Source organism: Pseudoalteromonas 'SMAR' (assembly GCF_048515945.1).
GTDB lineage: Bacteria > Pseudomonadota > Gammaproteobacteria > Enterobacterales > Alteromonadaceae > Pseudoalteromonas.
Window position 1 is genome coordinate 1 of the sequence record NZ_JBLWMW010000028.1, and the last position, 57,671, is coordinate 57,671.

The window sequence follows — 57,671 nt, forward strand, 5'->3', positions numbered from 1 at the left end:
GTTAGCGTCGAATTTACTCCCTCAAATTGAGCAAGTATTAATGCGGATTGGTATAAAGTGCCCGTTTAACTAGGAAGTTAAGCGCGATGAAATTAAGGAAATGTATTTTTACCCTCACTGTGGGTATGTCTGCGACGGCTTTGCACGCGACGCCCATTGATACCGAATACCAATACGATGAACTTGGGAGGCTCACAAAAACACTGGATACAAAAAATGGTGATCGTTCTTATCAATACGATGCTGCAGGCAACCGTAAAAAAGTCACGGCCGCCGACGATAACAGCAACTTACCACCTAATGCTCAGGACGATAGCATTACCCTAAACGGCCTTTACTCACCCAAAACACTGGATGTGTTAGCCAATGATAGTGACCCAGATGGTGATGCATTGCAAATTAGTGCTACCGATGCCTCGGGCACCCTTTCCGTCACCATCAATGATGATCATACCCTGACAATTACCGCCGTTGGTTTTAAACACCCAGAGCAACACTTTACTTTCACCATTAGCGATAATAATGGCGGGGTATCACAAGCGACTGTAACGGTATACAACCAATAACTGTAAAGGATTACATATGAAACTATTCACTTACCTACTGTGCCTCTGGGGTATACAACTGATGGCACCTAATGCTTATGCACAAGTTCAAATGGCCATCCCAGGACCACCAGAGTACAGCTTAACCGACAGTAATCAGGTTAATCTGAGCACTGGGAATATTACAATTAATGAGCCAAGTTTGAGCATCGGCAGTGGCGAGTTTGCCCTTGAGCACCGCTTACTTTCTTATTCCAATAACCTCAAACTGTTTGCCGATAACTTTTCAGGGGCACTCTACTTTAAGCATTCAGATATGCCTCTGCCCGATGTCCGCGTAACTTTTGGCTCTTTGTCAGAGTCGGGCTTTCAAGCCCCTGCGACCACACAATCTTATATTGGTCGTAATGGTGGCATGATCGAAAAGCACAGTGACTTTATTTGGAAGTACACTAATAGCCAAGGAGTGGAAGTGACTTATGACTCACGTATCCATTACCAATATGAGCCGCCAATTGTGGCATTAGAAACGTATCGCAAACAGGCTGTTGCAACTCAGATAAAGTACCCCAGTGGCTTAATCGTAAAGGTGAACTTCAAAGACGCAAGCTATGACGGCAATACCGTTCATCGTATTCAGTCTGTTACCTCAAGCGCAGGATACCAATTGCAATATCGGTATCAACTCAACAGCAGCAGTATACCCAGTTATAACAGCGATAAATATGCCTACTATCAATGGACTAGGCCCATACAAATTCGGGGATTTGTTAGTGAGTATGAGGCCTGTCCGCCACTTGCAGTCGACTGTGACTTCAGCCTTGACTGGCCAAAAGTTAACTTCTCTTGGGTAGATCCTTTTAATGACGGCGATACAACGATTACTTTCGCCAACCAGACCTATAAAGCGTTTACCCATGAACGGTTTTGTTCTTCCGGCGATGGCCGCACAGCTTGCTCTAGTGATCGTAACCATTTGCGCATAACCACCATTTCAAGTAGCGCTAGCCAAGGTCAGCCCGAGCGCGAATATCAGTATACCAACACTTACCACTGCACTTTTCAAGGCACAGAGCGGCAATGTCGGACGTTTAAGTTAGGGGTAGTGTATCTCTCTAAATATCGTGGCGCGTCATGGCACTACAATTACCATCCACAACAACACCAATATGGTGGAAGCTACAATCAGTCAGAAGGCCCTAATGGCGCAATATTAAAGGTCGTTTATGATAGCCAATCGCAAATGGTCGGCTTTCAAGATGAAGTAAGAGGGATTTCAGGCATCTATGATGACAATGGCCGAATCGCGTCAGTGCAGTATAACTATGGTAGCCCAGGTACTGTTTCACAAGGGCTCTATCGCTATGGCGATAAGACGGAGACGTTTACCTATGACGACCATGGCAACATTATTAAGTCGACTCGCACTAACAAAGAAGGTGAAACGCAGTTTTACACTGCCGGCTATGACAACTATTGCAACATCATGAGCACGCGCGGTAAGCCGAGCTGGATTAAAGACCGCAATGGTAATGTGACCTACTATGGTTATGATTGCAGGAACGGCAAAATAGCAGTAGTACTTAAGCCCGAAATCGATGGCGTTCGCGCCGAGCATCGCTATTATTACGGCCAAATAAACGCGCATGTCGTCAATGAAAACCCGCCACTTCCCTCCCCAGAGCAAGGTATTTGGGTAAAGCAACGAGAAAGTTTTTGTAAAACCGGTAATAGCGGCCAATTTGGCTGTGCTGAAACGGGTGACGAAGTGATCACCATGTATGAATATTCTACTCAGCCAAAGCCTGATGGTTTACTAGTACACGGTATTGTTGTCTCGGATACCGGCAAAGGAGAAACTCGTAGGACCTGCTTTGATTATGATATCTACGGCAACAAAGTGGCCGAAATCAAACCCAAAGCAAACTTAACCCGTTGTCAGTAACATCAAAATGGAATTTGAATTATGAACAAATTAATGTTTTTCACCGCACTGTTTGTGGCAACGACATTAAATAGCGTAGCAAATGCGGGCCCTGCGGCTTTTAAGACCGAGTATCACTACAATAGTGCCAGACAAGTCACTGGGATCATTCACCCTGATCCTGACGATAGCGGCCCTCTTCACTTTCAAGCCGTAAGAAAAAGCTACAACTCCGCGGGCTTACTAGAAAAAGAGCAATGGGGTGAATTGGCTTCATGGCCAAGCTACCAAACAAAGCCCGAAGATTGGCATAACTTCAGCGTTCATCGCAGTAAAACGTATCGCTATGATAAGCAACAAATGCGCATTGCCAGTACAGAAAGAGACCGCCACGGCGCTATCAAAAAAATTACTCAATTTAGCTATGATGAGTTTGGTCGGTTAAAGTGCAAAATGGTTAATATGTCGACGACTATGGCGCCAGATCCCTGTGTAGCGCGATACCATAAGGTAAATACACAACACAGTGTTTGGGACAGAGTGACTAAGTATGAATACAACAGCCAAAACCTGCCACTGCGTGTAATTAAAGCCTATGGCACCCCACTACAGCAAAACTATCAAAGCTATTCTTACTCAGGTTTACTAAAAGATACGGTTAAAGATGCTAATGGCAATTTAACCGATTTCCAATATGATGGTTATGGTCGCTTGACTCATATTTATTATCCCAGTAAAACGGATCGCGGCACAGCAAGTAACAGCGACTACCAGCAGTATTGGTATGATGCCAACGACAACAAAAAGAAGCTTAGGCAACGCGATGGCACGATTATTAACTACACCTTTGACGCCTTGAACCGCATCACAAAAAAAGACTTACCAGGCACAGTTGAGGACGTTTATTACGGCTACAACAATCAAGATTTAGAACGTTATGCGCGCTTTGGGTCAGCCTCAGGGCAAGGGATCAGCAACAGCTATAACGGCTTTGGCGAACGCCTTAGCACCACCATTAACCTCACCGGTAATACCCGAACATTTAGCTACAGCTACGACAAAAATGGCAATCAAGTCACCATCACCTACCCCGATGGCGAGTCTTTTGCCAGAACTTATGACGGCTTAGATAGATTAAATGGTGTAAAAGAAGGGCCGAATAAGGCCGTTTACCGGCTCACATATGGCAGTAATGGTCAGCGTTCAAGGGCCACTCGGTTAGGCTACAACACAACCGAAACCCTGTATCAATTCGATGACATTGGTCGCTTAAAATCACTAGCTCATGATTTAAAAGGCCAGACGTATGATTTGGTAACCGACTTTAGCCGCAACCAAGCAAACCAAATCACTACGGTCAGCTTATCAAACGACATTTACCATTACAGCGGCAACGACAACTTAACTGGCAACTATATTGCCAACGGCCTAAATCAATATACTCAAGTAAACGGTAAAACAATCACTTATGACAACAAAGGTAACCTCAAAAGTGATGGCTCGAAGCGCTATTATTACGACCACGAAAACCGCCTAACAAAAGTGACAGGTGATGTGACTGCGCTTTTGAAATACGACCCCAAAGGCCGGCTGTACCAATATACCGTCAACGGCATCACACGCGAATTTGTGTACGACGGCGATAATCTGGCGATGGAATACAATAGCAATGGCGCAATCGCCAATCGCTATGTGCACAGTGATGGCACAGATGAACCATTGCTGCGATACGACTCTGGCGCCATCAGTAACCGAAAATACTACTATCAGAACCACCAAGGCAGCATTATCGCCACCAGCTATTTAACCGGTTATAAAGAGCGCACCCTCTCCTATGATACTTATGGGATCCCAGATAAAGACAACATTGGCCGCTTTGGTTACACTGGCCAAGTTTATTTAGACAATCTCGATTTATATTACTATAAAGCACGAATTTATCATCCCAAGCTCGGTCGTTTCCTTCAAACCGATCCTGTGGCTTATGAAGACCAGATGAACCTGTATGCTTATGTTGGGAATGATCCTGTTAACAATGTAGACCCAAGCGGAAAGTTTTTGTTGCAAGCTGTAGGCTTTTTCGTTGGTGGTTATAGTACATATAAAGCAGCAAAAAAAGCAGGCTTGTCAGGTAAGTCGTTAGTTGCCGCTACCGCAGTTGGTGCTGGCTTAGGTGCTTTAACTGGAGGTGGCAGTGGGGCGCTGGTAGTAAATGGAATTAAAGGAGCTGCAACTAAAGCGTTACAAGCTAATGCTATTAAAACTGCTGGTACAGTAGCAGGAGGTACTGTTTCTGGCGCTGTTTCAGGATCAACAGGTGAAATAGTTGGTAATATGGCTAACGATCAGCTACCAACCAAAGAGGGAATGATTGATGCAACTGTAAACGGTGGTTTCAATGGTGCTGTTGGGGGAAGTGTTGCAACAATAGCGGGACCACAAGTGGGAGCTGTTGCAACAGCAGTTTCAGGAATGATCGGAAATGCCTCTGCTACTGAACATAATAGTAATACAACTATCAATCAAAATTGCACCGATTATGATACTCAATCCAAAAATAAGGGGTGCTAGTACCTTATGAATAAAGCTCAAATTATTAATTTGTTTATAGCGTTGTTTTATTTAATTCTAGGTGGGCTAGTTCTTTTCGGAGTAGTTACACCATATAAGGAAGTGCCACAACGTAATGACCTAGTATTTCTTAATGGTCAATTTAATATTGATGATACCAGTACCAATTTTCAACTTGAGAAGGGAGTAGCGTTAAAAATTTGTGAGTCATTTTGGATAAATGAAGAACTAAAAGAACAGTTATCACTCTCAAGTAATAGAGTAGGTAATATTAGCGTTTTAGTGGAGAATTCTAGTATTGAAAATCCAGAAGCCGCTTGCGTTAAGTTATACGAGGTTAAGGTAAATAACAAGCTATTACTTAGCAAAGCAGATGTAGCTTCTTCGCAAGTATATACATCGATGTTCTTTAAAGCTATAGCTCTTATTTTTCTTTTAGCGGGCTTTTATTATTTAATAAAACATGTAAAAAGTAGATGAAAATAATTTGAATCCAAAGCCTCGCTTGTCGGGGCTAGAAAAACGCTACTTTTATAAAAATAGTAGAAAACTTTTATAGAAGAAAAGGCTGATAAACAGCTATAGTTTAAAATCATGAATAAATTACTATTTTAATTCATCAACATAAGTAGGTTAGATTGTTTTTTGAAGAAAAGCAAAACGTTTTTTATCTTAATATTTTTAGGTGCATTGGCTTGGGGCCTTTATCTAGGAATAATCGTTTCAGATGGACTTGCCATAAAAAGTTGGCCGGTTACTGAGGGTGAGGTTATTGCTAGCAATGCTAAACGTATAGACCATAACCAAGAGCGGTACATTATTGAAATTGAATACTCTTATTCAGTGGGCCAAGATTTCTATGTTGGAGATAAAATATCGAACTCTAATGTTATGCTTGATAGTTCCGAGCGAGATTTACTACTAAAGCAATATAAACCTAATAGTAAAGTAACTGTTTACTATAACCCTCAAGAGGCTGATATGGCTTACTTAAAAGCCGGGGTCGACAATGGAATTTATATTTTATTGTTGGCCTGTATCGCAATGATAGCTTTCTCAGCAGTAAATTTGATTAAATTATTTAAAAGCTCGATTCTGGAGAATTCTAATTAGTCGACACCAATTTTAACAATGCTAATAACAACCTTTTATGCTGCAAGTGTCATTTCTCTGCTTATCGATAAGCAGGGAAGTGACACTATTAAATATTAGAAACATCAATTTTAATGGAAAAAACACCTAATCCGCCTCACTAAATAGGGTAAATAGGAAAATTTCAATCAATATGCTTTTATTTACAGCAATTATCATACTTTATATATCAACTTGCATTTCACTATTTAAGCTTTACTTCTTTCTGCAAAAGAAAAACCAACAAAGTAGTTCAGCCATTAGTGTCATAGCCAGCTATTTATTATTTGCTTGCTTTATCATTATAGCAGTTCCGTTTGCTATATTTTTCCCAGCTTGGATAAACGTTAAATTAGGAGCTATTAGTGGGCCGGAAAGTTCAACCATGCTGATACTATTTGGCTGTGTGGTGTTGGCTATGTCGATATGGCAAGGCAGAAAATCTCGCCCTACTCACTTTTAAAGTAAACGTTTGACTCTCAACCTACAAAGGCGATCACACCCTTGAAAAAAATGCCGACAGGGTCGTCGGCATTTTGGACTAATCAAATTTACTTTGATTATTTCACAATGTTCATTTCATCAAGCAAGTTTTGGGCATTATCCACTTTGTCCATCACCCACAGCATATAGCGCGAGTCCACATGGATTGAGCGGTTAAGATTTTTATCATAATCCCAGTCGCCGATGATGCTTTCATACACGCCATCAAACAATAAACCGACCAGCTCCGCTTTACCATTAAGGGTTGGAGAGCCGGAGTTACCGCCGGTGGTATCGACATTCGATAGGAAGTTAACTGGTACTGTGTTCATGCCGCCGGTGTATTCGCCATACTCTTTATTGCGAATAAGTTGTTGCTGCTTTTTCGGGGCATTAAATGGCTCAGCGTCGGTATTTTTTGCCAGCAAGCCCTCTAAAGAAGTAAATGGCGTTGCCTGCATGCCATCTTGCGGCGAGTAACCCTGCACGGTACCGTAGGTCACACGCAAAGTGCTATTGGCATCAGCATACACGGGTTTGTCTTGCGACTTATTAAAGGCGATGATGGCTTCCATTAACGCTGGACGTGCCGATTGTTGCTTACCAGCCAGTTCCTTTTCTTGGTCTTCAATGCGCTTCATAACAGGATATACTGCCTTAGCGTATTGAATAAAGGGATCGGCACTTTGGTTTAATTGTTCAAGCTCAACATCCATCATCCAAAGGCGTGCTTTTTCATCCGCAAGCTTGGAGTTGGCGTACATTTCATCCAGTAATGCTTGCTGCTGTGCTTTATTAAAACCATTTTCAAGCTGCAGTTGCTTGTCCACTTCAGCTAACCGTTCCGATTCAGGTAAAGCAGCATATTGCTCAATAAAGTGCAACATAATGGCTTTATCTACGGCTTCATCATAACGGCGTGACATACGCTTTAAGCGTGCTTCAATTTTCGGTAGGTCTCGAGTTTGATAACCACTTTCGCGTTCAGCATCTGGTTTTTGTTTTTCCACGGCTAAACGGTAAAGCATTCGTGCAGAAGACACCATCTGCGAACGGTGAATATAGCCCACCATCATATCGCGCTTGTCGTGCTGCTGCGACTCAGCAACCAGCTCACGCAGCTGTGCTAACACCTCACCGTACTTTTGTTGCCGTGTTTTATCGGCATTAATCCAAGCCAACAAGTCTTGTTCAAACTGCTTTTTACGCTCAAACATATCGCCTTTTTGGAAGCTTTCAATCATCGAGCCAAAGTTTTTAATGTAGTTATTATAACCGGCAATGGTGCTTTCATAAGCAATACGAGCTTGCGAGCCCTGTGGTGCATTTTCTTCAATCAAGGCAACATACTTGCTGTTATGCTTGCGCACCATGGGGTAAACCGTATTGAACACATAATCGACTTCAGAAGCGATGCGGTAACGGTTAGTACGACCTGGGTAGCCTGTCACCATGACAAAGTCCCCTTCTTGCACGCCCTTCGCGCTAACACTTAAAAATGACTCGGGTGAATAAGGGACATTGTCTTCAGCGTATTCAGCAGGCTGACCATCTTTACCGACATAAGCACGGTAAAAAGCAAAATCACCGGTGTGACGTGGCCACATCCAGTTATCGATATCGCCACCATATTTACCTACGCCCATCGCTGGTGTGTACGCTAAGCGCACGTCTTTTATTTCCAATGATTTAATTAGGTAATATTCTAACCCGCCATGAAATGTATAAACGTTACAGCGATAGCGCTCATCTTGCTCACATTCAGAAACTAAGGCCTTGCGCTTGCTATCAATGGCGTCAAAACGCGCTTTGCCCGCTAGTGAGGCCGTCCCCTCATTAACTTGCTCAGTGACGTTATTGACCTCATTGGTGACATAAATACGTGAGCCAGGTGCCGCCGGTAAATCTTCACTCGCAGTTTTAGCTAGAAAACCATTTTCTAAGATGTTGTTTTCAGTGGTTGAGTTGTACTGAATAGACCCATATGCACAGTGATGGTTAGTCACCACCAGGCCTTTGGGCGAAACAAAAGAAGCGGTACAGCCACCGAGGCTAATTACCGCATTCATTGGGAACTCGGTCAGTTTAGAAATAGACTCAGGATCGATTTCCAAGCCTTTTGCTTTGAGTACCGACTCAAGCTGAGGTAATTGGTGTGGCTGCCACATCCCCTCATCAGCACTAACAAACGATGAACAGGCCAACACCATGGCCATGGAGATAGCTTTAATACGCATATTCCCTTCCTATTATTAATTGTTCGTCTTTACCAGCTGTAATGCGGATGATGGCAGGTTGTTGAGCAACAGCAGTGGCTAAAACGAATGTTATTATTTTATTTAAGCGTGATAATATCACCTAACATTGACGCGGTTAGCAACTAAAATCGCTGAAATTTATAAATCAATGTAAATAACACCACCGCTAAAGACCTAATTTAAGCTCATTTTGCAGTGCAAAATCGCGCTAAAAGAACGGCAATTTTTACATCATTTATTCTGCATAAATGTTAGGATCGCGGCAATTTTCAGTAATGAGTCGAATTTATGCTTTCGTGTAATAACATCACCATGCAGTTTGGTGCCAAACCCTTGTTTGAAAATATCTCTGTTAAGTTTGGAGATGGCAACCGTTATGGTCTGATTGGTGCTAATGGCTGTGGTAAATCCACCTTTATGAAGATCTTGAGCAAAGAGCTCGAGCCCAGCGCCGGTAACGTCAACTACGACCCCAATGAGCGCATTGCTAAGCTTAACCAGGATCAGTTTGCTTATGAGCAGTACTCAGTGGTTGATACCGTGATCATGGGCCACAGTGAGCTGTGGGAAGTGAAACAAGAGCGTGACCGCATTTACTCATTGCCTGAAATGAGCGAAGAAGAAGGCATGAAAGTAGCCGACTTAGAAACTCAGTTTGCCGAAATGGATGGTTATTCAGCAGAAGCAAAAGCCGGTGAATTACTGCTCGGTGTGGGTATTCCAACCGAGCAACACTTTGGCCCTATGTCTGAAATCGCCCCAGGTTGGAAGCTACGTGTGCTGCTCGCTCAGGTCCTGTTTGCCGAGCCTGATATCATGCTTCTGGACGAACCGACCAACAACTTGGACATTTACACCATCAAATGGTTAGAAGATGTGCTTAATCAGCGCGACTGCACCATGATCATTATTTCCCACGACCGTCACTTCTTAAACTCAGTTTGTACCCACATGGCGGATATCGATTACGGTGAGCTGAATGTTTACCCTGGTAACTATGATGAATACATGTTTGCTGCCACGCAAGCGCGTGAACGCTTATTAGCAGACAACGCCAAGAAAAAAGCACAAATCGCCGAGTTACAACAATTTGTGTCGCGCTTCTCAGCCAACGCTTCGAAAGCCAAACAAGCCACCTCACGGGCTAAGCAAATTGACAAAATTCAGCTAAATGAAGTCAAAGCGTCAAGCCGCCAAAACCCATTTATTCGCTTTGAGCAAGAAAAGCCGTTGTTTCGAAATGCCCTCGAAATTGACGCCTTATCACAAGGCTATGACGAGACCTTATTCAATAACTTAAATGCCTTGGTCGAAGTTGGTGAAAAAGTCGCTATCATCGGTGAAAATGGCGTGGGTAAAACCACCCTACTGAACACCCTAGCTGGACGCAAAGACCCACAAGCCGGTCACTATAAGTGGTCAGAAAATGCCAACATTGGTTACTACGCTCAGGACCATGCTGATGAATTTGAGCAAGACATGGACTTGTTTAAATGGATGGAACAGTGGCAACAACCGGGCGACGATGAACAAGTGGTACGCGGCTTCCTTGGTCGCATGCTGTTCTCACAAAACGACATTAAAAAGTCAGTTAAGGTCATCTCAGGTGGTGAACAAGGCCGCATGCTGTTTGGTAAAATCATGATGCACAAACCCAATATTCTGCTGATGGATGAGCCAACCAACCACATGGACATGGAATCCATCGAGTCGTTAAACTTAGCGCTTGAGCAGTTTGAAGGCACCTTGTTCTTCGTTTCTCATGACCGCCAGTTTGTTTCATCCCTTGCAACTCGTATTTGGGAAATCAAAGACGGCAAAATCATCGACTTCCAAGGTACTTACGACGAGTATTTAGCGAAAAAAGAAGCTGAACAGTTGTAAGCCTTAGCGTTTGGTGGCAGCGAGTCCGTGCGCTGCTACCAAACCATTGTTGCGATTAGCAAAATACATCGAGCTCAGTCTTTTTCCCAAAAAACCCTGATTAAAAAGTAGACTGCTTGAAATTTGGTTGTTAGGCTAGGCCCTGAGTTTTGACACTAACAAGAGGATTCAGCAATGGAACGATTACAGAACATGTATTCGATCATGCTGCTTTCGAAGCTTAAAGCAAACTTTCCCCAACCCTGTGAGCTCAGTGAGCAATCCTTAGCCATTCCTCACACCCAACAAGATCACTTCGAAGACGTCATTAACACCCACCTCAGCCAAGGCTTAATTGAACAAGTTCAACCTAGTCATTATACCCTTACGAACAAAGCACTTGGGATGTTTGGCGACTCAGAATAATAATCTTAGTTAGCTAACAAGTACAGCAATTAGACCTTTGGCAGCAAGCGCTCGCCCCCCTGCTGTCGAATCAGAATTGACATAAAAAAAGCGCACCGAAGTGCGCTTTCAAGTTATTAACCCGAATAACAGGTTAACTAGGGACTGTTAGCACCAGACTTTTCTGCGTCTAAAGCCTAATAAACCAGCTAATAACGCCAGCGTACCAAACATAGAACCACCCGATGAACCAGCATCATTATTACTGTTATCATTGTCATCCGGATCAGGTTGTTGATCGATTAAGGTATTGGCCACTGGATCTAAATCTTGCGCGGTATTGGCCGCATCATCAATAATTACCACGCTGTTGATGGTGACAAAATTCGCAGCGCCAGGTTCGCTGCTGCTGTCTTTACACTGCTCATCAGTATAATCGACCAGCGGCACATTGCCACATCGTGGCACCTCTGAAATTGCCTCTAACACCGCCATGCCATCACCCATTATTTGGCCAAACACAGTAAAGCCGCCATTGCTGACATCTAAATTCGCGCTGTTGTCAACGAGATTAAAGAACCATTGGCTGGTGGCGCTATCAGGGCGACCTTCTACCTTTGCCATGGCAATCGTGCCAGCTACATTTGACCACTTTGGCTCATTGGCAACGGGGTCAAAGGTTTCAATGGGTGTCAATGGGATCTCGCCATCGTATTTAAAGCCACCCGCTTGCACCACAAACTCAGGAATAACGCGATGGATAACACTCTCTTTGTATCTCTCTTGTTGCACGTATTGCAAGAAATTATCGACAGTCTGCGGGGTAGACTCGTCGAATAGATTAACTTGAAAGCTACCATGGGTGGTTTGAAACTCCACAATAGTGGCATTGGCTGCGCAGCTAGCGAATACAGAGCTCGCTAATAAAAAAGCATTTAACTTAAACATACTTCAACCAGTTCGTTGTTTTATTTATATTTGCAGCACAGCATAATGGCATTCTCTCAGCGCTACCAGCAAATGCGCACTGAGCGTAACATTTAAAAACATTTCCCTTGATAACCTTTACAGCCAAACAAAAGCTCAACAATCTCCGGCTATAGCCAAGCTGTTTAAAATCCAGCCACACTCGCGCAACTTTCAACCAAATAATTACATTTCATCGCATAACTGCTCGGAGTAGACCGTTTATACATGCAACATTTAGTCATTTTTTATATGATGCGCCCGATTATAATTCAAAATCCAGGACAACAAGTATATGAGTAACCCTTCACAAGCAACGATGGAGATCCCCAGCAGCACCAGCAGCTGGACTAAGCATGACACCCATTGGGTGTTGAGCTTATTTGGTACCGCAGTGGGTGCCGGTATTCTATTTTTGCCGATTAATATTGGTATTGGTGGCTTTTGGCCATTGATCATCATGACGCTGCTGGCATTTCCAATGACTTATTTAGCGCACCGCGGTTTGGCCCGTTTTGTGCTGTCTTCAAAGCGCGATGATGCCGACTTTACCGATGTCGTAGAAGAGCACTTTGGCGCCACCGCAGGACGACTCATTTCGCTGCTGTACTTCTTTTCTATTTTCCCAATCTTGCTCATTTATGGTGTTGGTTTAACCAATACCGTAGACAGCTTTATCGTTAACCAATTAGATCTAAGCTCGCCACCTCGAGTGGTGTTATCGGGCATTTTAGTGGCCGGTATGATTGCCATTATGCTTGGCGGTGAAAAACTGCTGCTGCGCGCTTTTGCCGTATTAGTGTACCCTTTGGTGGCGGTATTACTGTTTTTATCACTTTACCTAGTACCGAACTGGCAAATGCCCACTATCACTACACCTGATGCCAGGCAATTAACAGAGCTGCTGTGGTTATCGGTACCGATTGTGGTGTTCTCATTTAGTCATGCCGCAGCAATTTCTAGTTTTGCTAACGTCCAACGTCGTCACTACAAAAGTGAGGCAGTAGTAAAATCAGAAGCCATTTTGCGCAATACTTCCATGATGCTGATTTTATTTGTATTACTGTTTGTATTCTCGTGTGTGCTATCGCTTACGCCTGAGCAAATGAATGCCGCAAAAGACGCCAACGTGTCAGTGTTGTCGTACTTGGCCAATGTCTACAATAATCCATTTATTGCCACCCTTGGGCCATTAGTTGCCTTTATTGCCATTACTTCGTCCTTCTTAGGTCACTTTTTAGGTGCCCGTGAGAGCTTCAATGGCCTAGCCACCAAACAGACTAAGCTGTCATTAGCCGCCGCCGACAAACTTGGCATTGCTTTCATGTTTGTGGCCATTTGGGCATGTGCCGTAGTTAACCCAAGTATTTTAGATATGATGGGCGCCATTTCTGGGCCAATCATCGCCATGATTTTATTTATCATGCCCACCATTGCCGTGTTTAAAGTACCCGCACTCAAACAGTACAAAGGCCATTTAGGCACTTATTTTGTGCTGATTGTTGGTCTATTAGCGGTATCAGCCTTGCTCTACAATATGCTGGGTTAAACCGCGTTACCCTGTGTGCAGGAGCCCCGTGCTCCTGCACACTCTCTGCACCACTTCGAATGGCAGCAACGCTGATTTTATGGTAGTTTTCCATGTCCAACAGCAAGCCAGCAATACTGCCCATGAAATTTGACTTCTCGTCTAGCACCAATAACAAAATCAATTCGCTACATCAGTATTATCTTAGCTTACCTGAGGCCGAGCAGCAGCTGTTGCTGGTATTAGCTGTGGTCTACAAACCCATATCGGCTATAAAACTTAAACGCTTATTGCAGCGCTTAGAAAGCCAAGGGTTAATCGCAAATAGCGGTTTTGCTAACGGAGTATCCCACAGTCAAATCATGAGCTGGCGGGCGGCTGAAATGGTGACCTTCAACGAAGAAGGCGTGCAGATCAACTTAAAACTGGCCACTTTGTTAAGCCAGCAAGCTCTGCAAAACGATCTGTTTCTTGCCATTCTTAATGTGGCTGAAGAGATAGCACCGGTACTCAATGCCTACGAGTGGGAACGCCAGTACAGTGATGAACAGCGGCTGTTAAGGGACTTTTTATTACTGAATCAACTGGCCAAGGCGCGCCCGCACATGGCCATCAACAAAAACCCACAGCAGGTTTGCTATAAAAGTAACCAAGCCCTGCTGCCATTGTATTTTTATCCGTTTCACGTTGATGACTTTATCACTCTAGCAGCAGACATTCAGTATCAAGCGTTTGCCACGCTGCTATACAGCTTAAAACAAAGCGGTGAAAACCTAGAACACGCCATTACTTGCTTAGGCCAAGTAGAGCAGCAACAAGATAATGCTTTGTTATCTTCGTTATTGGCGGAGCATCGTCTCTACCAAGGCCAGCTGCAGCAAGCCCAGCGGCTATGCCAGCAAAGTGACAGCAGTTATAACCTCCAGCTACAAGCAAGCTGTGCATTTTTTAACGGCGACGATAATGCCCTATCGCTATTCGATAAGGCCATTAAAGCTAAGGATAAAATCAGCAAACGCAAGAAGCAGTATTTGGGCAGAACATTGGGGGTTATTCACAAACTGGCGTTATTGCAGCAGGCCAATAACAGTGACGCCAGTCAGTTTGAGGTGCTACAGCAACAGCTAGAGTACCAAAGCCAAGACAGCAAAGAGCCATACAGTAACTTTTACGTCAATAATGTTTTACTCTATTGCAGCGAAAGTCTATCGCAGAGTCACAGCTACCAAAGTAGCCACCTCAACTACAGCAGTTTGGCCAATTCCCACCGCTTTGATTATATGCTTGGGCAGTTAATTAATGCTTATGCTCACTACTGGTGCGATAAACAGCTTGGCGCTGAGCACATTGATGCCCTAGAGCGCTGCCAGCTTAGCTTTAACGAAATGGGATTGACTCTGTTTGCCACTTTGGCGATGCAGCTGTTAGCCAAGTTACAAGGGCAAAGTCACTCACTGAATGCGCAAAGCCAGTTTGATATGACACAGTTAGTCGCCAAAAAATCCCCCTGGGATCTTGCCCTCGACAAACTCATTGCATTACAGCCACAAGCCCAAGGCACAGCGCCTGTGGACGCAGAGCAGCGCATAGTGTGGCAAATGCGGCAGGGTCGCTTTGAGGTTGAGTTACAGCCACGGCTGCAAAAACGCGGCAAAAATGGCTGGGGCAAAGGCAAAACCCTAGCCCTTAAACAACTCAAAGAGCACCCCGAGCAGTTTCCGTTTTTGTCGGCCAGTGATAAAAAGCTTCTCGATGCCATTACTGCGCAGTCTGGCTATGGTTACCATGGCCGCGCTGACTATTGCCTAGCAGGGATCCCTGCATTAAAAGCTGCGGTTGGGGCCGATAATATTTATCATGAAGAAGACTTAACCACCACCATTGCCATTAAGGCGCGCTCACCGGAGCTACTTATTCGCCAACAAGGCGATGAGTTATTGTTGACTATCCCCCATTTGCCCAGTTTTTTTGCCGCGAAACAAACTTACTCCTTAGTGCAGACGGCGCCTCACGTTTATGAGTTTATTATTTTTAACCCGTCACATATGCAAGTGGCTGAGGTGATTGGTGAGTCGGGGTTAACGGTGCCGGTCAGCGCGAAACAAAAAGTGCTGCAAAGTATCACTGCCATTGCACCTTATTTAAATGTGCAATCGGATATTCCCGGCATTGATACTGGCCTAGACAGCATCACTGCCGACAGTCAGTTAGTGATAAACATCCAACCCTATCATCAAGGTCTCGATTTCCATTGTGTGGTCATGCCCTTTGGCGACCAAGGGCCGATATTTCAACCTGGGATTGGCGCCGCAACCGTAAGCGCCGACATTGCCGGCCGGCGCTTATCAACGACACGAGATTTAATTACAGAGCAACAGCGCCTGGACCAACTTGACCAGTATTGCCCACTATTTTTGCAAATGACCGATAACCGTCTGAGCTTGTCACAAATGGAAGAGGCCTTAGAAGTACTGCAAGAGCTTGAGCAGCTGGTGCAACAAGACCCCTGCCCGATGGCATTAAAGCTGCGCTGGCCCAAGGGAAAAAAGGTAAAGCTCAGCAAAAAGCTAGAGAGCCAACACCTACAATTGGCAATGACCAAAAAGAATCAATGGTTTGATATGACCGGAGAGCTTAATGTGGATGATGGTGAGGTGCTTGAGCTGAAGTCACTGTTAAAAATGGTGGCAACCAGTAACGGCCGCTTTATTGCGCTAGATGGCGAGCAAGTGATTGCCTTATCGAGTGAATTAAAGCAGCAGCTGGATATGCTTAATCATGCCACTGATCATGGGCAGTTTCATCCTTTAGCCAGCCCCATCGTCAGCGAAGCCACCACCGGTATGCGAATGAAAACCATACCGGCTTGGCAGCAACAAAGTGAAAAAATGCAGCAAGCCAGCAGCTTAACACCCGCCTTGCCAAGCACCTTACAAGCGCAATTGCGTGACTACCAGCACGCTGGATTTGATTGGGCCATGCGTTTGGCGCATTGGGGGGCTGGAGCGTGCCTTGCCGATGACATGGGACTGGGTAAAACACTGCAAGCCTTGGCCGTGGTGTTAGCCCGGGCAGAGGCCGGGCCAAGCCTTATCATTGCCCCGACATCGGTGTGCTTTAACTGGCAACAAGAAATACAAAAATTTGCTCCTACACTCACTATTAAACGTTTCGCGGACTACGCCACTGCCAGTGAACGGGCAGAGATGTTAGCGCAGCTAGCGCCGTTAGATTGCGTCATTATTAGCTACGGCTTATTGCAACGCGAAGTGGAACTGTTAAAGCCCATTACCTTTGCAACCATAGTCGCCGATGAAGCCCAAGCGTTAAAAAACCCCATGGCGAAACGCTCACAAGCCGCCTGCGCACTTAAGGGCCAATTTAAAATGATCACCACAGGCACCCCCATCGAAAACAACCTTACCGAGCTGTGGTCGTTGTTTCGCTTTGTGAACCCAGGGCTATTAGGTAACCTCAAACGCTTTGCCGAAAAATTCTCACAACCCATTGAAAACGTAGAAGAAGACAGATTAGCGGCCCACCGCGCCCGAAAAGGCCTTAAGCAATTGATCCAGCCATTTATTCTGCGCCGCATGAAACATCAAGTGCTCACCGAGTTGCCACCACGCACCGAGATCAATGTCCCGGTTCAGCTCAGCGAGGAAGAGCAAGCGTTTTACGAGGCGCTGCGACAAAATGCCATTGATGAGTTGGCCGCCGCCAGTGAACACGACAGTGCCAATGAGCAGCGCTTTAAAATGCTCGCTGCCTTGACTCGCTTGCGCCAGGCCTGTTGTCACCCGAAACTATTAATGGCCGAAAGCCAACTCAGCAGCGCCAAGCTAGCAGCCCTCAGTGAGCTGCTAGTAGAGCTGCAGCAAAACAACCATAAAGCTCTTATTTTTAGTCAGTTTGTGGGCCATTTGCAGCTCATTAAACGTCACTTAGAGCAACTTGGGATAGGTTATCAATACCTTGATGGCAGCACCCCAAGCCCAGCGCGGCAACAAGCGGTAAACGCTTTCCAAAAAGGCCAAGGCGACGTGTTTTTGATCAGTTTAAAAGCTGGCGGCTCTGGCTTAAACCTCACCGCCGCCGATTATGTGATCCATATGGATCCATGGTGGAACCCGGCAGTTGAAGCGCAAGCCTCAGATAGAGCTCACCGCATCGGCCAGCAACGCCCTGTGACCATTTACCGCTTAATCGCAAAAGGCACCATTGAGGAGCAAATCGTCGCGCTGCATCAACACAAAAAAGATCTCGCAGAGCAGTTATTAGCAGACACCGACAAGGCCTTAAAATTGAATGTGGATGATGTGCTGGCGATGCTTAAGGAGCCGCTGTAGTGCAGATCTGCGGCGCTTTATAAGGCAGCGACAATAAGTCAAAGTAGTTTTGCCCCAGCGCAATGCGACGAAACGCAACATCGTTTACCACCTTAAATAAGTGGCTATTAACGGCCACTTCCTCGCGGTAATCATGTAAACGCTTATTACTACTGGCGACAAAGTCGCTGCCTGGTAAAAAACGCTCAGGATAGCGATTCAGTAACTCAACATACTGCTTGGCAACCTGTGGCTCACGGAAGTAAAAGTCATATAAGATCCGCCACGATAAATCAGCTTTAAATTTCGGGTATTGCTGAAATAATTGAGTGAGTGTTTCAATGTGTAACTGCGGCGAAATATCGCTCAACTCCTTTGAGAGACCCATGTGCATCCAAATGATGTCGTTCTCTGGATAGTGGGCTAACATCGCTTGCAGCAGTGGTAAGTAACGTAAAGGTTGCTGGTTATCCCCTAAATCGGCATGAATGGCTAATGGGATATTTTGCTCTCTAAGCGCTGCCATAAACGGCTGCCACTGGGCAATGGTCGCCAAGCTCACCGCTTGATGGCCATTGTCGAATTGCGCGGCTTTAACCATGTTAACCTCGCCCATCCAGCTGAAAATATCACCGTATTGCTCTTGCAATGCTTGCATCGTGGGTAAAATGGTCGCGGGCCGATTCAAATCGGCAAAGGTCATGGATAAAGTAAGATGCACTTTATTGCCATCATAGGCTAAGTATTGCGCTGCATTTTTACGGTCGTTCTCGAGCGTAGGCGCGATTATATTACTATAACAACCGCGCTCTCCCACACAGTTCGGCTTGCGCTGATAGGTTTGCCCTATGCCATAGATATTGACGAACAATACGCCACTGTTAGCCGCCCAATCGACGAGCTTGTCAAAGGCCACCGCTTGGCCCCAAAATGGCTTAAAATGATGATGAGCATCGACCACAAAATGATGGGACTGGGTTGTGCGATCGTAGCATTGGCTGTTTGCAGGGCTAAATTGCGCTAGAGTTCGCGAAGCCGCACCAACATGCTGACAAGCAACCAGCATGAGACAAAACAGCGCCATTGCAAGCCTTTTTACTGCCATAAAAATACGTTAAATCCCTTGTTACCAAGGCACTTTGCCACGGAGTATGTCTTTATACATCACCCAGTCTCCCCAGAGACTATAAAACGGGTGCTTGAAGGTGGCCGGTTTATTTTTTTCAAAGAAAAAGTGTCCCAGCCAAGCAAAACCGTAACCTGCCAGCGGTAACAGCCAAAGCAGTTGCCATTGCTGTGTCAGCAAGGCGTACAATAAAATGGCCAGCACCAAGGTAGAACCGATAAAATGCAATCGCCGACAGGTTTTATTTTTATGCTCAGCAAGGTAGTAAGGGTAAAACTCGCTGAATGAGTTGAACTCAGCCGTGGTTTTTTTCATTGTTAAGGCTTCGATATTTGGATCACTACGCGACGGTTTTTGCCGCGACCAATGGCGTTTTCATTGGTGGCAATATGGCGTTTTTCGCCAAAGCCATCGGTGATGATTTTGTTTTCTGCAACGCCAAGCTCTGCCATATACGCTTTAATGGCTTCAGCCCGCTTTTTTGACAATACCAAGTTGCTATTACGACCGCCATAGCTGTCGCTGTACGCCGAGATATAAATTTGTTCAATATTAGGATCGTTATTGAGGTATTCGCCAATCATATCGAGGCGTTTACGTGACGACTTCGTCAGCTCACTGGAGTTCTTTTTATAATTCATCACGGTAAAGGCGATGTCTTCAAAGCTAAACGGTAGCAAGTTATCGCGGCACTGTAAAAAGGCCCAATAGGCCTGTTTAAAATTCACCGACGACAAAGACACCGCAATGCGGTCAACATCGTTTTGCCAATCTTGGTAATAAAACGTCGGAAAAAAGCCTTTCTCCAGCTCACTTAGTAACTCCCAAGCCACGTCGTTGGTCAGTTCCCCATCAAACTTTTTCAGTAGTTTCATTTGGCCAATTTTACGTGCTGGCTTGCCCGCTCGCCACGCCGGCGGAACCGACTCAAGGCCGGCAAAATCGTACGTCTCAGGGCGGATCATCATGTCGAGGTTAAACGTGAGGTTTTTATTTTTACTGGCATTAGCTGAGAATATCGCCTCGCCGTAATAAGGCACTTCGTGGTTGAGAGCGCAACTTAAGCGGCTGGTTTTATCGACATTCCAGTGCGAAGTATCAGCATCGGCAGCATATTGCCGCATCGCGGCATCGGCATTGATACTGACCCCTGATGCCAATACGCCAAGCCAAACTATTGATAATTTGAACATTCTCACTTGATACTCCACTACGTTTATAGCCGCACAGCGACGCTAGCTTGATGACTGCTATTGTTAAAGCCATTTACCGCATATTCGAAGCAATAAATATACCAAAAGCAATTTAGCCAGCCCTCGCATCTTGGCGGCGTATCAGTATAATAGGCCGCTCAATTTCATAAACCAAGAAGATTATGTCTGATACTGAGCAAACGCTATTTTCAAAACGCTTCCGCGGCTTCTTTCCTGTAGTTATCGACGTGGAAACCGCAGGCTTTAATAAAGATACCGACGCTTTACTCGAAATTGCCGTCACTATGTTAAAAATGGACGACAATGGCATTCTCAGTTTAGATCAGACCGTACACTTTCATGTTGAGCCGTTCGAGGGCGCCAATATAGAACAATCTGCTATCGAGTTTAATGGTATTGATCCGCACTCTCCACTGCGTGGCGCTGTGGCCGAAGGCGATGCCATCAAAGAAATCTGTAAAGCAGTCAGAAAGGCACAAAAAGCAGCAGGTTGTACCCGCTCTGTGGTGGTCGCGCACAATGCCGCATTTGACCATGGCTTTTTAAACGCCGCCATTGAGCGCAATAAAATTAAACGTACGCCATTTCACCCTTTTGTGAGCTTTGATACCACTTCTTTAGCGGGATTAGCATTAGGCCAAACGGTATTAGCTAAAGCATGTCGCACAGCTGGCATTGAGTTTGATAATAGCCAAGCCCACAGCGCGCTGTACGATACCGAACGCACCGCCGAGCTATTTTGTTATATCGTCAATAAGTGGCAAGCACTAGGTGGCTGGCCGTTGCCACAGAACGATGATGAACCCGAACAAGCAAGTGAGTAAATATTACTTTGCTTTTTTATCGGCTCAATTATAAGCGAAAAAATGTCGTTCACTGGGTAAGAAATTTACTGTTTAGCTGTTTGAAATCATAATTTTCTAACGCAATAATCAGCAAACTTGCCCCCTCGAATCGAACAAGCACTTAGGTAAGTAAGGATGGTTGCAGAGCCAGCCTAAGCTGTCTCTGCAGCTTGTACAGTAGTGAACTGTTGAGTAATTTTACCCTCATGTAATTTGACATGGTTAGGCGGGTAAATTCGCGAAAATTGCTTTTTGTCTTTCGCGATGGTCACTTCGGTACCCGGGTGCAGCAGCTCATTCACTGTTACCCGGCTTAAACGCGCTAAGCGCTGAATTTTTTGCTGCACTAAACGCATGTTGCGCTGGTTGCGAGCATAGTGTTTGCTCACTTGAGTTTCACTGCTTTGCAACCTAGCTAAATAAGCGTCGCGCTTAGCTGAAGGCGCTGAGGCTTCAGCTTTATTTTTTGCTTGCTTAATATCGATGGCTTTTCTAGCCAGCACCCTTTCTAATTCAGCAAATTCACGGTACTTTTCGTGCAATGAATCCCAGTCTTGGGCAATGGCAATGCGCGTCTTGGTGCCCGATGGCGCACCAATTTCACCGGCTTCAATGCGCATGGCATCGAGAATATTCCCGCCGATAAGCTTGCCTCGTGGTTTGTCACCCTTACCAATTTTTATCAAACGCTTAGAAGCCAGATCGCAATGCAGGGCTTGGCGTTCAATGAGAATATCTTGCTCACTTTCCACATGGCAGTACTGGGCGTAACCCAAAGACACCGAACGTTTGGATTTAATACTGCACGAAAACGGCTCACCCTCAACACGCTTACGGCCAATAGCTCCAAGCATCACGGTAATGGCGCCATTACTTTCTATTTCTGCTGACTCCACAAAGCCAATTACGGTAATATCGCCAGAGGCTTTGACGCGCATGCCGTCTTTAATGTCACCGCTGACGATGACGCTGCCGTCAAACTCAACATGACCGGTGGTCACATCAATGTTGTCGTAACACAGCACGTCGTCTACGCGGATACCGCGAGGAATGGCCACAGGTACGCCTTTGGCGTCTGCAATAAGTAGGTTTACATCATCTGGGTCTAACTTCGTGCCCTCAGACACTTCAAGAGCCGCATCTTTACCTGGTTTCGCTTCAATGGGATCGCCAAAAACGGTGTAACCTGGCTCGCCTTCGGTAGGTGGTACTTTTTTCATCAGTGGGCTGCCAGGCTTAACGGTAATAATAGCGCCTAAGTTACGCATATCGACTTTACCGCCGCTGGCCGCTTGCGGGCTTAACACTCTATCTTGCGCTGTCATGCATAACCGCACAAATTTCGCATCGCTACCGTCTTTTGCGCGCTGACCGGTGGCTACAATCCCACTGTAAGTATGGCCTGCAGGTAATTCTAACTGTTGGCCCAAAAGGTTATCGAGTGCTTTGGCGCTGACCCCTTTTTTGATCCCCGCTTTTCGAAGTGCCTGCTTGGCCCTATCCATGCACACCATTTTGCCACCTTTAGCGGTGCAAATGCGCGCTTCAGCCAACATATTGCCTTCTTCAATTTTTATAGTGATCTCAGCATCAATGGCCCTGGCAACAATTAACGAATCTTGCTTAGGATCATCACTTTCAGTAAAAAGCTGACCAATATTGGCATGAATGATTTCAAAATCCGCATACGGCGAGCCCTCGATCATCTCAACCAATTGAGACGCACTCGCCGGAAAACCGGATTCTATTGGATGAGAAAGCAAGTAAACGTAGCCTTCATCCTCATCAAAACGAAATAACGACATTCATAAATCCTACAAAAAAAGCATTAAGTTATTATTCTTATGTTTAATTGACAAAATGCGCAGATGCTTTATTTGAGCACAACTTAAACAGCTTGTTAAGCTTAACCTTACCTTAATCGCTACAAATTATAAATGAATGTAAACGAATTCCTGCACAATTAGCTCAACTTATTATTATTGCTATAGTTATCGGCAGCCAACAAAAACCCTTTAGCCCCCACAGATAGAAATTAGAATATTCACACTAAAGACTTATTCCCCATTTTTAGCCACTTATAGACCAATAAAAGTCAGCAATGTAAGCAAGTGCTACTGCAGTGATAACATATCGTCAACCACTTTTATGCCACTTTACTCAACAATACTTCCCCTTAGTGTTGGCCTTTATCAACCCATACAGCAGCCACAGCAAACGCCCGACACTTAACTCCATGAATAGTCGTTGAGAAAGTAAGCAAACAAGCCCAACAACTATTAAATACCGTGATAAGCCATTGTAATGCCATTGTTCCCATGTATAATGAAAACATAGTTAGCAAATGATTCAACAAAGCTAACAATTACTGAATTTATTCAGGGGCTGATTAGGATTCGACAGGATTCATGAAGCCTGAGGTGCATGTCGAGGTGCGGTTGGCCTCGTAAAAAAGCCGCATTTTAAAGTAATCGCAAACGACGATAACTACGCTCTAGCGGCATAATAGCCCGCTAGCACTTCTCCGGTGTATGTCTGTGGACCCGGTTCTGAAGTGTCACCCTACACGGACTCGCTACGGAAACCCTGGCCGGGGTTGAAGGGCTAAAACTAAGCGGCCTCGCCTTTACTGATCGTGTTCGTCCGAGCTTTAAAGGTTAACCAATAGACGATACTAAACATGTAGGACCGAAGGTCGAGGTTTTCTGGACGGGGGTTCAAATCCCCCCAGCTCCACCAATACCAAGAAACCCTAAGTTACGATTAAAATCAATAACTTAGGGTTTTTCTTTACCCACCAGTTCGGGGAACCTTTTGGGGTCAAACATCCACTTTCCATCCACAAAATGCCCACATTGTGACCACATCTGATTTTAAAGGCCTATTTACCTTAGGTTGAATTCCCTTGCCGCGGTTGGCAATTGCGCAAACCGATTAAAGCAAATAGCAACAATCACTATGTCGGCAAAGGAATAAACTCTTGGTCATCATTGGGCACCTTGGCGAAGTGACCGGCTTGCCAGTCTTGTTTGGCTTTATCGATTAATACTTTGTCGCTGGCAACAAAATTCCAGTCCATGTAGCGTTTACCTACTGAGTGGCCACCGATAATGGCTAAGATGGTGTCACTTTGTGCTGTCACTTGAATACTCGCTTCATGAGCAAATACGGCCATGGTGTGCTCGTTGAGTTGGGTGTCTTTGCTGGTGAGTTTACCTTTAACAACGTACACGCCTAATTCGTCGGTTTCTGGCAGTGTTAGTGTTTGTCCTGCTTGCAGACGAGCTTCGAGATAAAGAGTCTCGGAAAAGGTTTTTACTGGGGAAGTAATCCCATAAGCGGAACCTATCAACACTTTGATGGCCACACCATGCTCTACGGTGCTTGGGATGGCACTTCCAGGGTAGTGGAGAAAGTCTGGCTCACACTGCTCTTCATGCTCTGGTAATGCTAACCACAGTTGTAGTCCATGCATGCGTTGCGGTGCTGCTTTTATTTCTTCTCTTTGCCGCTCGGAATGAACAATGCCACGCCCTGCCACCATCAGGTTCACAGCACCAGGGGTGATCACTTGCTCTGTGCCGAGTGAGTCGCGGTGCAACATTTCCCCCTCAAACAGGTAAGTAACCGTGGCTAAGCCGATATGTGGATGGGGCCTAACGTCCACCCCTTGCCCTTTGGCAAATTGCGCAGGCCCCATGTGATCAAAGAATACCCATGGGCCAATACTACGACACGCTTTAACAGGAATACTGCGCCGCACCGTAAAACCACCTAGCTCTTTGTCTTTTGGCGTTAGCACCAGTTTAAGCGCACTGCAGCCATCAGTAACAGTGCAGTCTTGCTCTAAAGAAGTTGATAAATTACTCATGGCGCACTCCCCCTTTGATTGATTGTTTAATGAGCGGTAGTTCCCGCTCATTAAGTAAGACAAGTGTATAACCTACTAATCGTTACTTGTTAGAGTAGTATAGCTGGTGATTAAATTTCTATAGTCAGGAATGTGGTTTGAGAATAAAGCTCCTAGCCCCTCAATATCATTACGCCAATCACGATGCAAATCACAAGCAGTACCAAACCATGTCATCATTTGAGCACCGGCTTGTGACATACGCTCCCAGGCTGCATCTCTAGTCATAGGATTAAACGTTCCTGAAGCATCAGTAACGACAAATACTTCAAACCCTTCCTCAAGCGCAGAGAGGACCGGAAATGCTACGCACACCTCAGTTACAACACCAGCAATAATTAACTGCTTCTTTCCTGTTGCTTTAACAGCAGCCAGAAATTCTTCGTTGTCCCAAGCATTAATCTGTCCGGGTCTTGCAATATAAGGTGCGTCAGGGAATATTTCTTTTAACTCTGGTACCAAAGGTCCGTTGGGTCCAGTTTCAAAGCTGGTAGTTAAGATGGTTGGAAGGTTAAAATACTTGGCTAAATCGGCTAAAGCCAAGACGTTATTTTTGAATTTATCGGGTTCAATATCACGAACTAGAGATAATAATCCCGCTTGATGATCTACCAAAAGAACGGCTGCATTATCTTTATCTAATCTATTGTATTTAAAGCTCATCTGTCTTCTCCAAAGTTATAAAGTTAAAGAAAAAGTGGCTAAATCCCCGCCTGCTTACTTGCTCGTGAACGCCTATTTTTAGGGGGTTTATAAGCTTGCAAACTCTAGCGCTTAGGTTTTATCCTGAGGTTAAGTCTCAATCCGTTGCTTAGTTGCCAAAATCACACCGAGAGCTTAGTGGTCGAGAATTTAACTGCTTTAAGCCTAATATATTGCTTAATTGTGCAGTAGATAGCTAAAATGAAGTAGTAAGTTCTATAAATAGGACAATGAAATGCAAGATCTTAATGATCTCTACTATTTTGTGAAATCCGTTGAGAATGGTGGTTTTGCCGCGGCGGGTAGAGCATTAGGGATACCCAAATCGAAATTGAGTCGTCGTGTTGCCGAATTAGAGAGCAGACTCGATACCAAGCTTATTTACCGCTCAACAAGAAGCTTCCAGCTCACTGAGGTTGGTCAAGTATACTTTCAACATTGTAAAGCCATGCTAGTTGAAGCCGAGTCTGCTCAAAATGCTATTGATTCTCTAAAGTCAGCGCCTAGAGGCACGATCAAATTAACCTGCCCAATTGCTTTGCTCCATGCTCATATTGGTTGCATGTTAGGTGAATTTATGGCGCTTTATCCCGAAGTAAATATAAACCTTGAAGCATCAAATCGTCGCGTTGATGTCATTTCTGAGGGGGTAGATATTGCGATCCGAGTACGTCCACCTCCTATTGAAAACAGCGATTTGATCATGCGGGTTTTATCTGAACGCAGTTTAAGCCTCGTCGCAAGTCCCAAATTAGTAGAACAATTCGGCCAACCTCAGCACCTTACTGAGTTACAGCAATGGCCTAGCTTAGCTGTGGGTTTACCTCAGTATTCTTTCAGCTGGTGCTGGACGTGTCCAAAAGGAAAGTTGATTGAGGTGCCATTTAAGCCCCGTTTTATCACAACCGATATGGTTGCACTTCGCAATGCTGCATTGGCTGGTAATGGCGTAGTTCAGCTACCACACTTGATGGTAAGTGAAGAAATCCGAAAGGGCACCTTGCTACACCTGCTTGATGATTGGAGAGCCCCCCAGAGATAATTCATATCGTTTATCCATCTCGAAGAGGACTGCTTCCTGCCGTTCGAGCTCTGATCGATTTTCTCGCTGAGCGATATGCAAGCTTTGATGAAGTCTAACCCAGTATGGTTTTCTTAGAGCCAAGCCCCCTGTTCATTATTGATAATGTTCTGGTTGTAAAAAAATAGACAGTGTATACCTATATCACTAATGAGAAAGCACTTTGGTTATTTATCAACCCACTGTTGCAGCTTATCAATAACCTCTTGTTCAACAATGGGTTTGGTAATGTAATCGTTCATACCAGCGCTTAAGCATTTTTGTTTATCACCTTGCATGGCGTTGGCTGTCATGGCGATAATTGGCAGCTCTACGTTGTTCTGACCGGCCTCACCAGAGCGGATGGCTTGGGTAGCTTGGTAGCCATCGAGTTCGGGCATTTGGCAATCCATTAAGACTAAGGTAAACGGCTCTGAGTTAACATGCTGTTTTAGGGCCTCTATGGCTTGTACACCATTTTCAGCAACCTGTGTTTTAATGCCATGATTGCCAAGTAATTTGAGCGCCACCAGCTGATTAACTTTATTGTCTTCTACTAACAGCACATGTAATTTCTCTTTCCAGTCTTTCGCTTCAGCAGGGCTTGAGTCAGCTTCCACAGCCAACGCGGTGGCATTGTGTTTTTGCAGCCGCGTTTCAACTTCCGCGCACGCCATTGATAATGACTTAACAAGTGCCGCCTGGGTAATGGGCTTATAGATGTATGCGTCTAAATGAGCCGCTCGCATTTTGTGTTTGCTATCGTGTTCACTCATTGGCACCATCATGACCCACTTTGTTTGCGGGCTAGGCAGTTGCTTTTGCAGCTGCTCTGTTAATTTAGTGCTTGGTGTTTTTTGGTCATCAGTAAAGAGCACTAAATTATAGTCATGCTGCTGTGTTAAGGTACTGGCTTGCAACATTTCCTCGGCCGCTTGCAAGTCATGAGTGGTCGTAACTGCTACACCCCAGCACTGCAGCTGCTTTTTGATAGCCGCTGTGTTTGCGCTATTAGCATCAACTAACAACACCTTTAGGCCAAGATCTTCGAGGCAGAGATCTTTACCTTCACCGCTTGATATGACTTCCACTAAACAGGTAACCGTAAAGGAGCTTCCTACCCCTACCTCACTGATGACGTCAATATCTCCCTGAAGTAGTTGGCAGAGGCGTTTGGTGATACTTAACCCCAACCCAGTACCGCCATATTTTCGTGTTGTTGAGGCATCCACTTGGCTAAAAGCATCAAACAGAATGGCCTGTTTCTGTTGCGGGATACCAATACCCGTGTCTTGAATTTGGCAATGAAAATAAGCATACCCCGGCTGTTTTGCTGGCTGTAAATGCGCGGTTATTACGATTTCACCTTGCTCGGTAAACTTGATGGCATTGCTGAGAATATTACTTAAAATTTGTCGAATACGCCCAGGATCAGACTTCACTTTAACGTCTTTTAGCTCTGCTAGGTCGAGCACCACCTCTACCCCTTTACTGTGCGCACTGAGCGCTAACGACTCGACCAACAGCTCAATTAGCTCGCGTAATTCAAACTCAAGGTGCTCTAATTCAAGCTTATCCGCTTCAATTTTAGAAAAATCTAAAATGTCGTTAATTAACGTCAGTAATGAGTTGGCACTGGCATTAGCCACCTCAACGGCATGGGCTTGCTCACCATTGAGTGCTGTAGACTTCAACAGGTTGAGCATGCCAATCACGCCATTCATCGGCGTACGGATTTCGTGACTCATGTTGGCCAAAAATTCCGACTTTAACTGGGTCGCCGCGTTGGCTTGTTCAAGCGCTGTGGCCAACTCTCTGGCTTGATTTTCTAACGAAGCGGTTTTCTCAGAAACTTGTTGCTCAAGCTTAGTCACAAATTGTTTTTGTCTGTTAATCTCATTCTTTTGCAATCGCGTTTTTAAGTAAATAGTCAGAAAAATAAGCCCCGATAGTATCAGGGTATACAGTGTGTATGCCCACCAGGTTTGCCACATGGGAGGCGCAACGTGCAGGTTAAGCTTGAGTAGGTTATCACTCCACTGGCCATTACTATTTGTAGCCTTAACTAATAAGGTATAAGAACCACCATCGAGATTGGTAAATGAAACGCTATTGCGGTTTTCAATATCAATCCATTGCTCGTCATAGCCCTCGAGTTTGTAGGCATAAAGATTTTTATTCGGTGCAATAAAGTCTAAAACGGCAAATTCTACCGAGAATACATAATCAAGGTATGACAGTTGAATATCAGTAACATAAGCGTACGGTTTATCGAGCTTTTTCGGCTCTCCCATGACATTAAAGCCCGTTAAAATAACATTGGGGTTAAAATTGTCGGTGCGGATATCATCGGCGCTAAAGTACTCAATGCCGCGTTGGCTACTGGTAAACAAAGTATTGTTTTTGGCCATCACTAAGCTACCGGGGTAGTAATTCAAGCCTAAAAGACCATCGTGACTATCAAAGTTCTTCACCGTTTGCGTGTCTGGCGAATACTTAGACACTCCTTTATTAGTGGTGAGCCACAGGTTGCCCTGCTCGTCATCTGCCACAGCTCGGATCAAAGTGGTTGGTAAGCCATCCTTTTCATTGGTGTGTTGAAACCCTTGCTGTTCAGGTAAGTATTGATTTAAGCCTTTTTGCGTTGCAATCCATATTTTTCCCTCTTTAGACTGGTGAATATCCTGAACTAAACTTCCCAAAAGGCTTTTGCTGTTGTATTTGTCTTCTTTAAAGGCAACAAACCGCTGCGTTTGTTCTTGCCAACGACTAACTCCGCTGCCAGTCCCCACCCACATAGTGCCCTGGTTATCTCGGAATATTTTTAACACCTCAGGGTGGGTTAACCCTTGGTCTTTATTCAAGCGCTGGAACACCTTGTTGCTATGGTCGTAAACATAAATGCCATGTTTATACGTCCCTATCCACAACCTTCCGCTGTTGTCGCTGCTTAACGCCCGAATTTCTCTAAATTCTTGATATCCTGGTTGTTCGCTAGGGTAATGGATTAACTCTACGGCCTCTGAGGTAAGGTCCACTCTAGCCAACCCTTCATCCTGCGCTACCCACAAGGTTGTGCTGTTTTCTAAATACACCACAGGGCTTTCCAGTAACCGGTTCGGATCAAAGCCAGCTTTTGGGGTAAAAATTGCTTCATATAGGGGCATCAATTGCTGCTGTTCAACTTGCCACTTAAAAATTTGTGACTTGGAGTTAGCAATAATTACATCGCCATTTTTATCCGCAGCAATGCCATTGGGGGCGGTTAATCTGGCATCTTGCAACGACTTAAACTGACGGTGTGGTACAAGCTTGAAGATGCCATGCACTTCATTAGTGACCCAAAGTGTTTTGGCTCGATCCTCAAAAATGATCCGCAAACCTTTGTTATGCTCGAGATCTAAGCGTTTTATATGATTTTCTGCGGGGTTATAACGATACACACCATTGCTGGTAACAAACCATATAAACCCAGCGTGATCTTCAATCATCGAATTGACTTGCCCTAATGCTTCAGGTGTTACCCTGCCTAATGGGCTAAACTGACCGCTTACTTGATTAAAAGCAAAAGGCCCTTGTTGCGTACCAATATACATGCTGCCATCACGGGTTTTTAGTATATGACGGATCTCATTGCCACCAGTTGGAGTTTTATTACTGGGCTCGGGGAAAAAGTAGCGAGCGTGCCCGCTTTCTTTGTTAACTAAGTTTAAGCCATAACTGGTGGCCACCCACAGATGCTGGTTATCGTGGCCTTCTATGTCCCAAATGCGGTTATGTGAGACCCCTGGTGTATTGTCGGTTGCTTTCAATAGACGTTTAAAACGGTTATTCCCTAAGAAGCGATTAAGCCCTTGGTCATAGGTCCCAAGCCAAATATGGCCATCTTGATCTTGGTAAAAGGATTGCACTCGGTTAGCAGAGAGGGAGTCGTCACGCGATGGCTCGTGCAAGTAATTGTTGAAAATGCCGGTTTTAGGGTCGTATTGGCTGGCCCCGCCTCCCCATGTACCTATCCAAATTTTGCCACTCCTTGCAAGCATCAAGTTTCCCGCGTCGTTGTGAGGCAGGCTATTGGGATCTGTGCTGTCGAACTCAAATAGTTTCACCGCGGTACCGTCGTATCGCATAACGCCATTCTCTGCGGTACCAAACCAAATTCGTCCGGGATGATCTTGAACAATAGAGTAAATTTCGGAAGAGACGAAGCCCTCTTCAGCACTGTACGTTTGCACTGAATATTCGTTTGTTAATAGAGGAACTTGCGCGTAGCTGGTGTTAAACACCAAAACAGAAAATATACAAATAACCGGTATTAAGCCAAACGCTTTCGCCATAACTATTTTCTTTAAAGGAGAGTGTTAAAGCCTAGTCGATAGAATGAAATTTATCCACCGCCACTGTTTCACTATTTGCTTCATACGCTAGTGGCCCATAAAAAGGCCTAACCAAAATACCTTAGAGGTGGCAAATTTTGCCCTCAATCGCTGCTAACCGCTAACGATAAAACTCAGGTTTGATGGCGTACTTCTGCGCAATTTCATCTAAGCGACCGTCCAGTTTTAACCTTAACACTCCCAAATCAAGTGCCAGCTGCAGCGCTTCACTGTTTTGATTGGTAGGAGAAAAAGCGATATATGCCGGTTCTAGTGGGCTAATTGATCCCACCGTTTGTAACTGATCAACAACCCCTAACCGCTTTGCTTGATACCAGACCACCGGCCCAGCATCAACATAAACATCAATGCGGCCGCTGAGCAGCAAGTTTAAACTGCGTCTTACTACATTATCACCCGATAATAAGGTCACCTTGCTACGCTCACCGCCTTGGTGCGACTTGATGTAAGCATTAAGCAGGGTGCCATAATCATAGCCACGTACGGCGCCAAGCTGAACTTTGGCTAATGACTGCTGGTTTTTATAGCGCCAGTCGTTTTCTTTAAGGGTAAACAAAGTATTAGGGCTCAGCTGTAAAATGGGCACCTTAGGGAAATGAAAGTCGGGTGCATCACCACTAAACGCCCCAACAATGGCATCCACTTTCCCCGCGCGGGCTTGATGTATTGCCCGCATCCACGGCATTTCTATATAGCGCACTTCATAGCCTGATATCGCTAATGCTTCGCTGGCCACCTCAATCATAAAACCGGGGTTGCTGTCATTTTCTGAGCAATTCACTGGGCACCAATTATCGCCAGCGATAACTACTGACTTGGTATCATCGGCACTCGAAGTAACACTAAGCGTTATCAGCAATAAGAAAATAAACCACATGGCAAAAAATAAGTTGAGCTGAATAACTTTAAGCTTAGTCAAGCAATCCTTGTTGAGCAATACGGTCATATATGACTGGCTCTTGTGGCCTGCCCCGCAAATAAGATGCTAACACTGTGCAATAACAGCTGTTTTTTCATTTTACCATAATCATTGCTGGGATTTACGCGCTAACTACACTACTCTATTAACACAGAATTAGTCGTAGGAATGACTGTGTGCTTCATCCATCATTAAGTAACTGTCTTAGCAACAAAATAGTGCCGCTAATTGCCGCCCTTATTGTGTTGCTTGCAGGACTCACTTATGGTGCTTTTTTATATCATCATGAACAAAGCTTACGACAAGAAAAACTCTATGCCGCCCTTTATAATCGCCTAGATCAAGTCAATGAGTCGGTCACTGAGCGAGTAAACCTGTATTGGTATGGGATCTTAGGTTTACGTTCAGCAGTGCACGCTAAACGCGACGCCCAATTCGATTACACCGCCATGCAGCGCTACATGGACACCTTTGATTTTGCCGCAGCGTACCCAGGGGCTCGTGGAGTGGGCATGGTAAAATATGTGGAGTCACAAGAACTCCAGTCATTTTTAGCCGTAGCAGCGGCTGAGCGCCCCGATAACGCCTTTGACATTCGTACCTTAAAGCAACCGCAAAGTAGTCACTTTATCATTCAATACATCGAACCTGAGGTGAATAATTATGAGGCTGTGGGCTTAGATATTGGCTCTGAAGCAAGTCGCCGCTTTGCCGCTCTGGAGGCGGCAAAAAACAATGAGCCACGACTCACGGCCCCAATCACCCTGGTACAAGCCAACGACAAAGTAAAATACGGTTTTTTAATCTTGGCGCCAATATACCACTCACCTAAAGCACCGGAGCAAGTGCAAGGCCGCCTCGATAATTTACTCGGTTGGAGTTATTCCCCCTTGTTAATCAACGAAGTGTTATCGACCTTATTGGCGTTAAAACAAGACATATCGATTCAAATTTCAGATGTCACCTCCTCCGAAAAAGCCATGCCTTTTTATCAAAGCTTAATTGCAGGCGAAGATCACACGGCTCTGGCGGTCAATGTCACCAGCAACCTTTTTGGCCGTACTTGGAAAATTGAAATTTGGCCTAATTCGCAATTTATTCGCAACCTTAACTTAAACCACTCTCAAGCCATTCTTAATGTTGCAGTCACCGTATCGATGCTACTGGCATGTCTAACCTTTATTGGCGTTTATGCTGTTGGCCGCCGCCGATTAGTGCGTCAACAAAGGCGCCAAGATGAAGCCGAAAAAGCCAGAGCACTCAGTGCCATGAACACCCGCTTAGAGCAAGAGGTGAAAGACCGCACCCAAGAAGTGGTTAAGTACAACCAGTTGCAAACCAGTATCGTAGAAAACTCGGGATACGCCATCATTGCCGCGGATCCTGATGGCACCATCAGCCAATTTAACCCAGCAGCGGAAAAGCTGTTGGGCTATAGTCAAGCTGAGGTCATTGGCAAAACAACCCCTGCCATCTTCCATCTTGAGCAAGAGGTGATAGCCAGAGCACAGCAGCTCAGTGCCGAGCTTGGTACTACTATCACGCCAGGCTTTGATAGCTTTGTAGCAAAGGCAAAACTAGGGGTAGTCGATACTAATCGCTGGACCTATATCACTAAGTCTGGCAAGCACGTTCAGGTTCGATTGAACGTCACCGCGCTCACCGATGAGCAAGGTGAAATAGACGGGTTTTTAGGCATTGCGTTTGACTTAACCGAGCAAATTGCGCGAGAGCAAGAGTTGTCGCAAGCCAAAGAGGCCGCAGAGCAGGCGGCTCAGGCCAAAGCAGAATTTCTGGCTAATATGAGCCATGAAATTCGCACTCCCATGAATGGCCTCTATGGCACCTTGCAATTATTGAAGTCAGAATCACTCAGCGACAGCAGCAGTAACCTTGTTGATAAAGCCATTTACTCCATCAAATCATTAAACATCATTATTAACGACATTCTCGATTACTCTAAAATTGAAGCGGGAAAAATTAAGTTGGAGCAGCAACCCTTTAATATTGCGGTGTTAGTAGAGCACTTACGCTCTGAATTTGCAGTACTGGCTAACAACAAACAGTTAAAATTTCGCATCGAACTTAAACTAGAGCAGCTACATTGGCTAGGCGATGAAGTGCGAGTGAGGCAAATATTGCTTAATTTGCTGTCGAATGCCGTTAAGTTTACTCACTCAGGCAGTGTCAAAGCCACCATCGCCGCGCAGCCTAAACAAACAGGCCTGGTATTAGTGGTAGAAGACAGTGGCATTGGCATGAGCCAACAGGCATTGAAAAAGCTGTTTTCACGTTTCGAGCAGGCGGACTCTTCTACCACTCGTAAATTCGGTGGTACAGGACTGGGGTTATCTATTACCAAATCCTTGGTTGATCTGATGCAAGGCACAATCAATGTGACCAGTGAAGAAGGTAAAGGCACTCGCTTCACCGTTGAGCTCCCACTCACAGCCACTGAGCAAAACAGCAACTCAACAGCACAACCCCTGGAGGAAATCGACCTATCTGGAGTGCGTGTTTTATTAGCGGAGGACAATCCAATTAACCAGCTAGTGGTACGTACCATGCTAAGCAAAGCGGGCGCTCACATTAGCATCGCCAATAATGGGGTTGAAGCCGTTACTTTTTGCCAACAGCAAACGCCAGATCTGATTTTGATGGATATTCAAATGCCAGAGCTAGATGGCGTCGAGGCGTGTAAAAAAATTAAAGCGCTTCAGCAAAGCCTCACTATCATCGCACTCACCGCCAATGCTTTTGCTGAAGACAAAGCCTTGTATGAACGAGTGGGATTTGATGATTACGTTGCCAAACCGGTTGAATTACACGTCTTGCTAAGTGCAATTGCTAAGCACTTACCCCGACGGTAAACGTTGAGCACCCTCCTTGTTGAGACCAAATACTTTGAATTAAACACCCGCCAGCGCTACAATTAAATCAAGGGGATCCACTGTCGAGGAAGTATCGTTGCGGCTAGTTCTTATTATACTGTTGGTTTGTAGTTTTTGTACGCTTAGTCACGCCAGTCAACTGTCTGACATGGCTAAAAAGCTGGATGAAGCCAGTGACTATTTGACCGTCAACCCTGCCCAATCCATCACCATCTTAGACAGTATAAATGGGCTCCAACAAGCCTCTGCTGCTCTGTTTATTCGTTGGCACTTAATTAATGCCAGAGCTGCCGTTCCCACCGCACAATATGATCGCCTATACCAGTCCATAGATGCTGTGTTTAGCCATCATCACAGCAATTACTTCCAGCAAAAGCTCACTACAGTCATGAGTGCACTTGGGATTTGGCTGCGCCATGAAGAATATTTACCCGATGCCAAACTCAGCTTTCAATGCGCCTTTCGCTACGCCGAGAGTGACCGTCAACGCCTCACCTTGAGTAATAGCATGGCGCTATTAGCGAGAAGCCAAAACGATTATGAACAAGCTCGCAATTTATATGACAAAAGCCATAGCCTTGCCATTAAACTGGCCTTGCCCAATGTCGTTGCCATGATAGAGAGTAATCTCGGTTACTTAGCTTTGGACGAAGGCAGAGTGGTCGCTGCAGAGCGCTACTTTCGTAGCGCTTTGAGTCGCTACCAAGCAATAGATAAGCGTGCTGGCCAGATTTCTGCCGGACTGAATTTACTGCTGGTATTTTTAGTACAAGAGCAGCGGCTCAATTACGACCGCCTATATGGACCAACAGCTACGTTAACCGAGGCGTTTCCTAATAATGCTAAGCAAGCGCTGTTACACTGGCTTGAGGCAGGATATGCTTATCACAAAGGCGACACCCTGACGGCTGAGCACAAAGCGCAATTGCAGAGCGCATTTAAACAGCTGCAAAGCGATAAGATGCGCGCCATCATTTATCGCTATTTTGCCAAACCAATGCAGGTGGCCGTTGATTTGCCACAAGCGCAAGTTCAAACCAAACGCTTTAGCAGCCCTTGGTTTGAACTGGTCAAAGAGTGCGCTTGGTAGGCGTCAGTGCCAATGCTCATTCGCGATTAGTTTAACTCTTTGTCTTGCCAGAATTTAGTGCCCTTAATGGTGGCTTGTAAGGCCAGACCGCTTTCAGTAAAAGTATAAACCGTTACGTCACCATAATACGCTTCACCTTCAACGGAAGCACCTTTTTTGGCGGCTTTGGCTGCGGCATCGGCATTACCACCAAAGGTCCAGCCAGAATTAATAAACTGTGACATGGCATCTTGGCTATGGAACACCATCACAATGCGATAATCTTTAACACCTACACCAAGGCCAACCCCTCCCTCAGCCATATTCATGTAGGTATTGCCACCAGTGGTATTATTGTGCACCACACCATATCCAGTACCTGCTGCGACAAACAATAAATTAACGTTGGCATTAGAAAAAACGGCGTAACCGGGAGCGGCGGCTATTTGCGAGCGAGTGTCTGGTTTTTGTTGATACAATTGCGTTAAAACGTTACTGCGCATATCCAAAATGGCCCGTTGTTTATCGGCTTTACTGCCGCTTCCCATCGACGCACAGGCTGTGAGCATCATTAATAGTAGCCCCATAAATAAAGCTGGTATCTTACTCATTGCTTCCTTCCTCATCACACGTAGATTAATAATCATCATACCCTGCAACGACGCCTAGGAGGTAGACTAAGCGGCATCGCAGATTGACCATGAAGGTATAAGCTTAGTCTACTAGATTGAATCTAGGATTAATCCTGCAAGAATATCTGTAATCGCTCGAGTCCACTGGCAAAGTTTTCTTTACCCAAGCCTAAACGAAAATACTGCTGATGAGTTAAAGCAAATAACGACGCAGGTAAGAGTAGCGTTTGCAGCTCCTGAGCAAAACGCCTCGCCCAAGCTTTACCATCGCTAACTCCTTTGACTTGCAAAAGGCTCAGCATACCTGCCGCCGGTGCAACCCAGTCTACTTTGTCTTGGTTTCGTGACACAAACTGCTGCATTAACTGTACGTTGGTAGCAATGATGTCACTATTGCGGCGCAAAATAACATCGCTATGTTCTAGTGCCGTTACCGCCAACATGTCATCGACGGCACTGCCACAGATACTGAGATAGGTTTTACAACTAAGTAATTGCTGAGCAAGCTCAGTACTGCCACAAATCGCCCAACCAACTCGGATCCCAGGAAGCCCTAGGCTTTTTGACAACACACCCAGCGTAATAGATTTGGTATAAGTAACAAACTGACCATTGTGGATGCACGCATCATTAGCGTTTTGTGCCGACACTTCATCGCTTAGTAAATAAGCATCACATTGTTCAGCAATACACAGTAAATGCTCTAGCTGCTCGCGATTTAGCGTCGCCCCGGTGGGATTATGAGGCGCATTGATCACTATCATTTTTGTGCGGGCATTGGCCAGTTTAGCCACTTGCTGAATATCAAACTGCCAATTATTTTCTGCACTCAGCGCAATACCATGGACTTTAGCGCCAAGTCGTTTCGGCAGGTTCAGCAAAGAGGGGTAACAAGGCGTAAACACTATCACTTCATCGTTTGGCTGTAACAAGTTTGCCATAGCGGCGTAAATGGCTTCTTGCGCTCCGGTAAAGGAAACGACTTGCTGATCCGCCACTGTGTCCGTTGAGCGTAAATGATACTGCTGTATTGCACTTTTCAGGGGGTCGCTACCTGCCACTGGATTATAACCCAGTGAGCTGTCAAAGGGCTGCTCACCTCTAAACGCCAGTAACTCACTAAGCGTGACTCCTTGCGCGCAAGAGTCGCTGAGGTTAAAAGCCACTGGACCTGGCAACGATTGACTAAACTTTATGTGTTCGGGTAATGCAAATTCCATGGTCTTCTCAAGTAAAAATGCCAGCATAATCGCTGGCATTATCAGTGGTATTATTTCAGTCGCCATAAGGTGAGCTGGCATAACTCCAACTCCACCTTGCGGGCATTTTTGGCAATCGCAGAGCTCACTTCTTCTTCCGCGATCAACTCAAAATCGTTTTCTAATAAAATGGCTAAACCGTCGCGACCAGTGACATTTTCACCGCTCACCTTATAACCACCTAACCAGTTTTCTGACTTGGTCAGCTCGCTATCCCACTGATAAGCGCTGCCAATGGCCAGTACACCGCCTGGATTAAGGCGCGATTTGATTTGATTTATAAAGGTTTTAGGTGAATAGAGGTATTCCACCAAACGGTGGCACAAAATTAAGTCGTAGCCACTAAATTGCGGTTTTAAGTTATGACCATCGCCTTGGCAGAAGTGGATCCGCTCAGCCAGTTCGGTAAAACCTAACATGGCGATAGATACTTCGTGAAAGTCGACAATTTCCCCTTCTTGCTCCGTAGCAAAACGCACTGGCTCGCCTTCTTTGAGTGCAAGGGCATGCTGAATATTGCGCGCAGTGAAGTCGATGCCATCAACCTGCTCAAAGTGCTTAGCCAACTCAAAACTGGCTCGGCCAACAGAGCAGCCTAAATCAAGTGCTTTACTGGTTTTACCTTGATAATGGCGCATCACTTTTTCTACGGTATTAAGCAGCGGGTTGGCAAAGTTCATCACCCCAGAGCCATAGTGAGTATTGAGATCGCACGCCACTTCAGGGTCTTGCTCACACAAACTGACTTTTTGCACTGGTACTTCAGGTGAGTCCGTTTCAATGTACCTAAACCCGGCATGTTGGAAGAAGTGACGTCTAAAGGCGTAACGCGAATCTCTTACCGCTTCATTTCCGGTCGAGATCCAAGAGCCACCTTTAATCAAATTGTGTTTGCCATCAAAGGTAGGCGTAGAGAAGTCATCGTACAATGGGTGCACTGTAAAGCCATTGTATGCGTCTATTGGGCTCTCGGTCCACTGCCAAACGTTGCCAATGACATCAAATAAACCTTTGTTCTCAAAACGGTTCACAGGACAACTCGAGGCACACACTTCTAGGTTGATATTACCCGGCGCTTCACTCCAAGTCGTCAGATCCGTCTCTAGTTGATCGCGCATTACCTGCCACTCAGCTTCCGTGGGTAAACGCACATAGCCGCTGCTTTGTTGTGATTTCCAGTTACAAAACGCTTTCGCTTCGAGGTAGTTCACCTCGACTGGCCAATTCAGTGGCAATGGAATTTCTTCACCAAGATTACGCTGCCAGTAGCCATCGGCCTTCTTTAACCAAAAACGCGGCATATTCGACTGCGTTGAGGCCAGCCAAGCCTGCCCTTCTTCGCTCCACAGCTCTGGCTTTTGATAGCCTCCGTCTTCAACGAAGGCCAAAAATTCTTGGTTTGATACCAAATATTGGCTGGCTTTAAAGTCATCCACGCTAACATCAAGACGGCCATATTCATTATCCCAACCATAGGTTTGGTTTGATTCGGGCTTACCTAAGGTAATGTCACCACCGCTTACCGCAACCAAAGCGTTATTAGGGGCTTTTCCGTGTTCTTTGCACGGCTCCCAACCGGGTTGTAAAGTGAGATCTTGCAGTGGCAGCATACGGATAATGACCGATGATGTTTCAAGGTGAATGCGCTCATGCTCGATGCCCATAAGCACCACCCACGCCAAGCTATCTTGGCTGATGGGTAAACTTAGCTCCATGGTATCGATAAGATTGTTCATCAGCGCACACACTTCATCACGATACTGTTTCACTTGCGCAACGCTTGGCCAATCGTAGTTATTACTATCTAAATCATCCCAAGACATTTCATCCACGCCCACCGCACAAGTAGACTCAATATGAGGATTAATACGCTTGTTAATGTATTTACCCAGCATCAGTTTATTGATGTAAAAGCACGCGGTGTGTCCGTAATAAAAAATCAGCGGGTGACGCAGCCGCTCAGCTTTAACGAAAAAGGCGTCATCATTATTTATGTTACTAAATAAAGATTCATACTGCTGCCAGCTGTTATTGAAATAGGCTTTAATTTCAGCGCGTTTTTGCTCAACGTCATTACCTGCAAGCCAAATTGGCTTAAGTGTGTTTGGTCTTTCCATACGGTTATCTTCTTTAACTTGCTATTTCATTACATGTCGCTGCGCTGTGAAGCAGCTCTGACAACTCAAACTCAATGGGTGATCCCACATCTGGCACACAAACTTTCAGGGTGCCAATAAAAAAGCCAATACGATACATAAGTTAGCTTAGACCACTCTGATATAAGTTAAGACCTTAACTTATTCATATTTATTTTTCACGACGCCAATTGCTCTTTTTGCAAAAGTGTCAGGAAAATGCCTATTTGCTGCACTTTTCCCAACTCGAAGAGGTATCGTTAGTTGAAGGGTTAAATTGACTTTGCGGCGTGCTGTGAATTACAACTTAAAAAAGTGACGACCATTAAGTTTGCAATAAACCAAAGATCTTTGATCACGAACTGACCAAGCCCTGCTAGTAAGCTCGTTTCACTGAACGCCCCTGAAGCGCTGAATAAAAAAGTTTGGGTCATTACAAACACCCCGAGGCAACCCGCAACCGCCACTAAAATGATCAGTGGCCGCTGTAACCACAGACCAAGCCCAAGTAACAGAGCAAAGAAAATATCGTATATACCAATGAGGTTAGAGGCTTGCTGTACGGTGAAAAGCGTATACAACCACGACATCAAGGGCGAAGTTTCTACTAGCGGCACAATTGCTCGGGCTTCTAACTCTAAAAACTTCATACCACCAATCCACATTAACACCAGTGCCACAGGGAAGTAATTAAGGTAGATCAGTGTTTGTTTGCTTAACCGCTTCACTGGGTATAAAAAGCAGGCAATGGCCAACAACGCAAAGTACTTGATCACGCCCTGACCAGAGCCAATCACAGGAAAACCACCGTGTTCAGCAATCCAGCGCTGCGAGCTGAGCAAAGTCAGTAACATCAATGTGCTCAGCAAGAGTAACCCAGCAAAAGGCAACCAGTCAGCAACAATCCGGTATTGCTGAAGTAGCATAAACGTGGCTGTCAGTAGCATCGCAAAACCAAAGAGCATTCCCGCTTGAGCAACAGGCAGTAGGTCGTTGAGCCCGTAAAATTGCGTAACCGCACTGACATTACTGGCCCCACCACCAAATAAAATCGACAGCCCAAGCAATAACAAGCTCACAGCGACCAAAGCGGTAACAGCAGTATGGATATGTTTAATCGTCATCGTTTTCTCTATATTGTTGATTTGAAGAGTAGACCTGAGTTTTACTAAAAGGCATTCACACGCCTTGTAAAGTCTTAGCAAAAGCATGTTTGAGAGGCAGTTTGATAGTATAATCGCGGCTAAATTTTTGCCGCTGGGCGGCAGTCGCTATCAGCCATTGCATCAAGGAGCTGCTGTGAAACTAGGTAAACGACTACAATACCTGCACGACATCATTACGCCTGACTATCAGCATATTTGGGATTGTTGCTGCGATCACGGCCAACTGGGCGCGGCACTATTGCAAAGTTCTCAAGCACATGTGCACTTTGTTGATGTTGTGCCCGAGCTAATAGACAAATTACAACTCGAGTTAGGACACTATTTTGCTGACTATCAACATCGCTACAGCACCTATGTTATGGATGTTGCACGCTTGCCTATTTACCAAGATGGCAGCAAACAATTGGTGATCATTGCAGGCATTGGTGGCGACCTAACCGCGGAGCTAGTATCAAAGCTAACGGCCAGCCTCGACGATAATATTGATTTGCTATTGTGCCCCGTGCATCACCACTTTACCTTGCGCGAGCGCTTGAGGGAATTGGGCTGGAAACGAAAGCATGAGTCATTGGTAGAAGAGAACCAGCGTATTTACGAGGTGATTTATGTAAGCCAAGACATCACCGCGCAAGCGGTGTCTACGGTTGGGCAATCTATATGGCAACAAGGAGCATTATCATCGCGCTATTTGGCTAAAACCCTCGCACATTACCAACGCGTGGCCATGGGAAAACCTGAGGCACAGAGGATACTCGATGCCTACCAAGGCTTAGCTCCTTTATAAAACTTATTGCACTCGCCAGCGTGTTAAAATTTGTTGTTGTGTGCCATCGCTGGCCAAGGTCTTAAGCGCGGCTTCAATCCGCGCGGCAAGCGGCTCGGGAAAATGGCTATTAACGGCCAATGCCAGCTCATTAGGAAAGCGTGTTAGTACTAATTTCTGCTCTATTTTCTCAGCGTCCAACGACAGCGTGTGCAGCTCATTTTGTAAACTGAGCGAGTTGGTAAATACAAAGTCAATGCGGCCTTTATAGAGCAATTGCCAAAGCCGCTCGTGATCCGACACCAACACCAATTCATAGCCTTCATTAAAGCCATGTTGTTTCAAAAACTGTTCGCTGTAATAACCCCGAATGGTACCAGTACGATAAGCTTTTGCTTCTGCCAAAGTGGTAATGGGTTTGTTTAATGTCGTTAAGCCAATAAGCGACGCTTCGGCATGGGCCATGGTGCCTAAAAAGCGAAAGTTAGCCGCTCTAGCGGGGGTTTTTAGCCAAGACAGTAGCGCCACATTGGTTTTGGTTTCAAACTCATGCAGAACGCGCGCCATCGGCATTATTTCAACTACCGCGTTAATCCCCGCTTGGCTGGCAACGGCTCGCGCCAACTCCACCAGCGCACCACCCGGCTCTCCCGACTCATTGACATAGTGATATGGTGGCAAGTCTTCTGCCACAAAATGAACCACGTCTTGCGACTTTGCAGAGCTACAAAACGTTATAAATGCCAACAACAACCACAGCAATGACTTAACCATTCAACCTCTGTATGATTAGCGCACTTAAGAGCTTTCTAGTGTGCACTTTTTCAGCGAATGATTCAATTTTAATCACAACACATCAGTATCTTGTGCTTAATCGTGCTTTAATGCAGCCAAACCTTGCCAATCTTCAAGTTCTTGCTGCGGATGCTGCAGCCTAAAATTACGATACAGCTCAATCCCTTGTTGATCTTCAATAATATCCACCTCAACTCCCTTGCTGCTCAATAAGGCTTCATTGCCTTGAGCATTCGTCACATCGCCCACCACCACACGTTTAAATCCCCGCATATACAGCAAAGTGGCACACACATCACAGGGGCTGAGACTGGTAAATAAGGTGGTCTGGCTAAAATCAATGCGACCCGCATCACGAATAGCCGCTGTTTCGCCATGGTTATACGGGTGGTTTTCTTGCACTAAGGTATTGTGGCCCTTCCCAATGATGCGGTTACTTTGGTTATCGACTATCACGGCACCAATGGGGCAACCGCCCTCTTGTAGGCTTTTTTCCGCTAGCAGCACTGCAATACGCATAAAGTCGCGGTCTGTCAGGCGATGAAAAAATGCATCGCTGCAAAGCGCTGACAAGCTAGATGTGGGCATGTGGGCAATGGCCATTAATGCCGCCATGGTGATGTCAGAATCTTGTTGCAATAATGCCATAATGGCTTACTCCTTTCGAAACGCAGCTTAGGCTAGAGGTGCTTGCAGTTTAGCAAGGCTATCACTGAGTAGCGCCACCATGTTAGCAAACTCTTTGTCCTCAGGTAATTCAAGGCCATGAGCGGCATGGGCTATGTACTTGGGTGGTACAAATAAGTAAGTGCGCCTTTTGAATCGCCAATGACGCACTTTGTGCTTGGCTTGATGCTTTGATTCATCTAAGGCAGCCAAAGAAAAAATATCTCGAGGGTCGGCCTCTGTCATCTCAGCATCGCTATTAACGCTAAGCGGCTCTACTTTTAACAGCACCGCTGAGGTTTGCGGCACCCCTAACAATAGCTCGCCAATAAAGAAAATACTGCCACCACGACATAGCTTTTTTTGTTGCTCATCTAACGCTTGCTGCTGCGAAGGTTGTGCTTGTTGATAGCCCATGCCATTGAACATAGCACCGCTAAAAGGCAGTGGCTGATCACCAAAATCACGGTTTAGCACGTGTTGCAGCCAAGCTTTGGTTAAACTGCGACCTACTCCTTCATGACTAAAGGTGCCTTGTTCAACATTGGTCTCCACAAATAAGCCGGAGTCCGCCAAAATATTCTTCACCGCTTGGTAGTTAAACAGTGAATACGGCCGTTTGGTGATCGGGTTCTCAGTACTGGCAAGCGCCTTGGTCATGGCGGCGAAAAACACACTGATATCGACAAATGCGGTTTTTAGCTCACCATCGAGTTGCTGCAGACCCTCTGGTGTAGCACACAGCATAATATTGCCCGTTTCATTAAACACGTAATGTTTCGTAATAGCCTGATATTTTGTGTCTTTGCCCTGCATCTCTGGGGCTTTAGGTCGCCGAAACCAGCTAAATGGATTTGCCATAGGACTGCTTAGCTATCTTTTTTACTGGGTTTTTCCGCCGCAGTGGGTGGCTCCTCTGGCGCAATCGATGCCGTAAGAGAATCGATCAAATTATTAAACTCAGGATCAGACATGGCCTCATTTAAAGACGCAGCACGCTTAACAAATTCTGGTGGCACAAACAAAAAAACCGACTTGGTTAGGCCTAGCTTTACTTCAACGTGATTGCCTTTCAAGCATGGGCCGGCTTGCCAAATGGTTTTTACCGATTGGGCATCGGCAGAGACAATAATAGGCGTAATTGAAATTGCGCCTAGTAAATATTCACAGACAAAAATAATGGTGCCTACTTTTTTGCTTTGGCTAGTATTGCTCGCAGCAATGGTGATGGCCGCCTCCCCCATTCCAGCTATCATGTCGGTCAATGATTTGGCTAAACTTGCTAGGTTACCACTGAATCCCAGCAAGGTCTGCAGCAACTCGCTAGAGAAGGTCACACCGGCTTGCTTGCTATGAAAGTCGATATCACTTTCGGTAACCTTAACAAATAACCCGGAACTAGAAATAATGTTATCGAGGGCATCAAAGTCGTAGAGGCTTTTCCCTGACTCTGCCATGGCTTTAGTTAAAGCGGCAAAAAAAACACTGACTTCAGCAAACGCGCTTTGTGCTTCCTGGGGGAGCAGGTTGCCATCAGCACCGTTGTTTAAGGTACTGGCAACAAATAAATTGCCCGTGGCATTCATTACAAACTGCTTGCTGGCAGGCACGTCATTGCTGTTATTGCTGGTGAGATTGGCGGCGCGAGTTTGGGAATTACTGGTGTACATTGCGCCAGATTGCGAATTGGCCATATTATTTCCTTATGCACAAAAAGTGGTTGTAAGGTTCAGTATAGCCGACAATATTAACCATTTCATTACAAATGTAACTAATCAAGTTCTGTATCAAGCAGCCTGCTTGTTCACTTAGTTAGTTTAGAAATCGGCCAAGGCTGCTTGCAATTGCTCCTGCGATTGTAAATTTTGCCCCGCTCTTGCAAACTGAAAAGTATCATTTTTATAGCGTGGGATAATGTGTAAGTGATAATGGTTGAGCTCATTAACATGGCCATTATTTTGCACTAAGGTAATGCCATCCGGGGAAAATTTAGCCTCTATGCGAGCATAAATGACTTTGGCAACATCGTTAATCTCTGCCAGCACCACTGCAGGAACCTCAAGTAAAGTCGCAAACGGCAGTTTGGGGCACACTAAAATATGACCAGGATTTATGGGGTCATGATCCGCAAACGCGATGACCTGATCCGATTCATAAACAATAACCGCCGCCGTTTGTCGCGCTACAATTTGCTCCACAACTGTCATTTATTCACTCCTTTATCTTAGTGTATCAATTATTTAAGCCTGAAATGCAGCTATGGCAATCCAACCAATATGAATGAACATTAATAGGTATATCACCTTAAATAACCAGCGGCGCCGTTTTATAAACACGTCAATGCGATTGTCGTTGAATGCTGCAAAATGACCGCTTTGCAAAGCTGCATGAAAGTTCACCTTGGCGGCCTGCTGTGCATTACCTAAATTAGGCTGGCGGAGTTGTTGCCACGCTTGTGGGTAGGCTTGCTCAACATAGGCTTGCAACCGCCTTAGCGATACATAATCAAACGATAATAATAGCAAAATTAAAACGATAATAACGCCCTGCACTGTCCGCTCCTTCAAATAATAGACGTCTTAATTTATTGTGTGGCCATCACTTTTCAAGTTGCTTAGGCAAAGTAGACTCACGCAGCTGCTGCTCGGCTATACGCGCTTGAACTTGCTCTAACTCAGCCGTGCTCAATGGCCGGTATGCCCTTGGGTACGGCCAACCATAGCCCCACCTAAAACTCGTGGGTAAATAAGGCGTTCCGCCAATACGCACCCCAAGCAACATGAGGCTGGCGACATCCGGTTCACCCAGTTTGCTGACACAGGCTTTTAATTCCAAATCAGCACGTTCGCGGTCTTGCTCGCTGCCACCTTGCCAATAAGCCAGATCGTGGGCTGTGCAACAATCCAACCACAGCTGTTGCTGCACTAGGGTACCGTCAGGAAATACGCTGCAGCCGTCACTGGTAAAGGGCTTAAGTTCGGCGCTTAACAACTGACATGAAGCGGTTAAAAAAGCGAGATAAAAGCTGAGTTTTAGCATGGTGTTAGTGTTGATAGGCTCGTCCCTACATGCAGTGACTTAGAACGCTTAACACTGGTCGCCACTGCATCCTCATTGAATTTACTTTTTTCTTTTGTTTGGGAATAGTTTAAACCAAAACAGCATCTCAAGTGCAAAGCCCAAAGCTATAAAGAGAAACACTCCACTGCTAATGCCTTGACTGTATGCAGCAATAGCCGCAATAAGCAGGGCCAGCATGATTATAATTCGATGAATTTTTTTCATGGTTTATCCTGTTAATGAACATCTTGAGTCTATCCTGTATAAATTTGAGAAACAAGACTCTCAGTATCCCGCTAATACCGACTCACAGACAAGTCAGCATTAATTACAGGAGTTAGTGGGCATTACCTCGTCTCGGTTAACACTTTCTTTATCCCTTCAGCGAACGGGGTAATGGCAAAATCGGGAAAACGTGCCTTAAATTTGTCCGCCAGAAAAATATTGTCCACCTGATAGCGTGGCAACAGTTCCAGTGTTTCTCGTATTTGTGGCCGCCATATTGCCAACAACTGCAGTTGCCACTTTTTGATGACCCGATAACGATAGTCTTGCCCTGTTAACTGCCGACACAAATCAATTAAAGCGCCATAACTCATACGATTATCATCACACGGTAGGTGCCACGTTTGGTTGTAGGCTTCTGCTGTGTTACCAAGCAGCGCCATGGCACGACTGGCGTCGGGTGTGTAAATCAAAGAGCGCACCACATCGTCGCGCAAAAACACCTTAGCCGGCTCCCCTGCAGCCAGCTTTTCTAACACCGTGGCATTGGTAATACTTTGTGTTTTACCTGGGCCATAAAACTCTGGAGCTCGGCAGATCATCGCGCTAACTCTGCCCGACTCAATGGCCGCAAGCACTTGCTGTGCAAGTTGTGCTCTCACTTGTCCTTTTTTACCATAAGGCTGAAATGCGGTGGCTTCAGTCATGGGCACAGCGGTTTGTGGATACATATAGGTATTATCAAAAAAGACTAATTTTGTTCCATGCTCTTGGCAAACCGCGATAACATTCTCTACCATCTGCGGGAACTGAGTTTGCCACGTTTTCGTATCAAGTGGCAGACCGGCGGTAAAATACACCACCGCGGAACCTGCAACGGCTGCTAATGTCTCGTCGTAACAGGTTAAGTCCGCTGCAAACAGCGTATCACTATCATTGACTTTAACTGGGTTGCGGCTGACTAAGCGAATGTCCTCGGTGTGGTTTTGTTTCAACGCCTTGGCAAGCTCTATTCCTATTTGCCCTGTTGCTCCTAATATCGTTTGCATAAGTGCCTCTGATAAATACTGCAGTTGCAGCACAGCTTATCCTTAAAGTTAGGTTTAAGGTCAATAGCGTGACCATTATCCGGGCATTATTACCTTGCCAGCATTGCGCTATGCTTGACCTTAATGTTCACTTTAACGTTAGAGTTACCAACTTATCTTCGCAAACCACAACGACCTCTTAACGCCACCACAATGTATAAAAAACGTAATGCCTTGTAATTGATTTGTTAACCACCTTGTACCATCTTTATTGAGTCTATGTTAGCCAGCCACAGCTAATGCTGCATTGGTATTTCAACATAGCCTCTACCGTCATCCAGCTTGATGCCTTAAGTAATAAGACACCAAGGCCGGAGTCTCAGCTAAAATAGAGTGTTAAGGAGCATAACATGCCTAAGGAAACACAACCGTCATCTGTTCGACCTTATAAAGAATGGCAAGAGGGCCAACCAAAAGGCCCACAATTTGGAATTTTATCAAAACTCAATGGCACTTGGGTTAACTGGAAAGATGGCCCCCGAGGCTTACATACCACTTGCATGCCATCGCCCGGCACCTCATCAGAAACCATTTTTGGTGTGTTCCATTTCAAATCGCAAGAATACCGTGAGCAACTGACTTTTACTCAGGTGAATGAACCGGTGCGAAATCGTGCAGGTTCGAATGAGCAATTTAATGCGGCCGTGAAATACGAAACCGCCATCATTGATAACGATGAGGTGTTACAACACTTTGAAAATGGCATGTATCTGTGGCTTGGTGACAACCAAATGCCATGGCAAGACGATAGCCCATATCAAAACCCGCCAACCATGTTTAAACACACTTCCAGCGCTGAGTCGGTAAAAGTTGACGCCGCTGAGCCGGTAATGGGCCCAGGCGAGCTAGGCCCGCAATTTGTGCCACCTCATTCAATATCGCGCTCTGGTGTGATCCCTCATGGCACCACAATTCATATCACCGGTAAAGTCGCACAAAGCAGCACATCCGGAGATGCACCTCACATTGCGGATTTATGGGAGCAACAATATTTGGCTATCTCCCCAACCATGGGGATGGATCCCTCTCGGGATTTAATCGCCGGCTCATTGGAAAAACCGAAGTGGACCGAACTGCCAAGAAAAGACCAAGAAGGCGGCGGTGTGAACAGCGCCAGAGCGTACTTTCAGCGTATATTTAATTACGACCAATTTGGTGCCAAATTCCCTTACACAGTACAGCCAAACCTTAAGCTTAGTGAGGCCAATCAAGGACTTAAATTTAAGCGTTACGACATGATTGCACTGGACTCGCAACATGAAACCGGTGTTCAAGGTGCTACCGTCAACAATGTTATGATCGAGCGTTATTGCCGAGTAGCGCGTATGCGTCATCGCATGTGGCTAGAAGAAATTGAAATACCAGATGGTCAGGGTAATACCAAGGTAATTGACCAGCTACAGTACGAGCAAATCGTTGACTTTGAATTTATGTTTGGCTCCAGCGGTGAAACCACTCTGTGGCCACATATTCAAGTAAATACCTTGCGCCGTTTGGAAGATATTCCAGAAGCAGACAGGCTCACCCCAATTAAATTAGACGAAGTGGCCGACAAAGACACCGTGAGTGCACCGAAAGGCGTGGTTCGTCGCATGAATCACACCAGCGAATAACAGCTCTACTAGTGCTGCAATTACCACAATAATTATTTCACTAACAGAAAGCGTCATGTGCTGCTTTGAAACACCGGGATGTGTTTCAAAGCAGCGCTAGCGACTGGCTTAAAAAGCTCGTTCTACTCTTTATACTTATATTTAAAGACCAAGCAGGTAAGTGCTTAAGGGTACTATTTGTTAACTTCGATCAAATTACAGTCTAATTGTAATTAAAACTCGCCATAATTTAAAAATTTACTATATTATTTTAGTAATAAACGCAATGATTAGCTGGTTATGGTGTTGACTCGAACAGTGAAATACAAACTCACCCAGACATGGAATAGCTTATTACGCCATCTCATGATTAGTGATGACCGAGCTTCTGAGCAGGTTGCTTCATCTCAGCCAAGTTATGAAGCACTGAGCTCAACCCTTAGTGCTATTCCAGATCTTATGTTTGAGCTGGATAGTGAAGGCCGCCATTGGGAAGCCCATGTATTGCGGCCAGAGCTATTAGTTGCCCCCGCGGAGCAGTTACTCGGCCATACCGTTACCAATGTTATGCCCCAAGCAGCCGCCAAGTTAGTGATGCAAGGCTTAGAAGTGGCACAGCAAAGCGGTTATGCCCACGGTATTCACATCCATTTACCCACGGCCATTGGCCCGCGCTGGTTTGAAGTGTCGATTGCTCGTAAGCAAGTATCCGCTTGCGAGCAGCAAGACCTACGTTTTATTGTGTTGTCACGAGATATTACCGAACGCAAATTGGCCCATCTAGAGGCCGAAAAGTTAGCCTATATTGATCAGCTCACTGAACTGCCTAACCGCCATGCAGTTCAGCATGAACTACTGGCTCGGGTGGCATCGCAACACCTTCAAGGTTTTTACAGTGCACTGTTGTTTTTGGATTTAGACGATTTTAAAAACATCAACGATAACCATGGCCACCATGTTGGTGATTTACTGCTAAAACAAGTAGCACAGCGGTTGCGAGACAACGTGCGTGAAGATGATATGTTAATTCGCTGGGGTGGTGATGAGTTTATTGTGTTACTAAACAAGTTGTCTGACGATCATCAGCAAGCACAACAATTTGCTACCACAATTTGTAGAAAAATAGCTGATAAAGTCAGTGAGCCTTATTTTTTAGAGCATATTGAATATAGATGCCACATCAGTATTGGCGTAAGCTTATTTAACGACCCCCAATGTTGTATTGATACCATCATCCAGCAAGCCGACAGTGCTATGTATAAGGCCAAAAAATCGCACTCTGAGCGCTATGCCTTTTATCAGCAAGCTGGGGTTGTCACTGACGAGTAAGCGTTAACGCGAGCAAATATAGATACGAAAACCACGCCATTACACCGCAACGTTAAGCCTTTAGCCATTTACCTTGATACCGCTCACCTTTTATGCACAAACAATAAGCCCAAGCAATAACAAGCAGCTGCAACGGCGTTCTTATTAATAAGTAAACCGGCCCCCATTGATGGCCGCCCAGACCTATACTATGAAACGCGGCATAAATATTGGCGGGAAAGAAAACCACCAGCACGGCAATGGCAATTTTCACCCCCAACACTTGAAACCGGGGGATGAATAACATTACAGCAATCAGTAGCTCTACTAAACCTGTGAGGTAAACCAAAGCAACCCGCATAGGCACCCAAAGAGGTAACATGTCGACCATGCCTGCGGTTTTGACTCCATGACCCATTGCAAAAAATACAAACGCCAAGCCAAGTCCCCAACATGCGCTTTTTTGCAGGCTAAAACTATAGTCCATGAAGCGCCCTAATAGATAGGTGACAATAACAGGGGTAAGTAAAAGCAGCACGATAATAGTCGGTGTGATCATATATTTATCCTTAAATAATGCCGTTAATTTATTATATTATGCTCCAGTTGGCGGCGCTGGCTTTGCGCTCAACGCATCCGTATCAACTACCAGAGCACCACAGCTAAGCATTCTTACATGACTGCAACAGCCTCTACTGATAAGACGTTGAATTCAGGCCATAAAGCCTTAACGCTCGATTGTAAAAATGAACGGTGCCCAGCGGCATAAATCCCACTTTTTTTGCCACCGTAACAGAAGCCGAGTGATTCGGTTCAATCAAGGCATATACCTGAGTAATTGCCTGTTGCCTAGTATAAACCACCACAGCTTGCGCGCATTCAGTGGCCACTCCCTGACCCCAATAGTTAACGCCATAGCGATAACCAATGTGGATGATATCTCGGTCATCAAGCCGGTCACATTTTAAACCACAAAAACCCAGTAAGTTATCGGAGCCTTTATCTACCACCGGCCATGGACCAAAGCCATGCTGTTGATATGAGGCAATACAGCTTTTAATAAAATCTCGCGTTTGCGCTTGGCTCACCACCCCATTAATTGAGTATGCCATCACCCTTTCATCGGCTAAAATTTCTGCCAATGCCTTGGTATCGTCAAGGGTGAATTGTCGCAGCTGAAATCAACTTGTTGCTATACACATAGTCGCTCCATCAACGTAGTTATGTTTTTTATTCGTTATGCTCGTGCTCTGATTGACGTAACCACAGCCAAAGTTTGGCAATAACACCTGCACACAAACACCAAAATAAGATAATTCCAGCAAGCACGCCCCAAGACGCCTCTATAGCTCCGAACTCAGCATACGTCACACTGGTATCTGCGAAAAGCGACTCGAGTCCGCTCATCAGTGGAACATTCACCCAAATCATGGTGCTGGCCACTAATAAAACAGGCTCTAACTGAAGAGTTGCAAACAACATTAGCAACAATGGTGGTGCATTAAAAAGTACGCCTAACAGCAAAAAGCGATATAAAAATGGGGTTGAGAAAAACATTAATCTACTCCAATAAATCCCAGCACTTATGAGCAACTATATCAATGTTTTACTGTTATTGCTGTGCAGTTTGCAGCCACCAAGGTTTAGAAAAATCAACCTTATCTTCAGGCACTATGTGTGAATGAGGTTTATTCAATGCTTGCCAGAACGCCGCTTTCATCTGCTCATGGAAGATTTCAAAGTGCCCGTTGGCTCTGCTGTCTTTTAAGAATGCCTTATAAGCCCCCACTGGCTCTAACGGGTTTGCCTGTTGAAAAACCACAACCCCACCATACTTTTCATACAAAACCTTACTCAACTTATAAGTTTTGACGTAGTTTTTATGGCTTTGATATACCTGCGCTTCATACTCAGCCACTTCATCTTGAGTAAGCTCAGATAGCATCTCTTTGGTCATATCACTTTGTGAGCCGCCCATAAATTCAGAGAAAACATTCACCTCTTCGTCGCTTGGCTCTACGTCATTGTGTTTCGCCAGCTCTTTAATTAATGCTTGCCAAATAAGTGATGATAATTTATCTGCGCGGGCTTTGTCTTTGAGCTCAGGCTCTGTTAGTTCTGGGTTGCCAGCACGATAGAGGCTCATTTTTTGCTCTACCGGCTCTAATTGCATTAGCAAAACAGGTTCACCAAAAACCGTTGCCACCACCTTATTGCCAGACTCAGCGTAACCAAGGGTACTCACTGAGTAGATCACGAGCGCTATAATAATGGTTTTAGTATGAGTGATACTCATAATTTCATCCTTGTGTATTGTTAGTCCTGACAGACTGTTATCGATAAAGATAGGTAATAATCTTGCACCTAATACAGGAAATTATCTTAATGTAGGAATTAACACAAGCAGGTCTGGTGATTAAGAGGCGCTTTAAAAAGCGTTTTTTCATTTTTAACGCGAAGCAACTGCCAAGCTCTTTATAGCGTGATGTGTTGACATAAGCACTACAAAGCTGACTTGAAATGATGGCTATTGTGTCATTTCGTATCTCGAAAACCGTGACAGAGCGATACACTCAAGCCGTTGCAGTCCGGCTCACCTCAGTAACTGCGCAAACGTAAGCCCAAGCTTGAATACCCGAACGAAATTCCTCTTTCACTCGAGTGTACTCATCAACTTCGTAGTCATCAGCTTGTGCAAGCTCTTCTGGGGTAAGTTCAAATACACTCCCGGCAACGGTGTCCGTCGGCTTTCCGGTGTATTTTAGAATTGGGTGAACGGCCTTACCACTGACATCGATAACAGCGGGATCCTTTATGACCACTTCACTCAATATATAGCCAATTAATGTGTCTTTCTGGCCCGTCAATTTTCGACCAAAGGTTTCGATTTGCACGTTTTCTTGTTGTAATGTGCCATATGAGAATAGCTTCTCCACTTATTACCTCTTCTATAATACCGTAATAACAGCGACTACTTTATACCATGCTTCCAAGCCCCAGTACTAATATGGCGTTCATAACAAGCCATAAAGTTTTTCTTGCTCATGACTTACTCATTTAACGTGCTCGGTTTTTTTTATACCAATTCGCTTAATTAAGTGAGCCATTTGAGGAAAGGAAATGTCGTCGATAACAAGATAAAAATTATGCTATTTAGTTGCTCTAAATAGCATAATTTAACGCCGCTAGCGTCAAATTCACTCTCTAAAATTGAGCATATAGCGAGACTGCTAGGCACATTTTAGCTCAGATTGACATCAAGCTTTGGCAATTGAACATGATTACCCCGTTTAATTACCATGCCACATCGTTCGCCGCCGAGCTGTGTGTGGCAAAACCTGGGTTAGTAATTGACTTCGCCACTAAGGCAGGGCTGTAAATTTTCAGCGATCGACATAGTTTGATCTGGCTGGTTTTCAATATATTGCGCCACCAGCGCTTCTATGTATTTTTCCGCTTTAATTTCATTTAGAGACTTTTGTAAATCTAGCACCATTTCTGGCGCTGTTGCTTTATTCAAAGCAAGAAAATTGCCCACGAGTAGATCATCCTGCAATGCTAACACAGGCACTACGTCCTTAGGGGTCAAATCAACATTAGCAAGCTGATAACCAAGCGTTAATGATGAGCCGATGATCAGATCTAACTTGCCGCTCTCAAACATAAGGATATCTTCATTTTTCTTTGCAAAAGTCAGGTAATGAGCATTTTCAACTAATCCTATTTTTTGTAACACCGATTCATAAATATCTCCTCTGGGAATGCCTATGGTGTAACGACGAAGCGCTTTGCGGCTCTCTAGCTTTATATCCGTCCTATCGCGTAACCGATAAATGCAGGAGTAACTGGATGCCAATGGCCCAACCCAAATAAACTTTTCTTCTCTATGTGCGGTGCGAGATGTGGAAAACACTCCTCTGTTAGGAGCCTTTTGGGCATTTCTGTATGCCCTTTTCCAGGGGAGCAGCTTAATGTTGCACTCAATTTTAGCCCGCTCACATGCTTCAATGATGAGATCGGTATTCACCCCCACTAATTCATTCTCTGTGGAAAAATTATACGGAGGAAACGTTTCTGTATACAAGTCTAGGACCTTAGCGCTACTAACGGAGCAAGTAAGAGCACCAAGCAAACCGAACCACCATTTCATCCTGCGATCTCTTTGATATTTTCAATATGCATAAAAAGGCAATGCGTTATTACGGTTAAAGGCTACATGAGATCAATATAGTCAACTTCAAAACACTATACAATCAAACAAGCTAACTCATTAGCATAGTTACATTTAAATAGTATGATTGCCCTTGTTTGCTTATTGCTGCATCAGATCCATAATGCCCATGTGGCTATGCTCTCATTAAGACTCATTTTTCTGTAAGGCTTGCTGGTATCGCTCAACAATCTCATTAGAGATATCATTTAGGCCTTCTTGAATGCCTCCCGCAGCTGAATTGGTAACAATAAAGATGTCCATCTGTTGTTTAGGATAAATTGCTAACCAAGCTGAGCTACCCATCGACCCACCACTGTGGTAGTACATCGGCTGGTTTGAGTTTTGCTGGTATGTGTTCCAATAAACGGTATTTCTCTCCAGGTTCAGAGCTAAGTTGATACTGGCCTAAGTCTACAAAAAATTGTTGCTGTGAATACGTTGCTATTTTTTCAAAAGCTCGCCCATTACGTCTATCTTCCGAGGTGTAGGAAAAGTCTTGCGGTAAACCACTGCGATGTGTGGCCAAATGACGCAAAGTGATGGGCGTATTTGAGTACTGCAGATTTTCATAACCGTCATAACCTAAGTAAGTCCTAATATCCTAATCTAACTGCACTTTTTCATCTAAGACTGCTTGAGCAAGGAGCAACCCTGTGTAAGTTTTGGTGATGGAAGCGACTTCAAATACCGTATCGCTGTTTGGCTTTTCACCGCTTTGCAATTGCCCAAAAAAAGCCTGATAAGAGTGCTCATCATTAACAATGGCTATAAAAGAGGCATTGGAAGAGCGTTATAGGCCAGCCAGACATGACCGAAGTAAGATTGCGCGCTTAGGTTGTGTATGCCTGAAAGTTCTAAAGAAGAGTTTATAAAGGGGACTGAACAATCAATGAAAACAATATGTAAAATGCACTACAAATAACCGTGAAAATAAGAAAGTGCTCCCCACGCTTTCGCTTACAAAAGCCTTTCTTTTGCTATTAACCTAAGTAGCGCTCTTTTAAAAAATTATAATTAATTGGCTAAGCAATTAAGAGTTATTGGCTTTATTTAGTGTGGCCACTGACATAAATCCTAAGACCGGTAATAGCACCAAAGTTAAAAATTGTGGCGCCCCCAAAATGGCTGCCGATAAAATCGCCGCGGCCCACATCAGGCTAATTGCAGTCGATTTGTTGTTGCAAACTTTCATCATAAACTCCATTTAGTCTTGGTAGCGTCAACTTACAACCTAGCAGCATATTGGCGAGTTGTATATTTTCAAGCAAAATATCGGCTTGCCCTGGGATCACTCCTCGCCTAATTTAACCGCCATAAAACAGCGGCTAAAATCAAGAGCGACGGAAGCTGCTTAGCACTCCCCCATTAACTTGACTTATCAGGCATACTTTCGCTGCAGCAAAAACCAGAAATACCAGAAGTATAAGTAACGAGCATGGTTAACCAAAAAGCTGTTCTAATTACCCACGATAGAGATTTTTGACAGCAACTGAGACACACCATTGAATGCCTAGCAATTCACTCCTGAAGACTTCTGTTTTGTTCTAGCTTAGCGCTTTTTAAGTGCGCCCACAAACCTCTTCGTTTTGCACCAACGATTTGGCCTGCAAATGCTCTTTCTTTTGCAGCTCTTGGTTCAGCTCAGGCCCATTTAATGTTAGAAAACTATTATCTAGCTCGTCGTATCGGTCTATTCCTGTTTGAAGTGCTAAACAGCTTAGTTTAACCAGTTCTGCGGTCTCATTGCTTGACACTTTTTCAAGAACTTGTGAGTAAATTTTATTCTGTGTATGAAATGCGCTTTGTCCCGATGTTTGAAAGACCATTAGACTGGGCACCGCAGCTAAAGTAAAACCAACCACCAGTGAGATTACACATAAAATAAGGGTTTTCATATCTTCTCCTTGAAGTACATAGATATTATGGCTCCCACACAGAGCTAATATTAGCTTTTGCGTGAGAGAGTTTCTTAAAATGCCAGAACCATGATTAGGTTGTCAAATAACCAACTGTTAAAAGGCTGTATAATATTGGCAGCGCCAAAAGCTTAAAGTGAGCTTTTAACCCCATTGGCCCAGTTAGGAGTTGCCTCCAAACTTATTATCGATCTTTTGAGCAATATTTAATAATAAATAGAATATAGCGCCAACCAAAAAAGCAACAGGAATGCCCCATAGTTCATATTGCCATTTGAACACCATAAAGGTCCAAAAAACGCCTATACATACTGACCCAGCGATGGAGTTTGTTAGAAGTGAACCTGACCGATGCTGTCCAGAAAGCGTTAACTTAGCAATTCCACGAGCCAATTCCCCCGCTCCAATGCAGCCAACGAAATAACCAGCTAACTCAAAATTTAACACTAGCTTTTTATCAAATAGTGGAAATATAGCCCAAAGAAAGCAATATCCGAGTGCATACGCACCTGTAAATACCAAAACAGTCAATGCTGAATGAAACTCAGGCCTTGTTCTTCCGTAAAGGTAGCGGATTAAATGACTAAACATCTTTATTACGAATCCCCTTAAACTCCTAACGCCGCCAAAATGGGTTGCGCTAGCTGGCGGAAATTTGTCCCATATTTTATGACAGCTTGCCTATCCCTTATTTGTTATGCATTTCCCCCTAGCAACT

The 57,671-nt window shown here is 45.0% G+C and carries 51 protein-coding genes, 1 other RNA gene and 1 pseudogene (1 of these 53 running past the window's edge); 18 read left to right on the top strand and 35 right to left on the bottom strand.

All coding sequences use genetic code 11. From position 1 onward, the window contains the following. The first annotated feature begins 86 nt into the window (after positions 1-86). The 6 genes from ACNKW2_RS12415 to ACNKW2_RS12440 all read left to right on the top strand — a co-directional run bounded on the left by ACNKW2_RS12415 (position 87) and on the right by ACNKW2_RS12440 (position 6,634). Positions 87-566, top strand: coding sequence for an Ig-like domain-containing protein (locus ACNKW2_RS12415; RefSeq protein ID WP_419148865.1), 480 nt, complete (start codon positions 87-89; stop codon positions 564-566). 16 nt (positions 567-582) lie between these two features. Next, positions 583-2,490, top strand: coding sequence for an RHS repeat domain-containing protein (locus tag ACNKW2_RS12420; RefSeq protein ID WP_419148866.1), 1,908 nt, complete (start codon positions 583-585; stop codon positions 2,488-2,490). A gap of 21 nt (positions 2,491-2,511) precedes the next feature. Beyond that, entirely contained in the window at positions 2,512-5,040 is a 2,529-nt protein-coding gene (locus ACNKW2_RS12425) for an RHS repeat domain-containing protein (protein ID WP_419148867.1), read from the top strand. Between the two features lie 6 nt (positions 5,041-5,046). Then, positions 5,047-5,520 carry a hypothetical protein gene (locus ACNKW2_RS12430; RefSeq protein WP_419148868.1) on the top strand — a complete coding sequence of 158 codons (474 nt, stop codon included), beginning with the start codon at positions 5,047-5,049 and terminating at the stop codon, positions 5,518-5,520. Between the two features lie 165 nt (positions 5,521-5,685). Next, complete coding sequence (locus ACNKW2_RS12435; protein ID WP_419148869.1) at positions 5,686-6,153, top strand: DUF3592 domain-containing protein; 468 nt, start codon at positions 5,686-5,688, stop codon at positions 6,151-6,153. Positions 6,154-6,325: 172 nt separating this feature from the next. Continuing rightward, a complete protein-coding gene (locus ACNKW2_RS12440) occupies positions 6,326-6,634 on the top strand; it encodes a hypothetical protein (RefSeq protein WP_419148870.1) in 309 nt (102 codons plus the stop codon). Between the two features lie 97 nt (positions 6,635-6,731). Here ACNKW2_RS12440 and ACNKW2_RS12445 read toward each other — a convergent pair whose 3' ends face one another. Beyond that, positions 6,732-8,891: a S46 family peptidase gene (locus tag ACNKW2_RS12445; RefSeq protein ID WP_419148871.1), complete on the bottom strand. Its 2,160-nt coding sequence runs from the start codon at positions 8,889-8,891 to the stop codon at positions 6,732-6,734. A gap of 309 nt (positions 8,892-9,200) precedes the next feature. On the opposite strand from ACNKW2_RS12445, the gene ACNKW2_RS12450 reads away from it, so the two are divergent. After that, complete coding sequence (locus ACNKW2_RS12450) at positions 9,201-10,796, top strand: ABC-F family ATPase (protein WP_419148872.1); 1,596 nt, start codon at positions 9,201-9,203, stop codon at positions 10,794-10,796. Positions 10,797-10,970: 174 nt separating this feature from the next. After that, positions 10,971-11,201 (top strand): hypothetical protein, encoded by a 231-nt coding sequence (locus ACNKW2_RS12455; RefSeq protein ID WP_336566686.1) that lies wholly within the window; start codon positions 10,971-10,973, stop codon positions 11,199-11,201. Positions 11,202-11,348: 147 nt separating this feature from the next. Here ACNKW2_RS12455 and ACNKW2_RS12460 read toward each other — a convergent pair whose 3' ends face one another. Further along, positions 11,349-12,128: a peptidylprolyl isomerase gene (locus ACNKW2_RS12460; protein WP_419148873.1), complete on the bottom strand. Its 780-nt coding sequence runs from the start codon at positions 12,126-12,128 to the stop codon at positions 11,349-11,351. A 313-nt stretch (positions 12,129-12,441) separates the two neighbouring features. On the opposite strand from ACNKW2_RS12460, the gene ACNKW2_RS12465 reads away from it, so the two are divergent. Then, positions 12,442-13,695, top strand: coding sequence for an aromatic amino acid transport family protein (locus ACNKW2_RS12465; RefSeq protein WP_419148874.1), 1,254 nt, complete (start codon positions 12,442-12,444; stop codon positions 13,693-13,695). 122 nt (positions 13,696-13,817) lie between these two features. Next, the gene (locus tag ACNKW2_RS12470; RefSeq protein WP_419148915.1) at positions 13,818-18,023 is read left to right on the top strand and encodes a DEAD/DEAH box helicase; all 4,206 of its coding nucleotides are present in this window, start codon (positions 13,818-13,820) and stop codon (positions 18,021-18,023) included. Here the strand turns inward: ACNKW2_RS12470 and ACNKW2_RS12475 are convergent. Genes ACNKW2_RS12475 through ACNKW2_RS12485 form a run of 3 tightly spaced genes read right to left on the bottom strand, consistent with a single transcriptional unit; the run spans position 18,007 to position 20,321 of the window. Next, a complete protein-coding gene (locus tag ACNKW2_RS12475; protein ID WP_419148875.1) occupies positions 18,007-19,107 on the bottom strand; it encodes an amidohydrolase family protein in 1,101 nt (366 codons plus the stop codon). The two genes, ACNKW2_RS12470 and ACNKW2_RS12475, sit on opposite strands and share 17 nt — an antisense overlap. Before the next feature lie 21 nt (positions 19,108-19,128). After that, positions 19,129-19,443 (bottom strand): Mpo1-like protein, encoded by a 315-nt coding sequence (locus ACNKW2_RS12480; RefSeq protein WP_336566690.1) that lies wholly within the window; start codon positions 19,441-19,443, stop codon positions 19,129-19,131. Between the two features lie 2 nt (positions 19,444-19,445). After that, the gene (locus ACNKW2_RS12485) at positions 19,446-20,321 is read right to left on the bottom strand and encodes a flagellar protein MotY (RefSeq protein ID WP_419148876.1); all 876 of its coding nucleotides are present in this window, start codon (positions 20,319-20,321) and stop codon (positions 19,446-19,448) included. Between the two features lie 182 nt (positions 20,322-20,503). On the opposite strand from ACNKW2_RS12485, the gene rnt reads away from it, so the two are divergent. Further along, a complete protein-coding gene (rnt, locus tag ACNKW2_RS12490) occupies positions 20,504-21,166 on the top strand; it encodes a ribonuclease T (RefSeq protein WP_419148877.1) in 663 nt (220 codons plus the stop codon). Between the two features lie 173 nt (positions 21,167-21,339). Here rnt and ACNKW2_RS12495 read toward each other — a convergent pair whose 3' ends face one another. Next, complete coding sequence (locus ACNKW2_RS12495; protein ID WP_419148878.1) at positions 21,340-22,992, bottom strand: DUF342 domain-containing protein; 1,653 nt, start codon at positions 22,990-22,992, stop codon at positions 21,340-21,342. A gap of 576 nt (positions 22,993-23,568) precedes the next feature. On the opposite strand from ACNKW2_RS12495, the gene ssrA reads away from it, so the two are divergent. Next, positions 23,569-23,926: a transfer-messenger RNA gene (ssrA, locus tag ACNKW2_RS12500) on the top strand. A 217-nt stretch (positions 23,927-24,143) separates the two neighbouring features. Here ssrA and ACNKW2_RS12505 read toward each other — a convergent pair. Beyond that, positions 24,144-25,058, bottom strand: coding sequence for a pirin family protein (locus ACNKW2_RS12505; RefSeq protein ID WP_419148879.1), 915 nt, complete (start codon positions 25,056-25,058; stop codon positions 24,144-24,146). Between the two features lie 75 nt (positions 25,059-25,133). Further along, positions 25,134-25,760 carry an isochorismate family cysteine hydrolase YcaC gene (gene ycaC, locus ACNKW2_RS12510; RefSeq protein ID WP_419148880.1) on the bottom strand — a complete coding sequence of 209 codons (627 nt, stop codon included), beginning with the start codon at positions 25,758-25,760 and terminating at the stop codon, positions 25,134-25,136. 274 nt (positions 25,761-26,034) lie between these two features. Between ycaC and ACNKW2_RS12515 the strand changes: the two genes are divergently transcribed. Next, positions 26,035-26,841 carry a LysR substrate-binding domain-containing protein gene (locus tag ACNKW2_RS12515; protein ID WP_419148881.1) on the top strand — a complete coding sequence of 269 codons (807 nt, stop codon included), beginning with the start codon at positions 26,035-26,037 and terminating at the stop codon, positions 26,839-26,841. Positions 26,842-27,047: 206 nt separating this feature from the next. Here the strand turns inward: ACNKW2_RS12515 and ACNKW2_RS12520 are convergent, their stop codons facing one another. Together ACNKW2_RS12520 and ACNKW2_RS12525 are read right to left on the bottom strand one after the other, a co-directional pair. After that, positions 27,048-31,196 carry a hybrid sensor histidine kinase/response regulator gene (locus ACNKW2_RS12520; protein WP_419148882.1) on the bottom strand — a complete coding sequence of 1,383 codons (4,149 nt, stop codon included), beginning with the start codon at positions 31,194-31,196 and terminating at the stop codon, positions 27,048-27,050. A gap of 160 nt (positions 31,197-31,356) precedes the next feature. Further along, on the bottom strand, positions 31,357-32,175 hold the full coding sequence (locus tag ACNKW2_RS12525) for a substrate-binding periplasmic protein (protein ID WP_419148883.1): 819 nt from the start codon (positions 32,173-32,175) through the stop codon (positions 31,357-31,359). Positions 32,176-32,351: 176 nt separating this feature from the next. On the opposite strand from ACNKW2_RS12525, the gene ACNKW2_RS12530 reads away from it, so the two are divergent. Then, positions 32,352-35,045 carry a CHASE domain-containing protein gene (locus ACNKW2_RS12530; protein ID WP_419148884.1) on the top strand — a complete coding sequence of 898 codons (2,694 nt, stop codon included), beginning with the start codon at positions 32,352-32,354 and terminating at the stop codon, positions 35,043-35,045. Positions 35,046-35,214: 169 nt separating this feature from the next. Beyond that, entirely contained in the window at positions 35,215-36,156 is a 942-nt protein-coding gene (locus tag ACNKW2_RS12535) for a tetratricopeptide repeat protein (RefSeq protein ID WP_419148885.1), read from the top strand. Between the two features lie 26 nt (positions 36,157-36,182). Here the strand turns inward: ACNKW2_RS12535 and ACNKW2_RS12540 are convergent, their stop codons facing one another. The 4 genes from ACNKW2_RS12540 to ACNKW2_RS12555 form a co-directional block, all read right to left on the bottom strand. Beyond that, positions 36,183-36,746, bottom strand: a complete 564-nt coding sequence (locus tag ACNKW2_RS12540; RefSeq protein WP_419148886.1) for a lipid-binding SYLF domain-containing protein — start codon at positions 36,744-36,746, stop codon at positions 36,183-36,185. Positions 36,747-36,874: 128 nt separating this feature from the next. Further along, positions 36,875-38,068 carry an aminotransferase class I/II-fold pyridoxal phosphate-dependent enzyme gene (locus ACNKW2_RS12545; protein ID WP_419148887.1) on the bottom strand — a complete coding sequence of 398 codons (1,194 nt, stop codon included), beginning with the start codon at positions 38,066-38,068 and terminating at the stop codon, positions 36,875-36,877. Beyond that, on the bottom strand, positions 38,038-40,143 hold the full coding sequence (gene ovoA, locus ACNKW2_RS12550) for a 5-histidylcysteine sulfoxide synthase (RefSeq protein ID WP_419148888.1): 2,106 nt from the start codon (positions 40,141-40,143) through the stop codon (positions 38,038-38,040). The genes ACNKW2_RS12545 and ovoA overlap by 31 nt, the downstream gene beginning before the upstream one ends. Positions 40,144-40,433: 290 nt before the next feature. After that, positions 40,434-41,285 carry a DUF417 family protein gene (locus ACNKW2_RS12555; RefSeq protein ID WP_419148889.1) on the bottom strand — a complete coding sequence of 284 codons (852 nt, stop codon included), beginning with the start codon at positions 41,283-41,285 and terminating at the stop codon, positions 40,434-40,436. 175 nt (positions 41,286-41,460) lie between these two features. Here ACNKW2_RS12555 and ACNKW2_RS12560 point away from each other — a divergent pair, with 175 nt between their 5' ends. Beyond that, on the top strand, positions 41,461-42,111 hold the full coding sequence (locus ACNKW2_RS12560; RefSeq protein WP_419148890.1) for a tRNA (adenine(22)-N(1))-methyltransferase: 651 nt from the start codon (positions 41,461-41,463) through the stop codon (positions 42,109-42,111). 3 nt (positions 42,112-42,114) lie between these two features. Here the strand turns inward: ACNKW2_RS12560 and ACNKW2_RS12565 are convergent, their stop codons facing one another. The 9 genes from ACNKW2_RS12565 to ACNKW2_RS12605 form a co-directional block, all read right to left on the bottom strand. Then, entirely contained in the window at positions 42,115-42,864 is a 750-nt protein-coding gene (locus ACNKW2_RS12565; protein ID WP_419148891.1) for a substrate-binding periplasmic protein, read from the bottom strand. 96 nt (positions 42,865-42,960) lie between these two features. Continuing rightward, a complete protein-coding gene (locus ACNKW2_RS12570) occupies positions 42,961-43,533 on the bottom strand; it encodes a nucleoside deaminase (RefSeq protein WP_419148892.1) in 573 nt (190 codons plus the stop codon). Between the two features lie 27 nt (positions 43,534-43,560). Further along, on the bottom strand, positions 43,561-44,412 hold the full coding sequence (locus ACNKW2_RS12575; protein ID WP_419148893.1) for a hypothetical protein: 852 nt from the start codon (positions 44,410-44,412) through the stop codon (positions 43,561-43,563). Positions 44,413-44,420: 8 nt separating this feature from the next. Next, positions 44,421-45,245: a hypothetical protein gene (locus ACNKW2_RS12580; protein WP_419148894.1), complete on the bottom strand. Its 825-nt coding sequence runs from the start codon at positions 45,243-45,245 to the stop codon at positions 44,421-44,423. Positions 45,246-45,368: 123 nt separating this feature from the next. After that, positions 45,369-45,758, bottom strand: a complete 390-nt coding sequence (locus tag ACNKW2_RS12585) for an HIT family protein (protein WP_419148895.1) — start codon at positions 45,756-45,758, stop codon at positions 45,369-45,371. Between the two features lie 33 nt (positions 45,759-45,791). Then, positions 45,792-46,103 (bottom strand): hypothetical protein, encoded by a 312-nt coding sequence (locus ACNKW2_RS12590; RefSeq protein WP_419148896.1) that lies wholly within the window; start codon positions 46,101-46,103, stop codon positions 45,792-45,794. 46 nt (positions 46,104-46,149) lie between these two features. After that, on the bottom strand, positions 46,150-46,590 hold the full coding sequence (locus ACNKW2_RS12595) for a hypothetical protein (RefSeq protein WP_419148897.1): 441 nt from the start codon (positions 46,588-46,590) through the stop codon (positions 46,150-46,152). Positions 46,591-46,671: 81 nt separating this feature from the next. Continuing rightward, positions 46,672-46,836 carry a hypothetical protein gene (locus tag ACNKW2_RS12600; protein ID WP_419148898.1) on the bottom strand — a complete coding sequence of 55 codons (165 nt, stop codon included), beginning with the start codon at positions 46,834-46,836 and terminating at the stop codon, positions 46,672-46,674. 122 nt (positions 46,837-46,958) lie between these two features. Then, entirely contained in the window at positions 46,959-47,885 is a 927-nt protein-coding gene (locus ACNKW2_RS12605; RefSeq protein WP_419148899.1) for an NAD-dependent epimerase/dehydratase family protein, read from the bottom strand. Between the two features lie 389 nt (positions 47,886-48,274). Between ACNKW2_RS12605 and ACNKW2_RS12610 the strand changes: the two genes are divergently transcribed. After that, entirely contained in the window at positions 48,275-49,537 is a 1,263-nt protein-coding gene (locus ACNKW2_RS12610) for a peroxidase, FMP-type (RefSeq protein WP_419148900.1), read from the top strand. A gap of 297 nt (positions 49,538-49,834) precedes the next feature. Further along, complete coding sequence (locus ACNKW2_RS12615) at positions 49,835-50,845, top strand: diguanylate cyclase domain-containing protein (RefSeq protein ID WP_419148901.1); 1,011 nt, start codon at positions 49,835-49,837, stop codon at positions 50,843-50,845. Between the two features lie 52 nt (positions 50,846-50,897). On the opposite strand, the gene ACNKW2_RS12620 is transcribed toward ACNKW2_RS12615, so the two are convergent. From ACNKW2_RS12620 to ACNKW2_RS12675, 12 genes and pseudogenes are all read right to left on the bottom strand, one after another. Beyond that, positions 50,898-51,383, bottom strand: coding sequence for a DoxX family protein (locus ACNKW2_RS12620; RefSeq protein WP_419148902.1), 486 nt, complete (start codon positions 51,381-51,383; stop codon positions 50,898-50,900). A 133-nt stretch (positions 51,384-51,516) separates the two neighbouring features. After that, positions 51,517-51,999, bottom strand: a complete 483-nt coding sequence (locus ACNKW2_RS12625; protein ID WP_419148916.1) for a GNAT family N-acetyltransferase — start codon at positions 51,997-51,999, stop codon at positions 51,517-51,519. 55 nt (positions 52,000-52,054) lie between these two features. Then, the gene (locus tag ACNKW2_RS12630) at positions 52,055-52,381 is read right to left on the bottom strand and encodes a hypothetical protein (protein WP_419148903.1); all 327 of its coding nucleotides are present in this window, start codon (positions 52,379-52,381) and stop codon (positions 52,055-52,057) included. 55 nt (positions 52,382-52,436) lie between these two features. Further along, positions 52,437-53,120: a SurA N-terminal domain-containing protein gene (locus tag ACNKW2_RS12635; RefSeq protein WP_419148904.1), complete on the bottom strand. Its 684-nt coding sequence runs from the start codon at positions 53,118-53,120 to the stop codon at positions 52,437-52,439. Positions 53,121-53,397: 277 nt separating this feature from the next. Further along, the gene (locus ACNKW2_RS12640) at positions 53,398-53,760 is read right to left on the bottom strand and encodes a gamma-glutamylcyclotransferase family protein (RefSeq protein WP_419148905.1); all 363 of its coding nucleotides are present in this window, start codon (positions 53,758-53,760) and stop codon (positions 53,398-53,400) included. Positions 53,761-54,167: 407 nt separating this feature from the next. After that, positions 54,168-54,974, bottom strand: a complete 807-nt coding sequence (locus ACNKW2_RS12645) for a substrate-binding periplasmic protein (protein ID WP_419148906.1) — start codon at positions 54,972-54,974, stop codon at positions 54,168-54,170. 207 nt (positions 54,975-55,181) lie between these two features. Beyond that, positions 55,182-55,340 (bottom strand): hypothetical protein, encoded by a 159-nt coding sequence (locus tag ACNKW2_RS12650; protein ID WP_419148907.1) that lies wholly within the window; start codon positions 55,338-55,340, stop codon positions 55,182-55,184. Then, positions 55,333-55,758 (bottom strand): annotated as a pseudogene (locus ACNKW2_RS12655) (serine hydrolase domain-containing protein). The gene ACNKW2_RS12650 and the pseudogene ACNKW2_RS12655 overlap by 8 nt, the downstream one beginning before the upstream one ends. A gap of 309 nt (positions 55,759-56,067) precedes the next feature. Further along, on the bottom strand, positions 56,068-56,232 hold the full coding sequence (locus tag ACNKW2_RS12660; protein WP_419148908.1) for a hypothetical protein: 165 nt from the start codon (positions 56,230-56,232) through the stop codon (positions 56,068-56,070). Positions 56,233-56,596: 364 nt separating this feature from the next. Next, complete coding sequence (locus ACNKW2_RS12665; RefSeq protein ID WP_419148909.1) at positions 56,597-56,932, bottom strand: hypothetical protein; 336 nt, start codon at positions 56,930-56,932, stop codon at positions 56,597-56,599. A gap of 183 nt (positions 56,933-57,115) precedes the next feature. Next, positions 57,116-57,544 carry a hypothetical protein gene (locus tag ACNKW2_RS12670; RefSeq protein WP_419148910.1) on the bottom strand — a complete coding sequence of 143 codons (429 nt, stop codon included), beginning with the start codon at positions 57,542-57,544 and terminating at the stop codon, positions 57,116-57,118. 104 nt (positions 57,545-57,648) lie between these two features. Then, positions 57,649-57,671: the 3' portion of a polysaccharide deacetylase family protein gene (locus ACNKW2_RS12675; protein ID WP_419148911.1), read on the bottom strand. Its footprint extends 688 nt past the window's final position; 23 of the gene's 711 nt are visible here — the last part of the coding sequence; its start codon lies off the right edge, out of view — the gene reads right to left on this strand; it ends in the stop codon at positions 57,649-57,651.

What these genes read in the sequence shown, in the direction of transcription:
- rnt (WP_419148877.1), top strand. Translation starts at nt 20,504, where the DNA reads ATGTCTGATACTGAGCAAACGCTATTTTCAAAACGCTTCCGCGGCTTC.
- ACNKW2_RS12545 (WP_419148887.1), bottom strand. Translation starts at nt 38,068, where the DNA reads ATGCCAGCTCACCTTATGGCGACTGAAATAATACCACTGATAATGCCA.
- ACNKW2_RS12475 (WP_419148875.1), bottom strand. Translation starts at nt 19,107, where the DNA reads ATGGCAGTAAAAAGGCTTGCAATGGCGCTGTTTTGTCTCATGCTGGTT.
- ACNKW2_RS12580 (WP_419148894.1), bottom strand. Translation starts at nt 45,245, where the DNA reads ATGGCCAATTCGCAATCTGGCGCAATGTACACCAGTAATTCCCAAACT.
- ACNKW2_RS12650 (WP_419148907.1), bottom strand. Translation starts at nt 55,340, where the DNA reads ATGGGTAGCTCAGCTTGGTTAGCAATTTATCCTAAACAACAGATGGAC.
- ACNKW2_RS12635 (WP_419148904.1), bottom strand. Translation starts at nt 53,120, where the DNA reads ATGAGTATCACTCATACTAAAACCATTATTATAGCGCTCGTGATCTAC.
- ACNKW2_RS12420 (WP_419148866.1), top strand. Translation starts at nt 583, where the DNA reads ATGAAACTATTCACTTACCTACTGTGCCTCTGGGGTATACAACTGATG.
- ACNKW2_RS12630 (WP_419148903.1), bottom strand. Translation starts at nt 52,381, where the DNA reads ATGTTTTTCTCAACCCCATTTTTATATCGCTTTTTGCTGTTAGGCGTA.
- ACNKW2_RS12515 (WP_419148881.1), top strand. Translation starts at nt 26,035, where the DNA reads ATGCAAGATCTTAATGATCTCTACTATTTTGTGAAATCCGTTGAGAAT.
- ACNKW2_RS12520 (WP_419148882.1), bottom strand. Translation starts at nt 31,196, where the DNA reads ATGGCGAAAGCGTTTGGCTTAATACCGGTTATTTGTATATTTTCTGTT.
- ACNKW2_RS12445 (WP_419148871.1), bottom strand. Translation starts at nt 8,891, where the DNA reads ATGCGTATTAAAGCTATCTCCATGGCCATGGTGTTGGCCTGTTCATCG.
- ACNKW2_RS12535 (WP_419148885.1), top strand. Translation starts at nt 35,215, where the DNA reads ATGGCTAAAAAGCTGGATGAAGCCAGTGACTATTTGACCGTCAACCCT.
- ACNKW2_RS12495 (WP_419148878.1), bottom strand. Translation starts at nt 22,992, where the DNA reads ATGTCGTTATTTCGTTTTGATGAGGATGAAGGCTACGTTTACTTGCTT.
- ACNKW2_RS12670 (WP_419148910.1), bottom strand. Translation starts at nt 57,544, where the DNA reads ATGTTTAGTCATTTAATCCGCTACCTTTACGGAAGAACAAGGCCTGAG.
- ACNKW2_RS12430 (WP_419148868.1), top strand. Translation starts at nt 5,047, where the DNA reads ATGAATAAAGCTCAAATTATTAATTTGTTTATAGCGTTGTTTTATTTA.
- ACNKW2_RS12460 (WP_419148873.1), bottom strand. Translation starts at nt 12,128, where the DNA reads ATGTTTAAGTTAAATGCTTTTTTATTAGCGAGCTCTGTATTCGCTAGC.
- ACNKW2_RS12605 (WP_419148899.1), bottom strand. Translation starts at nt 47,885, where the DNA reads ATGCAAACGATATTAGGAGCAACAGGGCAAATAGGAATAGAGCTTGCC.
- ACNKW2_RS12645 (WP_419148906.1), bottom strand. Translation starts at nt 54,974, where the DNA reads ATGAAATGGTGGTTCGGTTTGCTTGGTGCTCTTACTTGCTCCGTTAGT.
- ACNKW2_RS12450 (WP_419148872.1), top strand. Translation starts at nt 9,201, where the DNA reads ATGCTTTCGTGTAATAACATCACCATGCAGTTTGGTGCCAAACCCTTG.
- ACNKW2_RS12610 (WP_419148900.1), top strand. Translation starts at nt 48,275, where the DNA reads ATGCCTAAGGAAACACAACCGTCATCTGTTCGACCTTATAAAGAATGG.
- ACNKW2_RS12565 (WP_419148891.1), bottom strand. Translation starts at nt 42,864, where the DNA reads ATGGTTAAGTCATTGCTGTGGTTGTTGTTGGCATTTATAACGTTTTGT.
- ACNKW2_RS12570 (WP_419148892.1), bottom strand. Translation starts at nt 43,533, where the DNA reads ATGGCATTATTGCAACAAGATTCTGACATCACCATGGCGGCATTAATG.
- ACNKW2_RS12425 (WP_419148867.1), top strand. Translation starts at nt 2,512, where the DNA reads ATGAACAAATTAATGTTTTTCACCGCACTGTTTGTGGCAACGACATTA.
- ACNKW2_RS12540 (WP_419148886.1), bottom strand. Translation starts at nt 36,746, where the DNA reads ATGAGTAAGATACCAGCTTTATTTATGGGGCTACTATTAATGATGCTC.
- ACNKW2_RS12575 (WP_419148893.1), bottom strand. Translation starts at nt 44,412, where the DNA reads ATGGCAAATCCATTTAGCTGGTTTCGGCGACCTAAAGCCCCAGAGATG.
- ACNKW2_RS12485 (WP_419148876.1), bottom strand. Translation starts at nt 20,321, where the DNA reads ATGTTCAAATTATCAATAGTTTGGCTTGGCGTATTGGCATCAGGGGTC.
- ACNKW2_RS12470 (WP_419148915.1), top strand. Translation starts at nt 13,818, where the DNA reads ATGAAATTTGACTTCTCGTCTAGCACCAATAACAAAATCAATTCGCTA.
- ACNKW2_RS12440 (WP_419148870.1), top strand. Translation starts at nt 6,326, where the DNA reads ATGCTTTTATTTACAGCAATTATCATACTTTATATATCAACTTGCATT.
- ycaC (WP_419148880.1), bottom strand. Translation starts at nt 25,760, where the DNA reads ATGAGCTTTAAATACAATAGATTAGATAAAGATAATGCAGCCGTTCTT.
- ACNKW2_RS12620 (WP_419148902.1), bottom strand. Translation starts at nt 51,383, where the DNA reads ATGATCACACCGACTATTATCGTGCTGCTTTTACTTACCCCTGTTATT.
- ACNKW2_RS12455 (WP_336566686.1), top strand. Translation starts at nt 10,971, where the DNA reads ATGGAACGATTACAGAACATGTATTCGATCATGCTGCTTTCGAAGCTT.
- ACNKW2_RS12465 (WP_419148874.1), top strand. Translation starts at nt 12,442, where the DNA reads ATGAGTAACCCTTCACAAGCAACGATGGAGATCCCCAGCAGCACCAGC.
- ACNKW2_RS12480 (WP_336566690.1), bottom strand. Translation starts at nt 19,443, where the DNA reads ATGAAAAAAACCACGGCTGAGTTCAACTCATTCAGCGAGTTTTACCCT.
- ovoA (WP_419148888.1), bottom strand. Translation starts at nt 40,143, where the DNA reads ATGGAAAGACCAAACACACTTAAGCCAATTTGGCTTGCAGGTAATGAC.
- ACNKW2_RS12595 (WP_419148897.1), bottom strand. Translation starts at nt 46,590, where the DNA reads ATGCTAAAACTCAGCTTTTATCTCGCTTTTTTAACCGCTTCATGTCAG.
- ACNKW2_RS12585 (WP_419148895.1), bottom strand. Translation starts at nt 45,758, where the DNA reads ATGACAGTTGTGGAGCAAATTGTAGCGCGACAAACGGCGGCGGTTATT.
- ACNKW2_RS12555 (WP_419148889.1), bottom strand. Translation starts at nt 41,285, where the DNA reads ATGACGATTAAACATATCCATACTGCTGTTACCGCTTTGGTCGCTGTG.
- ACNKW2_RS12600 (WP_419148898.1), bottom strand. Translation starts at nt 46,836, where the DNA reads ATGAAAAAAATTCATCGAATTATAATCATGCTGGCCCTGCTTATTGCG.
- ACNKW2_RS12415 (WP_419148865.1), top strand. Translation starts at nt 87, where the DNA reads ATGAAATTAAGGAAATGTATTTTTACCCTCACTGTGGGTATGTCTGCG.
- ACNKW2_RS12665 (WP_419148909.1), bottom strand. Translation starts at nt 56,932, where the DNA reads ATGAAAACCCTTATTTTATGTGTAATCTCACTGGTGGTTGGTTTTACT.
- ACNKW2_RS12505 (WP_419148879.1), bottom strand. Translation starts at nt 25,058, where the DNA reads ATGAGTAATTTATCAACTTCTTTAGAGCAAGACTGCACTGTTACTGAT.
- ACNKW2_RS12660 (WP_419148908.1), bottom strand. Translation starts at nt 56,232, where the DNA reads ATGATGAAAGTTTGCAACAACAAATCGACTGCAATTAGCCTGATGTGG.